Annotated in this window: 55 protein-coding genes and 1 other RNA gene (2 of these 56 running past the window's edge); 26 read left to right on the top strand and 30 right to left on the bottom strand. The window is 40.5% G+C overall.

Annotated elements, in window-relative coordinates; all coding sequences use genetic code 11:
* From menH to metG, 6 genes are all read right to left on the bottom strand, one after another.
* On the bottom strand, positions 1-108 hold the 5' portion of the coding sequence (menH, locus tag VB732_RS07660) for a 2-succinyl-6-hydroxy-2,4-cyclohexadiene-1-carboxylate synthase (RefSeq protein WP_323230218.1). The gene continues 711 nt to the left of window position 1, outside the view; 108 of the gene's 819 nt are visible here — the first part of the coding sequence; its start codon is at positions 106-108; the stop codon falls past the left edge of the window.
* An 86-nt stretch (positions 109-194) separates the two neighbouring features.
* Entirely contained in the window at positions 195-1415 is a 1221-nt protein-coding gene (locus VB732_RS07665) for a CPBP family intramembrane glutamic endopeptidase (RefSeq protein ID WP_323230219.1), read from the bottom strand.
* A gap of 285 nt (positions 1416-1700) precedes the next feature.
* The gene (locus VB732_RS07670; protein WP_323230220.1) at positions 1701-2102 is read right to left on the bottom strand and encodes a metal-sensitive transcriptional regulator; all 402 of its coding nucleotides are present in this window, start codon (positions 2100-2102) and stop codon (positions 1701-1703) included.
* Between the two features lie 113 nt (positions 2103-2215).
* Positions 2216-3424 carry an LPS export ABC transporter periplasmic protein LptC gene (gene lptC, locus VB732_RS07675; RefSeq protein WP_323230221.1) on the bottom strand — a complete coding sequence of 403 codons (1209 nt, stop codon included), beginning with the start codon at positions 3422-3424 and terminating at the stop codon, positions 2216-2218.
* On the bottom strand, positions 3424-4053 hold the full coding sequence (locus VB732_RS07680; protein WP_041565095.1) for an NYN domain-containing protein: 630 nt from the start codon (positions 4051-4053) through the stop codon (positions 3424-3426). Before VB732_RS07680 ends, lptC begins: the two co-directional genes overlap by 1 nt.
* A 166-nt stretch (positions 4054-4219) precedes the next feature.
* On the bottom strand, positions 4220-5824 hold the full coding sequence (gene metG / locus VB732_RS07685) for a methionine--tRNA ligase (RefSeq protein WP_323230222.1): 1605 nt from the start codon (positions 5822-5824) through the stop codon (positions 4220-4222).
* A 368-nt stretch (positions 5825-6192) separates the two neighbouring features.
* On the opposite strand from metG, the gene VB732_RS07690 reads away from it, so the two are divergent.
* Together VB732_RS07690 and VB732_RS07695 are read left to right on the top strand one after the other, a co-directional pair.
* A complete protein-coding gene (locus VB732_RS07690; protein WP_323230223.1) occupies positions 6193-6918 on the top strand; it encodes a 1-acyl-sn-glycerol-3-phosphate acyltransferase in 726 nt (241 codons plus the stop codon).
* 123 nt (positions 6919-7041) lie between these two features.
* Positions 7042-7869, top strand: a complete 828-nt coding sequence (locus tag VB732_RS07695) for an alpha/beta hydrolase (RefSeq protein WP_323230224.1) — start codon at positions 7042-7044, stop codon at positions 7867-7869.
* Between the two features lie 222 nt (positions 7870-8091).
* On the opposite strand, the gene VB732_RS07700 is transcribed toward VB732_RS07695, so the two are convergent.
* Entirely contained in the window at positions 8092-8892 is an 801-nt protein-coding gene (locus VB732_RS07700) for a M15 family metallopeptidase (RefSeq protein WP_323230225.1), read from the bottom strand.
* A gap of 102 nt (positions 8893-8994) precedes the next feature.
* Between VB732_RS07700 and VB732_RS07705 the strand changes: the two genes are divergently transcribed.
* Entirely contained in the window at positions 8995-9912 is a 918-nt protein-coding gene (locus VB732_RS07705; protein ID WP_323230226.1) for an AEC family transporter, read from the top strand.
* Positions 9913-9983: 71 nt separating this feature from the next.
* Here the strand turns inward: VB732_RS07705 and VB732_RS07710 are convergent, their stop codons facing one another.
* The 5 genes from VB732_RS07710 to VB732_RS07730 all read right to left on the bottom strand — a co-directional run bounded on the left by VB732_RS07710 (position 9984) and on the right by VB732_RS07730 (position 11985).
* The gene (locus VB732_RS07710; RefSeq protein ID WP_323230227.1) at positions 9984-10385 is read right to left on the bottom strand and encodes a type II toxin-antitoxin system VapC family toxin; all 402 of its coding nucleotides are present in this window, start codon (positions 10383-10385) and stop codon (positions 9984-9986) included.
* Positions 10376-10576 carry a hypothetical protein gene (locus VB732_RS07715; RefSeq protein WP_323230228.1) on the bottom strand — a complete coding sequence of 67 codons (201 nt, stop codon included), beginning with the start codon at positions 10574-10576 and terminating at the stop codon, positions 10376-10378. Before VB732_RS07715 ends, VB732_RS07710 begins: the two co-directional genes overlap by 10 nt.
* A 151-nt stretch (positions 10577-10727) precedes the next feature.
* A complete protein-coding gene (gene tsaB / locus VB732_RS07720) occupies positions 10728-11387 on the bottom strand; it encodes a tRNA (adenosine(37)-N6)-threonylcarbamoyltransferase complex dimerization subunit type 1 TsaB (RefSeq protein ID WP_323230229.1) in 660 nt (219 codons plus the stop codon).
* Between the two features lie 112 nt (positions 11388-11499).
* Positions 11500-11730, bottom strand: a complete 231-nt coding sequence (locus VB732_RS07725) for a hypothetical protein (protein ID WP_323230230.1) — start codon at positions 11728-11730, stop codon at positions 11500-11502.
* Positions 11731-11736: 6 nt separating this feature from the next.
* Positions 11737-11985: a Ycf34 family protein gene (locus VB732_RS07730; RefSeq protein ID WP_118167283.1), complete on the bottom strand. Its 249-nt coding sequence runs from the start codon at positions 11983-11985 to the stop codon at positions 11737-11739.
* An 86-nt stretch (positions 11986-12071) separates the two neighbouring features.
* Between VB732_RS07730 and VB732_RS07735 the strand changes: the two genes are divergently transcribed.
* Both VB732_RS07735 and VB732_RS07740 read left to right on the top strand, forming a co-directional pair.
* Positions 12072-13400, top strand: coding sequence for a CCA tRNA nucleotidyltransferase (locus VB732_RS07735; protein WP_323230231.1), 1329 nt, complete (start codon positions 12072-12074; stop codon positions 13398-13400).
* A gap of 410 nt (positions 13401-13810) precedes the next feature.
* Positions 13811-14212, top strand: a complete 402-nt coding sequence (locus VB732_RS07740) for a response regulator (RefSeq protein ID WP_323230232.1) — start codon at positions 13811-13813, stop codon at positions 14210-14212.
* A gap of 147 nt (positions 14213-14359) precedes the next feature.
* Here the strand turns inward: VB732_RS07740 and VB732_RS07745 are convergent, their stop codons facing one another.
* Positions 14360-14488, bottom strand: coding sequence for a hypothetical protein (locus tag VB732_RS07745; protein ID WP_323230233.1), 129 nt, complete (start codon positions 14486-14488; stop codon positions 14360-14362).
* A gap of 482 nt (positions 14489-14970) precedes the next feature.
* Here VB732_RS07745 and VB732_RS07750 point away from each other — a divergent pair, with 482 nt between their 5' ends.
* Positions 14971-15453 (top strand): tetratricopeptide repeat protein, encoded by a 483-nt coding sequence (locus VB732_RS07750; RefSeq protein ID WP_323230234.1) that lies wholly within the window; start codon positions 14971-14973, stop codon positions 15451-15453.
* 468 nt (positions 15454-15921) lie between these two features.
* On the opposite strand, the gene VB732_RS07755 is transcribed toward VB732_RS07750, so the two are convergent.
* From VB732_RS07755 to VB732_RS07775, 5 genes are all read right to left on the bottom strand, one after another.
* Positions 15922-17124, bottom strand: coding sequence for an FtsW/RodA/SpoVE family cell cycle protein (locus VB732_RS07755; protein WP_323230235.1), 1203 nt, complete (start codon positions 17122-17124; stop codon positions 15922-15924).
* A gap of 243 nt (positions 17125-17367) precedes the next feature.
* The gene (locus VB732_RS07760; protein WP_323230236.1) at positions 17368-18816 is read right to left on the bottom strand and encodes a sensor histidine kinase; all 1449 of its coding nucleotides are present in this window, start codon (positions 18814-18816) and stop codon (positions 17368-17370) included.
* Positions 18817-18826: 10 nt separating this feature from the next.
* On the bottom strand, positions 18827-19378 hold the full coding sequence (locus VB732_RS07765) for a heme NO-binding domain-containing protein (protein ID WP_323230237.1): 552 nt from the start codon (positions 19376-19378) through the stop codon (positions 18827-18829).
* A gap of 305 nt (positions 19379-19683) precedes the next feature.
* On the bottom strand, positions 19684-20418 hold the full coding sequence (locus tag VB732_RS07770) for an iron-containing redox enzyme family protein (RefSeq protein WP_323230238.1): 735 nt from the start codon (positions 20416-20418) through the stop codon (positions 19684-19686).
* Entirely contained in the window at positions 20415-21185 is a 771-nt protein-coding gene (locus VB732_RS07775; RefSeq protein WP_323230239.1) for a class I SAM-dependent methyltransferase, read from the bottom strand. Before VB732_RS07775 ends, VB732_RS07770 begins: the two co-directional genes overlap by 4 nt.
* A gap of 487 nt (positions 21186-21672) precedes the next feature.
* On the opposite strand from VB732_RS07775, the gene VB732_RS07780 reads away from it, so the two are divergent.
* Positions 21673-22689 carry a hypothetical protein gene (locus VB732_RS07780; RefSeq protein WP_323230240.1) on the top strand — a complete coding sequence of 339 codons (1017 nt, stop codon included), beginning with the start codon at positions 21673-21675 and terminating at the stop codon, positions 22687-22689.
* Between the two features lie 81 nt (positions 22690-22770).
* Here VB732_RS07780 and VB732_RS07785 read toward each other — a convergent pair whose 3' ends face one another.
* From VB732_RS07785 to VB732_RS07800, 4 genes are all read right to left on the bottom strand, one after another.
* Positions 22771-22977: a phycobilisome linker polypeptide gene (locus VB732_RS07785; protein ID WP_190911850.1), complete on the bottom strand. Its 207-nt coding sequence runs from the start codon at positions 22975-22977 to the stop codon at positions 22771-22773.
* A gap of 222 nt (positions 22978-23199) precedes the next feature.
* Positions 23200-23688, bottom strand: coding sequence for an allophycocyanin subunit beta (gene apcB, locus VB732_RS07790; RefSeq protein WP_100899351.1), 489 nt, complete (start codon positions 23686-23688; stop codon positions 23200-23202).
* Between the two features lie 65 nt (positions 23689-23753).
* Positions 23754-24239, bottom strand: coding sequence for an allophycocyanin subunit alpha (gene apcA, locus VB732_RS07795; RefSeq protein ID WP_190911849.1), 486 nt, complete (start codon positions 24237-24239; stop codon positions 23754-23756).
* A 364-nt stretch (positions 24240-24603) separates the two neighbouring features.
* Entirely contained in the window at positions 24604-27876 is a 3273-nt protein-coding gene (locus VB732_RS07800; protein ID WP_323230241.1) for a phycobilisome rod-core linker polypeptide, read from the bottom strand.
* A 539-nt stretch (positions 27877-28415) separates the two neighbouring features.
* Here VB732_RS07800 and VB732_RS07805 point away from each other — a divergent pair.
* The 3 genes from VB732_RS07805 to VB732_RS07815 all read left to right on the top strand — a co-directional run bounded on the left by VB732_RS07805 (position 28416) and on the right by VB732_RS07815 (position 30064).
* A complete protein-coding gene (locus VB732_RS07805) occupies positions 28416-28946 on the top strand; it encodes a hypothetical protein (RefSeq protein WP_323230242.1) in 531 nt (176 codons plus the stop codon).
* Positions 28947-29288: 342 nt separating this feature from the next.
* The gene (locus VB732_RS07810; RefSeq protein ID WP_323230243.1) at positions 29289-29630 is read left to right on the top strand and encodes a hypothetical protein; all 342 of its coding nucleotides are present in this window, start codon (positions 29289-29291) and stop codon (positions 29628-29630) included.
* A 5-nt stretch (positions 29631-29635) separates the two neighbouring features.
* On the top strand, positions 29636-30064 hold the full coding sequence (locus tag VB732_RS07815; RefSeq protein WP_323230244.1) for a type II toxin-antitoxin system VapC family toxin: 429 nt from the start codon (positions 29636-29638) through the stop codon (positions 30062-30064).
* Positions 30065-30086: 22 nt separating this feature from the next.
* Here the strand turns inward: VB732_RS07815 and VB732_RS07820 are convergent, their stop codons facing one another.
* The 4 genes from VB732_RS07820 to VB732_RS07835 form a co-directional block, all read right to left on the bottom strand.
* Entirely contained in the window at positions 30087-30635 is a 549-nt protein-coding gene (locus VB732_RS07820) for a hypothetical protein (protein WP_323230245.1), read from the bottom strand.
* 146 nt (positions 30636-30781) lie between these two features.
* Positions 30782-32005, bottom strand: coding sequence for an LlaJI family restriction endonuclease (locus tag VB732_RS07825; protein ID WP_323230246.1), 1224 nt, complete (start codon positions 32003-32005; stop codon positions 30782-30784).
* Between the two features lie 120 nt (positions 32006-32125).
* The gene (locus VB732_RS07830; RefSeq protein WP_323230247.1) at positions 32126-32479 is read right to left on the bottom strand and encodes a hypothetical protein; all 354 of its coding nucleotides are present in this window, start codon (positions 32477-32479) and stop codon (positions 32126-32128) included.
* An 84-nt stretch (positions 32480-32563) separates the two neighbouring features.
* The gene (locus VB732_RS07835; protein ID WP_323230249.1) at positions 32564-33112 is read right to left on the bottom strand and encodes a hypothetical protein; all 549 of its coding nucleotides are present in this window, start codon (positions 33110-33112) and stop codon (positions 32564-32566) included.
* Positions 33113-33270: 158 nt separating this feature from the next.
* Between VB732_RS07835 and VB732_RS07840 the strand changes: the two genes are divergently transcribed.
* From VB732_RS07840 to ssrA, 10 genes are all read left to right on the top strand, one after another.
* Complete coding sequence (locus tag VB732_RS07840) at positions 33271-34452, top strand: class I SAM-dependent methyltransferase (protein ID WP_323230276.1); 1182 nt, start codon at positions 33271-33273, stop codon at positions 34450-34452.
* A gap of 526 nt (positions 34453-34978) precedes the next feature.
* Positions 34979-35419 (top strand): ATP synthase subunit I, encoded by a 441-nt coding sequence (locus VB732_RS07845; RefSeq protein WP_251960290.1) that lies wholly within the window; start codon positions 34979-34981, stop codon positions 35417-35419.
* A gap of 60 nt (positions 35420-35479) precedes the next feature.
* Complete coding sequence (gene atpB, locus VB732_RS07850) at positions 35480-36241, top strand: F0F1 ATP synthase subunit A (protein WP_229493374.1); 762 nt, start codon at positions 35480-35482, stop codon at positions 36239-36241.
* Between the two features lie 148 nt (positions 36242-36389).
* Positions 36390-36635 carry an ATP synthase F0 subunit C gene (gene atpE, locus VB732_RS07855; RefSeq protein ID WP_012411162.1) on the top strand — a complete coding sequence of 82 codons (246 nt, stop codon included), beginning with the start codon at positions 36390-36392 and terminating at the stop codon, positions 36633-36635.
* Positions 36636-36818: 183 nt separating this feature from the next.
* A complete protein-coding gene (locus VB732_RS07860) occupies positions 36819-37250 on the top strand; it encodes a F0F1 ATP synthase subunit B' (RefSeq protein ID WP_100899338.1) in 432 nt (143 codons plus the stop codon).
* 193 nt (positions 37251-37443) lie between these two features.
* Complete coding sequence (locus VB732_RS07865; RefSeq protein WP_323230250.1) at positions 37444-38016, top strand: F0F1 ATP synthase subunit B; 573 nt, start codon at positions 37444-37446, stop codon at positions 38014-38016.
* Positions 38013-38567 carry an ATP synthase F1 subunit delta gene (gene atpH, locus VB732_RS07870; RefSeq protein ID WP_163936145.1) on the top strand — a complete coding sequence of 185 codons (555 nt, stop codon included), beginning with the start codon at positions 38013-38015 and terminating at the stop codon, positions 38565-38567. The genes VB732_RS07865 and atpH overlap by 4 nt, the downstream gene beginning before the upstream one ends.
* A 215-nt stretch (positions 38568-38782) precedes the next feature.
* On the top strand, positions 38783-40303 hold the full coding sequence (atpA, locus tag VB732_RS07875) for a F0F1 ATP synthase subunit alpha (protein ID WP_323230251.1): 1521 nt from the start codon (positions 38783-38785) through the stop codon (positions 40301-40303).
* 96 nt (positions 40304-40399) lie between these two features.
* A complete protein-coding gene (locus VB732_RS07880) occupies positions 40400-41347 on the top strand; it encodes a F0F1 ATP synthase subunit gamma (RefSeq protein ID WP_323230252.1) in 948 nt (315 codons plus the stop codon).
* A 172-nt stretch (positions 41348-41519) separates the two neighbouring features.
* Positions 41520-41912: a transfer-messenger RNA gene (gene ssrA / locus VB732_RS07885) on the top strand.
* Positions 41913-42228: 316 nt separating this feature from the next.
* On the opposite strand, the gene VB732_RS07890 is transcribed toward ssrA, so the two are convergent.
* Complete coding sequence (locus VB732_RS07890) at positions 42229-42687, bottom strand: helix-turn-helix domain-containing protein (protein ID WP_323230253.1); 459 nt, start codon at positions 42685-42687, stop codon at positions 42229-42231.
* Between the two features lie 1322 nt (positions 42688-44009).
* Here VB732_RS07890 and VB732_RS07895 point away from each other — a divergent pair.
* The 3 genes from VB732_RS07895 to VB732_RS07905 all read left to right on the top strand — a co-directional run bounded on the left by VB732_RS07895 (position 44010) and on the right by VB732_RS07905 (position 48148).
* Positions 44010-45728 (top strand): diflavin flavoprotein, encoded by a 1719-nt coding sequence (locus VB732_RS07895; RefSeq protein ID WP_323230254.1) that lies wholly within the window; start codon positions 44010-44012, stop codon positions 45726-45728.
* Positions 45729-45840: 112 nt separating this feature from the next.
* A complete protein-coding gene (locus VB732_RS07900; RefSeq protein ID WP_323230255.1) occupies positions 45841-47553 on the top strand; it encodes a diflavin flavoprotein in 1713 nt (570 codons plus the stop codon).
* Positions 47554-47968: 415 nt separating this feature from the next.
* The gene (locus tag VB732_RS07905; RefSeq protein WP_323230256.1) at positions 47969-48148 is read left to right on the top strand and encodes a hypothetical protein; all 180 of its coding nucleotides are present in this window, start codon (positions 47969-47971) and stop codon (positions 48146-48148) included.
* Between the two features lie 20 nt (positions 48149-48168).
* Here the strand turns inward: VB732_RS07905 and VB732_RS07910 are convergent, their stop codons facing one another.
* Positions 48169-49461: a dicarboxylate/amino acid:cation symporter gene (locus VB732_RS07910; protein WP_323230257.1), complete on the bottom strand. Its 1293-nt coding sequence runs from the start codon at positions 49459-49461 to the stop codon at positions 48169-48171.
* Positions 49462-49654: 193 nt separating this feature from the next.
* Between VB732_RS07910 and VB732_RS07915 the strand changes: the two genes are divergently transcribed.
* The 3 genes from VB732_RS07915 (at position 49655) to VB732_RS07925 (ending at position 53879) form a co-directional block, all read left to right on the top strand.
* On the top strand, positions 49655-52285 hold the full coding sequence (locus VB732_RS07915; RefSeq protein ID WP_323230258.1) for a DNA polymerase III subunit alpha: 2631 nt from the start codon (positions 49655-49657) through the stop codon (positions 52283-52285).
* Between the two features lie 138 nt (positions 52286-52423).
* Positions 52424-52597, top strand: coding sequence for a type II toxin-antitoxin system HicB family antitoxin (locus VB732_RS07920; protein ID WP_323230259.1), 174 nt, complete (start codon positions 52424-52426; stop codon positions 52595-52597).
* A gap of 64 nt (positions 52598-52661) precedes the next feature.
* Positions 52662-53879, top strand: a complete 1218-nt coding sequence (locus VB732_RS07925; protein WP_323230260.1) for an acetate kinase — start codon at positions 52662-52664, stop codon at positions 53877-53879.
* Between the two features lie 44 nt (positions 53880-53923).
* Here VB732_RS07925 and VB732_RS07930 read toward each other — a convergent pair whose 3' ends face one another.
* Positions 53924-55906: a dynamin family protein gene (locus VB732_RS07930; RefSeq protein WP_323230261.1), complete on the bottom strand. Its 1983-nt coding sequence runs from the start codon at positions 55904-55906 to the stop codon at positions 53924-53926.
* A gap of 50 nt (positions 55907-55956) precedes the next feature.
* Positions 55957-57671: the 3' portion of a dynamin family protein gene (locus VB732_RS07935; RefSeq protein WP_323230262.1), read on the bottom strand. It continues 406 nt past the right edge of the window; 1715 of the gene's 2121 nt are visible here — the last part of the coding sequence; its start codon lies off the right edge, out of view; its stop codon occupies positions 55957-55959.

A 57671-nucleotide genomic window follows, 5' to 3' on the forward strand; every position in this document is an offset into this window, starting at 1 on the left:
TTCATAAAATTCATGAATATTTCCTATAAAACCGTGCAAGAAAATAATTATAGGTTTGTTTTCATTTAAATTTAAACAATAATTAAAATTATACTTTTCTAAAGTCATTCATATATATAAATTCCAAAATTGCCTATTTGATATTTACAAGTGGAGCAAAGCATAATTCTTTATTTTTATAGGATGGAATAAAGTTAATTCATTTCAGAGGTTTTAGCATTATTAGCATAATAAGGAATAATTGCATCATTTTTAGGGAAATTTTTATAAATAAAGTAAAGAATAAAGGGAATAGATATAGCTAGCAGAAAAACTCGTTGACTTAATAACGGTTGTATTGCAGTTTGATACTCTTTTACCGAAACGAATGCACTTCTTTCGATTTCTGATGTGTTGAAATAATGTCTGATTTTTAAAATTGTAGCAATAGTGTTATAGAAAAAATGAAAAAGCATTGATGTTATTAAGGATCGGGTTTTAAAATATAAAATTGAAAATAGAATACCTGTGATAAATAATGGAATAACATCAAATCTAAAATGTAAAATTGCAAATAGCAAAGATGAAGTTAAAATTCCTGATCTTACCCCCCATTTAACTGCCCATTTTTGCAAAATTATTCCCCTAAAAAAGAATTCTTCTATGATAGGGGCTAATAGTATAACTGAAAAGCTCCAGAGGATCATTTCTAAAATATTAGTAAAGTCTTTTTCATTAATATAACTTTCTACATATTTTGGAAAGACAAATGATAAGTTGTATAATATTAAGGTAGTAGAACCCTTCGCAAAAGCAAATTCTAGAGCAAGAAGAACTGCAACCAGTTTTAAATTAACATAATTTTTATAACCAATAATTTTATTAAGCTTAAACCCTGCTCTCTGCAAAGTTTTTAATAATATAAATCCCCAACAAAGGCTATAAGCTATAGTTAATAAATTAAGGACAGTTTGATTTTTTATTATGTCGGAAAAACTCCAATTATTGAATGAATAAAATAGTCCTAATATAGACCACAACAAAAATGGTATGGCAATGAGCCAAGATAAGAATAACTCTGGAATATTAATTTTATCCCAGGGTTCATCTGCCAATATTTCATCTTGAAAATAAGTTATATTTTTCTTTGAAGGAATAAGTAATAAAATTGATAAACCAAGCAAACTTAATAACCCTAGCCATCCCCATTTATATGAATACCCTTTTGTTTCACTATAGAGATAACATCCTTTAATAAAAAATACATACCCTACTAAGAAAAATCCTACGATTAAAACAGCTATCAAGATACTCAAGCTAGAAAAGAAACTATTTAAATATCTCTTAAATAATCCAAAAATAATCAATGGAAAAAATTTTAAAGCAAGTCCCAGCAAAATTTGATTTATAGCTTTTTCTCTGTTCTTATTTTCCATACATTATCCTCAAGTAGTAACTTCGCTCAAATAAAAGTTTGATAACTACGTGTAATTAGCTACTTGGTGGATAGATAACGCCAAAAGCAGCCTACCATAATACACTTTCAAGGGTATAATTTAGAACTGTGCAATTGCTTTGGAACTGCCCAGACCATTAGCTATGAATATAAAACACTTGTATGAATTTTGGCATAAAGAACCCTTTCCCTGAGTTAATACACCAAATATTGCATCTCTACAAAATGTCTTGTCGTGCTAGTTAATTTTTGATTTTTCTGATTTTTAAGGTAAAAATCGATCTAAAGCAGCTTTTAACTGTTTAATTTCAACTTCAATATTACCCTCTTGTGCGGCTCTAGCAATACATTCAGTTAAATGTTCATCCAAAACAATTCGCGCTACCTTATCTAATGCGCCGCGCACTGCGGCAATTTGCAGTAAAACATCAGGACAAGGGCTATTTTGCTGCACCATTGTCTTAATACCACGAACATGGCCTTCTATACGTGATAATCGATTGGCAATTCGCCGTAAAGATTCTTCGCTATGAATGTGAGGATGAGCAGGCTCTTCAGTCCCATGAGTATGATCTGTATGATTGTGGTCTATATCGTGATGCTGGGAATGTTCTGCTTGCTGGGATATTGGCAAGGATTCCTTTCCTAATCGGTTTGATCCATTCATGGGTTATCAAAGAACTTGTAATACTAAGATCCTAGCCTAGAGCGTTACAGGGGGTGGGGAAGAGGACTTGTGCCCAAGTCCCGCCTACTCCTTACTGCCCATTTCCACTAACTCTACTGCTGACGATTGGCTCTTTCTTGGGGAATAATTTCTGTTACTACCCTACCGCTAGAACTGCCACCTTTGACAACAATATTTTCTGTTTGCAGATTACCAACGGCTGTTTCACCTGTAAAATTTAATGGTGGATCAACTTGCCGATAAACTACATTTCCTTGAGCTTCGACTAACTTATTGTCTAAATACCAAGTTAATGTATTAGATTTCAAAGACTGGCGACGCTGACCAATGGCGTTGACGTTACCTTTTAAATAAACCGTTTTTTGTGGTATTTTCATTTCACCTTGATTGGCGGTAACAGTAAGATTTTCAACACGCTGGAACATCCGCACAGGGGAATTTGTAATAACGCTTTCTGCGTTCATGTTCCAAGTCATAGAGTTACTAGCTATTTGCACTGGCGGGTCTAGTAAATCTAATTGAGCATTCTTTTGAATAGTGGCAATTTTTGTTTTTAAGTTAACTTCGGCATAATTTCCCTTACCGCGATCGCTAATTTTATTATCTTTGTAGCGATCAATTTCTAAAGGGCGATCGCCAATCAGTTTTTCTTCTTTAATATTCCAGATTAAATGCTCGGTTCTTACTTGTAATTGGGGATCAACAGAATTTGCTATTACTTTTCCAGAAAATTCCATACGCTGTTCGCGGGTTTTAACTCGTGCTTCTTGCGCTACAGCTTGTAGTTTTTTGTGAGTACCGTTAATTTGGTTGCGGACAATCAACAAATCTTCTTGGGGTCGCCATTCTAATTCATTGCCTTGCAATACAATTCCATTACTAGGGTCTGTGGCAAATATTTTACCTTTAAGAAACAGTTGCTTCCCATCTTGTTCAATATCTGCAATATCTGCCTTGATTTGGTAAACTACTTTACCATCTTGATATAGTTCACCATAAGGACTTTCAGCCTGACCAATTTGTTTATCTTTGGTGTATTTTGCGGTTTTAGCCCTAACTTTCCAAATTGGTCTTCCCACTTCATCTGCCTGTTCTAGGGTGACATCAAAGAAGGTTAAATCGCTATCTTGCCTAGATGATGCAGGATTTTCTTGAGAAGCTGGAGGGGATTTACCCCCACAGCCTACTAAACCAAATATCAAGAAAAAAACCAAAGATAAAAAAAGGAAGGAGGGAGTGGAGGAGTATTTTTGAATTTTTTTCTCCCCCTGTCTCCCTCTTTTATGAAATTGATACGCCATTATTCTTGGATTTCTAGGTGTCCATCACTAGTTCTGGGGTCTTCCAAAAAGCCGATACCAGATAACGGCCGATATGGATAGCTTTGGCGAGGGGTTTTTTGAATGTCTTCTTTGATGGCTTCTAAGTCGATGTAGCGATCGCTTACATTAATTAAGCTGTCGCTGGTCATCGAACGCAAACTTACCACTTCTACCCGCACGCCACGATAGCTAACTGAATTGACTGCATAAGCCAAATCCCCATCACCGCTAACTAAAACTGCGGTATCATAGGAATCAACTAGTGCCATCATGTCTACAGCTATTTCTACATCCAGGTTAGCTTTTTTAGAGCCATCTGGTAGCTGGACTAAATCCTTAGCAATGACTCGATAGCCATTGCGACGCATCCACAGCAAGAACCCCTGTTGCTTCTCGTTTGTCCGATCTACACCAGTGTAGAAAAAAGACCGCAGGAGTCTAGAACCTCCGGTTAATCGACACAATAGCTTCGTGTAATCAATTTCAATCCCTAATTGCAGTGCAGCGTAAAATAGATTTGAGCCATCAATAAATATGGCGACCCTGCCCCGATTCTCCAAAACTTGTTCTGGCGTAAATATTGAATCGGTTTCAAAATTATTCAACATCATTGTGATACCTCGATTTTTATCCCTGTTATTTTTGATACAAATTACGAACTTTTAGATGCTAGTCACAGCGGCTTATGATAATGTTCCGGGGCTAACATAAATTAAGCTCCGATAAATTTTTTGAGAAAATAAGAAATTGAACAAAATCAGAGTTTGATAAGGACTAATCGTTTTTTGGGGGTTCTATTCGCTTAAAAACTGGTTGGAATGTACCCAACTGTTGTTTACTAGATAGTATCCCCCATGTCGCATGGGTGGCAAAAGGAGCGGTAATTGAACTTTGGATGCGATCGTTGAAGTCTATTCCGAAGCCCAGTTGCTGATAAATATCGCTACTGATGTTCGGAATAATTGGAGAAAGCAGATAAGCTGTCAGTCTAACTGATTCTAAAACTGCGTAGAGAACCTTTTCTACCGACTCCTGCTGTCCCTGTTTATATAATGTCCAAGGAGCTTGTTCATCAATAAACTTATTACTGGCTTGTGCCAGTGAAAGGATAGCACCGCAGGCTTGACTGAAAGCTAGCTGTTCATAAGCTTGTTTTACATGCTCCCCTAGACGTAAACCAATTGTTTTCAAAGGATTTTCGTCAGGAATTCCTTCACTACCGATTGATGGAACATTATTGTCAGCGCAGTATTTCTTCACCATGCTCAAGGTGCGATTGAGCAAATTACCTAAATCATTTGCCAAATCTGCATTCAGAACATTAATGAACCTTACTTCATTAAAATCTCCATCTTTGCCGAATTCGATTTCCTTAAGGAAGTAATAACGAACGGCATCACTACCATAGCGCTGAACTAACGCCACAGGATCAAGGGTGTTACCCAGACTTTTGCCCATCTTTTGACCATCTTTAGTCAAAAAGCCATGCCCAAATACTCTTTCTGGTAAGGGTAAGCCAGCCGACAACAACATTGCTGGCCAGTAAACTGCATGAAAGCGCAAAATATCTTTACCAATTAGGTGCAGGTTGATTGGCCACCATTTTCCTAAAGCATTTTCTAAAGTTGGTTCTGCATCTGGTTCGAGTAATGCCGTCACATAACCTAGCAGCGCGTCAAACCAGACATAAAGGGTATGTTTGGCATCAACTGGTACGGGAAAACCCCAATCTAGATTTATCCGTGAAATGGAAAAGTCTTGTAGTCCTTGATTTACAAAGCTGAGGACTTCATTTCGTCGACTTTCTGGTTGAATAAAATCAGGTTTAGATTGATAAAATTCTGTCAGCTTAGTTTGATATTTAGATAAGCGGAAAAAATAGTTTTGCTCGTCTCGCCACTCAACTTCTTTGTTAGTATGAATCGGGCAACGATGTCCTTCTAGCAGATCCCGTTCTTCTTTAAATTCTTCGCAGGATACGCAATACCAGCCTTGTTGTTGTCCTTGGTAGATATCACCAGATTCCCAAACTCGCTCAAAAAATTCTTTGACGATCGCTTCATGACGAGGCGCAGTAGTCCGACTAAAGCGATCGTATTGAATGTCTAGTAACTGCCACAAACTAACGAAACTAGGGACAATTTCATCGCAAAACTCTTGTGGTGCTTTGCCTAAACTTTCTGCCGATCGCTGAATTTTTTGCCCGTGTTCATCTGTACCTGTGATTAGTAATACCCGATGCCCTAGTAATCTATGAAACCGCGCCACTACATCTGCCGCGATCGTCGTATAAGCGCTGCCTATATGGGGGACATCGTTTACATAATATAGTGGTGTTGTCAGTGCAAATGTCAATTCTTTTTTATTCGCTTGATTCATACAAAATAAAAACTAACTTATTAAACTTACTTTTTTGGGCAAAACCACGCAATTATACAATAATATTTCTATTTTTTCCAATAACATCTTCATAGTAGCAAACTTATCAGGTCAAAAATTGTTTTTTAATATGCATCTATATCAACTTATTTTGCCTACAAGAGATAAATTAACTAACCATAATTTTTTTGAATACTTTCTATTAGAAAATATTGTTACCGAGAATACATAATGCTGAATGCAGAAAATTTAGCTGGTTTTATCAATTCAGATATTTCTATCTTAAGACGGTCATGGCAGCAGTAAAGAAATGTAAAAATTAAGTTAAGATAAACCCCCATATTTACTGGAAAATATATTGATTAGGTATGAGTCGAAATAGCCCCCTAGAGATTTCTCGCGCTTTGGTGGCGGCACTCTCAACCCAAATGTTTCGCTATTATGAGGATCGTATTCCCCAAGATGCTAGCGTTTTGGTAGTCAGCAATCACCGCAGCTTCATGGATGCACCGATTTTAATGGCAGCGTTATCGAATCCGATTCGCTTTGCTTGCCACCATTACATGGGACAAGTGCCAGTAATGCGGGAGATTGTCACCGGTCAATTGGGGTGTTTTCCTTTGGAGAAAACTCAAAACCGCCAACAAAACTTTTTTTCGCAGTCGCAGTTGCTATTGCAGTCTAAGCAGATGGTGGGAGTCTTTCCAGAAGGGACTGAACCAATGGTGAAATTCACTCAACCAAACCAAGTAGGTGAGTTTCAACGGGGATTTGCCCATTTAGCATTGCGAGCCGATGTGCAAGATTTAGCAATTTTGCCGATCGCCATCGCATCCTTAGAAGAGGTAAACACCAATGGTTTTCCCTTAAGGTTTTTGAGTATATTTGACCCTTCAGAACCTTTATTTAATCAAGCTGGTTGGCATCCTTTGGTAATTTATCGTCGGGTTGCGGTGTTAATCGGTCGCCCTTATTGGATTACACCCCAACATCAAAAAAAATATCACGGGAAACAAGCTAGAACTGTTGTGGCTGAACTGACAGAACACTGTCATGGTGAAATTAGCAATTTACTGCGTCAAGGTTGCTATTAAACCATTCAATTCGCTCCTTTGGTGCGGTGCAAACGCAACTTGGATTTTGGATTGTCCAAACAATCAGCAGCCCAAAAGTTTTATACCATTGACTAATGACCATTGACTAATGACCAATGACCAATGACTATCTCTGAAGTTGAGTTAAATCCTTGTTTCCTGACTCCTAAACGAGTACAGCCAGAGTATCCGCTATTGGTATATTTGCCAGGAATGGATGGAACAGGTCAATTATTGCGATCGCAAACTGCTGGATTAGAAACTGGCTTTGATGTTCGTTCTTTGGCGCTTCCCCGCAAAGACATGAATACGTGGGATGTCCTAACTAAGAGTGTATTGGACTTGATCCACGCCGAACTAGAAAAAAGCTCTCGGAGGTCAGTTTATCTATGTGGTGAGTCCTTTGGTGGTTGCTTGGCAATGAAAGTAGCCATCCAAGCGCCGCATTTATTTAAGCGAATTATCTTAATTAACCCAGCTTCGTCTTTCCATCTTCGGACTTGGTTGAGTTGGGCATCTCAACTAACTTACTTAGTGCCATCAGGATTGTATGATGTTGGCGCACTGGGGTTATTGCCGTTTCTAGCATCTTTGCCGCGTATTTCTCGGAGCGATCGCCATGAGTTGCTGAAAACGATGCGTTCTGTACCAGCAGAAACCGTTCTTTGGCGGTTGTCTTTACTGCGAGAATTTGAAATTGATCAAGAAAAGTTAAGTCGCTTAACTCAACCAGTTTTGTTGATTGCCGGTGGTAGCGATCGCCTTTTGCCTTCTGTAACTGAAGTGAAGCGGATAGGGGATATCTTACCAAATAACAAGATTGTGGTGCTGCCCGATTGCGGACACGCTTGTTTGCTAGAGCAAGATATTAATCTCTATGAAATTCTTAAGGATAACGACTTTTTAGAAAATAATGCTGATATAAGCACAGGGCTAGAAGTGAGAGGATAAGGTGGAGGCGATCGCATTACCATAAGTGCAAATCGCCCATAGTTCTCCTGTCTGCTAACTCTGCCGATTTGAGATTTTGGATTAACTTATCCACGACTATGAAAACATCGCTACTCATAGATTATCTCTAAGCTAAAGCCATCCGCTATGGTTTTCTTAAATTGTCGTGCGAAAATCGAAGTCAGTCATTGGTACTAATGACAAATGACAAATGACTAAATCTTATGGCGATATCTTAGCGGGTTTAAAATTTCTGGCTTTGTAGAACATTTCCAAGCTGTTGCGATCGCCGACAAAACGCCAGTGCCAAGGCTCATAATTCACACCTTGAATATTATCTTTAGGAAATGACATTTCAAAGCTGAAACGCGCTGCATTTGCTTGTAGCCATTGATAAGCCTTGGTATTTTCAAAGTTAGTTTGGAGATTAGTTGCTGGCACTCTTCCGTCGCCAACATCCACAGCATAACCTGTGTGATGTTCGCTATGACCAGGAGGAGCGCTGAGGGCGGCTCGTTCTGCTGGCCTTTGATTTCGTTGGGCACCGACACCAAAAAATAATGGATCCTGGTCTTTGACTGAGCGAAAGCCAGAAATTGGTACTAAAGTTACACCAGCACTCCGCGCGGCGGCTACCATCTCCTCAAACTTTTGGGCAGCAGCTTTTCGCATTCTAATGCCCCTATTTGCGGAGATGGTTACTAATTCTGACTGAGGCGCTTCTGGGTATGGGAAATGCCCTAACACAGCATCGCTAGAATTATTAGATGGTGCTGGACTTGGAGAAACTGAAGTAGCTGGTAAAGATTGAGAATCGACGGTTTTTTTGGGTGCGGTGATGAACAAAAAACTGCTAATTAAAGCCAGCAGGATAAATCCCGCCACTCCGCTAATCATCAAAATTTGGGGTTGCAACCACATTTTCGGCGCTGCAACAGGGGTATCGCGTACAGCCACTGGAATATCATCACCAAGGTCATTCGATGAGTTTTGCGGTTTTCCAGAAAACCCTGCCTTATTCAAGGGTAAACTCCTGTTTTTGTGGGATAACCATAACAGATTTTGCACTGGACAAAAGTAGATGTAACAGGTAGCATTTTACATTTGTAGTTCTTAGGCGCAATCTTGATAAATCTTTTAGAACTATACGTCAAGCTGGGAGGATTAGTCCTGGTAGGATTTATTTTGGGACGCAAACTACCTGTGACAGTTCCTACACGTTTAGGACAGTTCCTTTTTTGGGTGGGAGTACCCATAAGCATAGTATCGTTTTTGCGTCAATCTAGTTTGTCAGGGCAAATTTGGATTGCACCTGCGATCGCTTACCTAGCCATTTTACTAGGAGCATTTTTAGCTTGGTTAGCTATTAAAGGACAAGCTTATTTTAGAAATACTGTCCCCCAACCACAAACTCAGGCTAGCTTGATATTAGCAGCAATGTTGGGTAATACGGGTTATCTTGGCTTTCCTATCACTCTAGCAATGGTAGGTAAAGAATATTTTTCTTGGGCGTTATTTTACGATTTACTCGGTTCATTCCCAGGAACTTATACCTTGGGTGTATTAATAGCAGCGCGTTTTGGCAGTGGTGCCCAAAATCATTGGCAGATTGCCAAGTCTATCTTAATTAATCCTGCCCTGTGGGGTTTTGGATTTGGTTTACTCTTTCGACAAGTGACGATTCCCGCGATCGCGGAATTCTGGCTAGAGAAGTTTGCTTGGAGTGGTGTAGGTTTATCTCTACTATTAATTGGAATGCGATTAGCCCTGCTCAAATCTTGGCGTAGCTTACCACAAGTAGGGATGAGCTTGGGAATCAAAATGCTACTAGTTCCCTTGATATTGGGCAGCATATTGCCACTGTTTGGATTAACTGAACCCATAGTAAAGATCATCGTGCTACAAATAGCCATGCCTCCAGCTTTCGGTACACTGGTAATTGCTGAGGCATTCAATCTCGATCGCGATTTGGCAGTTACTGCCTTAGCTGCTGGGACTATAGTATTGCTGGCTACTCTTCCAGTCTGGCTGTGGCTATTTTAGAACAATGCCATCATTGGTAAAATATTTAATACACCTACATTTATTTGTTTAGGTGCTTCTGCTCATAGTCTTTACTTGAGGTCAGGAATTACCTGAATCATTCCAGTCTGGAAGGCTTTGTCGTAGGTGATGATAGGCAAACTTTCGATTTCCGCCTGAGCCATGATCATACGATCAAAGGGATCTCGGTGGGCAATCGGTAGGCTTCCGGCTCTGAGTGCATGGACTGTGGCGATCGCAAGTTCGATAAATTTAGCCTGATGCAATATCTGTGAATATTGCTCAACGAGTTGTTTGGCTTCGGGTAGTTTACCGATACGGTATTTGGTAGCAATTTCCCAGGCGGAAGCACTGCTAACAATGATGCGATGATCTGGGTTGCGAATGATATCTCGGCAGTCAGAGTTGAGTTTTGGATCGTCAAAGAGCCACCACAGAAAGATATGGGTGTCGATGAGGTAACTCATTCCCATTGCTGGAGTTCCTCTTCTGGCAGTGGTTCAAAGAAAGGATCGCCGAGTTGTCCTTTCAATAAACCAGGGTTGCGGGGTTGTGTACGTTCTTGACTTAAACCTAGTCGAAAGTAGTGAATTAGATCATAGAGTTCTGCTAGTTTATCTTCGGGGATGTCTTGCAGTTCTTGGACAATCTTCTGGATCAGCATAAGTCAAATTCTTCGGTGGTTGTTAATGAATAAGTTCGGCGCGGGTTTCAGCTTCGTTCATTATGGCTCGTCTTTGGGATCTGGCAATCGGCGAGGCGCTTTTTGCAGTTTAGTTAAATCAATTAACCATTAAATAAATAGTTTAGAAGCATTATGCATCCTGTACTGGATGTTGCCCATAATATGGCAAAGCCTCCGACCAATTAGGAAATTTGCCTTCTTGCCAATCTAGATTAGCTAATTCCAAAATACTTGTCACCGTCGTTGCTAACCCAGATTTAGCTTGAATCAACTGATAATTAGTATTCCAATTAGCTAAAGTTTCCTGCCATGCTTCTGGTGTGAACACTCTATCTGACAAACACACTTTTAGCTTAAAAATATCTGGCTCAAACTGATAAATAGCAGCAAAAATTTGACCTCGTTGTGCTGGCATTTCCACAGCAATAGTTTTTGACTTTTGACTCTTACCTGCTTCTGCCCAAGCTACGGCAGCCAAAGTTGAAATTGCAAATACAGGAATATCTAACTGTTGCCCTAAAGTCCGAGCAGTAACAACGCCAATTCGAGTTCCTGTAAAGCCGCCGGGGCCTTTTGCAACTGCGATAAATGACAAATCTGCCCAAGTTTGTGGTTTGATAAAGTCAATTAAATATTGATGTATTAGGCTGGATAAATCACGCCCCAAATTACAAACTTGAGAGCGAGTATCGCCAGTAAAATTACTAATTGCTAGTCCTAATTCGGGAGTAGTGGTATGCAGTGATAAAGCGTATTTATTTGTTGTGAGGTGTTTTAGTTCTGTGGTCAAAGTTAATTAAAATATCTATTTTTATAGAGTTAAGGTGATTTATTTAAGCATATAGCATAGTGGTTTTAATTGAATAGACCACACTTTCTTCCTTTTGCTTTGGACAGAAGTCTTAGTCCAAACGTTTTACTGTTTCAACCAAATCAGAACGCGATCGCGCTTGCGCCCACCGCAGGCGATCGCAAATATTCGCTTTCCTAACATCTCCTCTCCACACCTGAATTAGCGATCGCTGATGGACAAAATATCTATTTGAAGCATATCTGACGTAAGGGCACAGCAATGCTGTGCCCCTACCGCATGGTCTATTTAGCTGCAAATAACTGTAAGATACACCAATCATTTTCTATCAAGTGGGCACTAATTCACCAGGACGCAATTTCGACCACTTACCTGTTTCCCGTTTAAAGCTGAGACAACCAACAACATCCCATTCCATCTCAATCACATCATCTTTAGTCCGAATGTTGACATTGATAGAAGGTTCATTCGGATCAAAATTTGGTGTTTCGGTCAAGTGAGGCTGTTGGTGCTGCCCTTCCACGGCATGATAGGTAACACAGCTGTCTACATAGTGGCAGTTCACACAAATACACATAATAGAACCAACTCCAGGGGCCTTTATTGTTAATCTAACTTAAGCCCAACCGTTATTCATGAGTTGCTGGGTTGATTTTTATTACAATGCATGAATCAATTCCCTCTACCCTAGCTCCCGAAAATTGGCCTTTTAGTTTAGAATTCTTGCCACAACCTGCTTACATGGTAGGCGGTGCTGTGCGTGATGCGCTCCTTGGCAGAACTCGTGAATATCTGGATCTAGATTTTGTTATACCATCTAAGGCGGTAAAGGTAGCAAGAGCGATCGCTCATCATTACAAAGCTGGTTTTGTCTTACTCGATGCAGAACGACAAATTGCCCGCGTGGTTTTTCCCCATGCTACGGCTGACTTTGCCCAGCAGGAAGGAGATAGTGTAGAAGTTGATTTGCACAGACGAGATTTTACAGTCAATGCGATCGCCTATAATCCTCATACGCAAGAAATTATCGATCCTCTACAAGGTTATGTAGACTTACAACAGGGCATTTTGCGAATGATATCACCCGCAAACTTAGAAGATGACCCTTTACGGTTAATGCGAGGTTATCGCCAAGCTGCCCAACTAGGTTTTACTATTGAACCAGCTACTCGAACCGCAATTTGTTCTTTAGCATCACATCTGAGCAAAGTTGCAGCCGAACGAGTGCGGGTAGAAATTGGCTATCTACTGGCAAATTCTCAGGGTACTCCTTGGATAACCAGTGCTTGGGAAGATGGTTTACTTGCGCCTTTCTTCAAAAATGCTACTCGTGAAAGTTTGATCAAACTAGCAGCAGTTGACAATGCAGCCTCCTTACTTACAGAAAATTGGCAACAATTAGGGGCACAACTGCAAGAATATGTCCGCGATAGTATCAAAACTACTTGGTTAAGTATTGCCAAACTTGCTTGTCTGGTCAACCCCAATCCAGAATTAGCAGAAATAGAGCTACAGGAATTAACTTATAGCCGTGCTGAAATCCGGGGTGTAACCACTGCTCTAAAATTGTCACCGCAACTTCAAGCAATTAATATGCCCTTGCGTGAACAATACTTTTTATTCCGTGACGCAGATATTGTGTTTCCCGCTATGGCAGTGCTAGCTATGGCACTTAATAATTGGGTAGGGGCGATGTCTGATGACAAGCCACTACACACAGCAGTCGCTACAAGTTTGGAAACCAAAGTAACGGGCTGCCAAGTCTTAGCATCTTTGATCAACCGCTACCTGAACCCTGATGATCTGGTCGCTCATCCCCCTCTAATAGTGAGCGGGAAGGAGTTGATTATAGCATTAGATATTCCAGCTTCACCAATTATCGGTCAACTTTTGACAGAAATTGCTGTAGCACAAGCTGAGGGGAAAGTTTCAACGCCAACAGAAGCGATCGCTTATGCACGTCAGTTACAAGAGAAGACGGAAGGTAATTAAATATATCGGCTTAGAGACACGCGATACGAGACTTGAAGAAGAATTCAGAAGTCAGAATTCAGGTTTCAATTTGGTGTTCTTCAATCCAATTATTCATCCGCCAGTCATACAGAATTCATTCTGAATTCTGACTCCTGACTCCTGAATTCTGTTCAATAAATCATTTAGTGAATACTTGCAAGTATAGGTATCATATATGCTACTATTTGCTTGATATGAAGATGTTGTTTTCTTCTCTAAAATTCAGTCCAGATGGATTACATACCAGACTATTCATTTTTTTCCCTAGTTAGTCATTTGAATACATCCTCGTACAATTACTTAAGCACTTATCATAAAAAAAGACCTCTTGGTTTTCCTGACGGGCACAGTCTTTATCCCTAGCCTTTCTTGGATAGGAATAACTGCTGATGAATGGACAGCCTTTAATTTTGGTTGTAGAACAAAGTCTACATGATTTAGAGCTACTTAATTCTCATCTAAAAATATTAAATTTCTCATGCATTTGTACTAAACAAGGAGTGAGGGCTGTGATATTGGCGCAAACTCATCAACCAGATGTAATTCTTCTAGATACAATGCTATCAAATTGGAGTGCTAGCCGAGTCATTGATAACCTCAAACACGATGCAAAAACTGCTACTATCCCAATCATTGCAGTAACACCTCTAACAGTGACTCAAGATGATGAATCTACTATGCTTACAGGATTTGATGATTGCATTACTAAACCCTATGATTTTAATCAATTAGAAATAATAATTAGTCGCCACATCAGTCAGCTAAGTTATTTAAATTTATCTTGGAAATAGATTCGCAATGAGGAATATCAGATAATTGATTGACAATCACAATAATTCCAGTCCGACCTGTTGCTAAATTGGTGTTAGCCATGAGTTGAGAACAGGTTGACCAATAATTTCCTCAATCAAATTTTTTAATTCTGGTTTAATTATTTTTTATAATGATTTTGTGCCAAACAAGCGATCGCGTGTATTTCTCAATCCAGAAATAATATGGCTATATTTATCCAAGTAGTCATAAATAGTAGCAGTATAGAGAGACACATAAGGATGTAACTTGATCATTCTGATGAAGCGAATAAGCGGACAAGTGCAAATATATCAGCGAAACATGCCCTAACCGTTGCGTTTATCATGAAACCTCACAGCTATGGTTTTGTTGAGATCAGGGACAGGCAGCAAAAATACCTCCCAATGCGATCTTCTGGAAACACTCCCAATTTGTTTAAATAAAGCGCGATGTAACTGTGCTTCTGTAATTCTCAAGCACTGATTAAATCCCAAATCAGCATGGTTCTAATTTTTAGAGATGTTTTTTATCAGCTATTAGTCACTAGGGATCTCTCTACTATCTTTAGTCAAGTTTTATTTTTATTATTTTAAATTTCGAGTGTGGTATTAGTCATATTGCTGAATATAATCAACAACACAGAAAATTCACAAATAGCAATTAATCACCGCAAATTTAAAGATGGCTTTAAAAATGATTGAATCGATATATTTTGTGAGAAAGTTAATACAAAGGTATATTCACTGATCTCAACTTTATGGATTCTTTATCTATCAATTCCTTACTTGAAGAGTTGAAAAACCCAGATGCTACAGTCCGCGATAAGGCAACCAGAAAAATTTGGCGGATATGGTTTCAGCAAAAGGGAATCTATGGGCTAGAAATAATTGATCGCAGTCAAAAGTTACTGGATGCAGGTGAAATTGCTGAGGCAGAAACAGCGCTAACAGCATTAATCAAAGAACAGCCAGATTTCGCCGAAGCCTGGAATCGTCGGGCTTTTCTCTATTACAGTATTGGTGATTATCAGAAATCTTTAGCAGATTGTCAGATGGTTGTACAGATCAATCCGATACATTTCGGGGCGCTTCACGGCATGGGCTTGTGTTACGCCGCGCTAGGAGAGTATGGTGAAGCTATCCGAGCTTTTCAAAGCGCTCTAGAAATTCAGCCCTATTCGCTAGTGAATCAAAAGTTGATTTTAGAATGTACATTTAGATTCAGCTACAACGGCAGATAGGAGAAACATCATACTGTTTTATGAATCCGTTATTGCCCTCATCACTAGTAATTCATCGCCTTATTCACCGCAATTTGATTAAATACATTTCTATCGGTATTGGTAGTGGTACTCAATTGTTGATGGGGATGCGGTAGATTTTTTATGGGTTATAGCATTAGTGCCCTGAACGCCATAGTACAACCTATTCCCAAAATCAGAGTTGTAGCAATTTTCTAGAAAGATCCCCAGTCTCTCATCGTCCATCCCAACACAGCAACTACAACCCTTATTGACCTCAGAGATAACCCATTCTCTACTTTTGCTAACATCACCTGTTGACCTGTTCTGAAAGCGAAGTCCGATTTTACTGATGGGGTGCAAATGCAATGATTGCAGGCATCATTTACTAATTACCCAAACTCGATATTTTTGTTTGTTTTCGGTCTTTCATAATCTATTTAATTCCAGCAAAAAGCTTTTGTTAGCTCAATTCCTGGTTTTATGAAAACCCCGACGTTTGCGCCCATTTTCAAGCAGGGGTTTTCGCAACGGCACTACCTCAGCCTCACTGCTCTCGCGTGCTACCCGAATCAGCAATCCAGCAGCTATCAAGCTGGCAATCATAGAATTACCACCATAACTAAACATGGGCAAAGGTAAGCCAGTAGTTGGTAGAGAACCTGTAGCCACACCAATATGGAGCAATGATTGTCCTACCATCAAAATCGTCACGCCGATCGCTACTAATCTATGTACTATATTTTTAGCCTTCAGCGCCACAACTAATCCGAGAGTAGCGAATGTAGCTAAAAGCACCAATAACACCATACTGCCAACAAAGCCAAACTCTTCAGCAAACACCGCAAAAATAAAATCGGTATCTTGAATTGGTAAATAAAACAGCTTTTGTTGAGAAAGCCCATATCCAGCTCCCCAAGTTTTACCAGAACCCACAGCAAGTAGACTTTGCACCAACTGGTAGCCATCTCCTGTAGCATCCTCCCAAGGATTGAGGAATGACATCACCCGCCTACGCTGGTACTCTTTGATACTAATACTGAGTAGTGCCAACATGACTCCACCAATTGCTGTTCCTCCCAGGTACTTGTAAGGTAAGCCAGCCGCTAAAGCAATTAGCCAGATAGTCATACCGCAAAGTGCCGTTGTACTCAAGTTCGGCTGGGCAAGAATTCCTAAAAGTACCAAACCAAAAACGCCCAACCAAGCGAAGCGAACCCGCCAACTGATTCGTTCCCACTGACCAAAAAGCCTCGCACTTTGCAACACCAAAAAGGGTTTAATGAGTTCTGAGGGTTGTATTGGAATTGGCCCGATCGCAATCCAACGTGCTGCATCAAAAGCCTTTTTTCCCAATCCTGGGATTAGTGTGACAAAAATTAACCCCAAAAACAGCAACAAAAACCAATGGGATAATCCCAAAATTTTCTGTAAGGGCAAATTAACAATAATATTGAACCCAATTAAGGAGACTAAGACCCAAAGCAGTTGACGTTTAAAGTAGTACAAACCATCATTCTGACGGGCATCAGCGACAGGATATGATGCTGAAAATAGCATGATCAAGCCGACGAACAGCCAAATCAAGGTTAACCAGCGCAACAACCGCGCTTCTAATGCCCAGTTGGAGACTGAACTATCAAAAATTGGAATCAGGCGGCGTAGATTCACGAGCAGTACAGGTAAAAAAAGTTAGAAATTAGGAGTTAAAAATAAAACTCATAAATCATAACTTATAACTCATAAGTAGGCTTTACAACCATAAATCTTAGAGTTGTTAACTTCAATACACCACTAGTTCAACATTTCTGACAAATTGCCATCTCAACACTGTAAAAACGAAGTAGTATTTTATACTGAAAATTTCAGATTGCTATAGTTAAGGGCGATCGCTCGAAAATTGACCGAAAGTATTTATTTTATTAAATTTAATGATTTTATGCAATTAAGTGCTTGTTTGTTCATAGATAAGGGAATTTCAATCCAGAACTCAGTTCCTTGCCCAGGTTCTGATATGCATCTTAGTGTCCCTCCATGTTTCTCAACTATAATCTGATAGCTAATTGATAAACCTAATCCCGTACCCTTACCGACTGGCTTAGTTGTGAAAAATGGATCGAATAGCCGTTCCTTAACTGCTTGTGTTATTCCTGAACCATTATCAGCAATTCTGATTACACAGTTCGTTTCGATGACTTCTGTAGTAATTGTAATTTTATTAGGATTAGAATGAATTTCTGCGATCGCGCGTTTACTATCATAGTTATCGAGCGCATCAATTGCATTACTGATAATATTCATGAATACTTGATTGAGTTGGCCAGCGTAGCAATCTATTAAAGGTAAATCTCCATAATTTTTCACTACTTTGATCCCAGGATGATCGACACTATCTTTGAAGCGACTTTGTAAAATCAGTAAAGTACTATCTAGTCCTTGGTGAATATCAACTCTTTTCTTCTCCGCCTCATCAAGACGAGAGAAATTCCGCAGAGACAAGACAATTTCTGAGATCCTTTCGGCTCCTACTTCCATCGAATTTAGGATTTTGGGCAAATCATCTAGTAAAAAATCTAACTCAATTTCCTTAATGTATTTTTGAATATCTGACACCGGATTGTCATAAAACTGCTGGTAAAGATACACAAGATTCAGCAAACACTGCGTATAATCCTTTGCATATTTCAAATTCCCGTAAATAAAATTAACCGGATTGTTAATTTCGTGAGCGACTCCTGCGACTAACTGCCCTAAACTGGACATTTTCTCAGCTTGGACTAATTGAGCTTGAGTTTGCTGTAGCTCCCGCAGGGATTTTTCCAATTTTTTAGACTGAGCCTCAGCAATTTCTGCCAAATTCTCTTTGATTTGTAGCGCGCTCCGTAGTTGTGCTCTTTGCTGTTTCAGCTCATTCGTTAACTTTTTAGCATCAGCCAAAGCAGTATTCTGAGATTGTAGTAGAAACAAGAAATCAACAATAGGGTCGTGAATTGCAAAATCTTTGAGTTTTATACCCAGAGGAGCCAGGCTAGTTGTATCTGTAATCCAGGGAGAACCTAAAAAAAATATCACTTCCTCCTCTGGTTGATACATCATCTGACCCTTGAGATGCATTCCATTGCGGAAAAACTCTAATATAAACAAAGCACGAGATTGTTTACTAATCGCATCAAAATCAACCAGAATTTTTGGACGATTGATCTGAAAATGCTGCTCAATCAATTTACCAACTAATGGTTCAGGACAGATGCGCCCGTATACATCACCAGCTTGTACAATTTCCCGATTACAGTTAAAGGCAAAGTGGAAAGGAAAAGCTTTCGCCAGCAACTCTGGCGAAAGTGTAAGGTGAGGAGGAGCCATGCTACTGCACTCAATTTGGTTTATAAATCACTAAAAATTCATCATGTTCAGCACCCTCATCTCGACTTTGGGTTTGGGTAATATGAACTTCTGTATCAAACCTGGTTCCCAATCCCTTGACTAGTCCAAGAATCATTGGCGTTAGCCCTTCTCTATCAGAGCGATAATGTAAGCTCAGAGAATTTTCTTCTATATCAGTACACTCAAATGATGGGGGTTGAAGTTTAGGAAAACTAACTCCTACACGAGCATGAAGATTATCAAGGTTTTCTAAAAACTCAGGGAGTTCATCTCCACTCATATCCATCAATTCGCCATAGCCTTCTTGAGCGGTGTACTGAACCCAAAATTCCCCAAAGGCTTGCATAATCTCTGAGGAAGATAAACCGAGAATAGCACTAGCAGCTTTTACCAGCTTGTGGGTAATGTCATCAGGATAGCCTTCCATACTGAGGAAAACATCTACATCCACCTCTGCTTTCTGCTTGATTGTTTTCCAAGTATCTTCGCCAAAGCGACTGCACACCATGTCTTGAATCGCCTTGTTCACTAATCCGTACATGGAAGCCTCCTCTTGCTGCACCTAATTTTACTTTGTGAATTTGCCCAAGACTCGAAAACTAACTTCTTAAAAGGCTTAATTTAAATGACAAAAATTTCTGTAATCAAATCTTAAAATGTTTTATTACAGCTTTAAAAACCGAAAAAAGTAGGGAAAACTGTTTGTATTCTAATGCTACAAATACTTGTTATTACAACCGTATTTTCACTTATTCCTTTAACCCAGTTAGTTTTGAGGTTTTGTAGTAAGGATTAAAGTCCTTACTACGAACTTCTTTACCCATCAATTTCAGCTTGACAGATTAACTACAGAGATTCATCAAAAGGCAGCCATGAATCAGGATATAAACTATATTTAGAGATTTGACGCTGAATACCGTTAAAAAACTGGAGACGCGCATCCATAGCTTCTATAATAGCCAGTTTGATCTTGATATCTTCTTCATTCATAGTAATCTGAGGTTCAATCACTGCTGCTAGCTTTGCTGCATGACTATCATCCACATCAATATGAACTTCAAAAAAGATCAGCGATTCTTTGGGTAAAGGAGTAGCGCCAACAATTCCTTTGTACAGTTGCGTGTACAGTGAGCTAACAATCCCTTCGGAAGCATAACAGACGGCACCAAGTGCAGCTAAATAGCCGTACTTGTGTGGCATCTGCAAGTAAGTTTCAATAAGGGCGCGAGTTTCAGGTGCAGTGGGTAGTGATGCTAGAGTTTCGTCGTGGATACCAAGTGCGCGGGTAAATTGACGAAATAATTCTGGGTGAGACTGAGTTATATCTCCCTGTCCCATTTCGTCAAATAGATTTTCCAAGATAACTAACTGACTGGTTTCATCTTGGCAGCAAGACAAGATGCTAGCCAAAATACGATTAAATTCTTTGGAGAATTTGTACATCTGGACAGCTAGTACCTGTACGTCTGGTAAAAATAAATTTCCAGCCTGACAGCGCATTAGAAACTCATGATTCCATAGAGGATGATTAATCGTTATTTCACGGAAGGAATTTCTAACTAAAGAAGATGTCTGTGTCATCGTGATATTTGTAGGGCTAGATGCAGAGGTTGGTCAAGTAAAGGGCTAAAAAATGATTCATCTATTGCGATATGTTCTGGAGTCACACGCAATTCCTGTAAGGTTGGCATCGTATTGAAGCCAGCAATTTTAAGAGCATTAAAGTAATCCTCAAGAGTTTTGTGAATCAATTGCACATTTAGCCAGGAGCCATCTCGTTTCCAAATACGACCAGGAAACTGTTGATCACGCTTGCTGAAGTAACCTGTGCCCTCAACTTGAAAATAAAACGGATATGCTGCCTCGCGCATATATGGAAAAGATGGATGAGGAACACTAAATACAAATCGACCACCCGGACGAAGAATGCGTGCAACTTCTGCCATACATTCTTGGGTCTGAGCAATTGTCAAATAATTAAATAGAAACACTGCAACAACTAAGTCAATTTCGCCATCATCAAACTGCTTGAGATTGGTAGCACATCCGACTTGATAGCTAATACCCAGCGAATCTTCTATTTCTTGCAGTTTTGCTGCTGCAATCATGCTTTCGGAAAGGTCTATTCCATTTACCCATGCAGCACCACGTCGGCTTAATTCTCGACTGCAATAACCTTCGCCACAACCTATATCAAGTACTCGCAACCCAGCAACAGGCTGACAAAGCTCTAGTACAAAAGGGCGGGCTGTAAAGTCTGATAGAGAAGTAGGTTCTCCTCTAATCCACTCTGATGCTGTGCGATTATATAAGTTTTTAGTTGAGTTTTTGTGATTCACATTTGACATTTGCTACTAGTTTTTTATACTTTATTTATGCTTGCTGAATTTAGTCCGTTCGGACAAAAATGCCTGGATATATATCATTTAATAATGAATCTATTTTACTGATAAGGTTGATTTTACCGATTTTTCCTTGTTTGTAAATTTCGTGTTTCAGAGCTAGGCTTTTCAAAGAATTAGCTACCCTGGAAATTACCATCTTGTTGGTTTCTTTAAATATAAATAGTTAAACAATATTTAACTTCATGAAGTTACCTTGTTACTTAGTTAGCAAAAGTTTTACATATAAATAGTTTGACTATTTAAGTTTAAACTTCATCTATGCTTTATTAAATAAGTTAAAATTAACCTTTTTAATCAAGGCAGCTAAGACAAATAAAACAGTATATTTTACGAAGTATAAAGAGGATAACCTTGTTAATTTGTAATAGCCAGATTCGTTTTAAAAACGAAATGGCTTTGGATGCATAAGTTATTTAGCTAATTTAGAATAATGTTGGAAGAAATGATGCTAGAAGAACTGTTAGCAGAATCACCAGTGCGCGATCGCTTACAATACGAACGTGCCATCGCATTTTCTGAGCTTGGCGATCGCCTCTTTGATGAGCTTGCTGATAAAATTGCTACAAGGCGACGGTACCGACTACTGTTTGAACACAAATTAAAGCCTGAGCTATTCCAGCAAATCCGAATTGCTGCTGCGGGTTATATTTCAGCGTGTCTGAATAGTCCCATCATTCTTTCAGAAGCTGAAATGCTTGAAAGACTAATGAAGGCAAGAAATACATTGCCCAACTACACTGGTACTGGTCTTTTAATGCCCAAGCGAGAACATACTTTGGCATTTAACCTCTTTCAAAAAAGTGTTGCAGAGGCTTTCTACCAACTAGGAGCAAATGACCTGATTGATGCAGTGGATTTACCAGTCAATCTCCGCATGGTCTACGGCAAAACTGACGCCAAGAAGTTGGGTTTGCCCTTCGCTAGCTCAAAGTGCCATAGCGATGTCTGGGCAGGTGTTGCTGCCGATGCAACTGTAGTAGTTCTGCCACTATTTGGCGACATCGATAATATAACCATCGAAGCGGGTGAAATGCCCCGTGAGATGGAACTACAAGCTATGCAGGTGATGTCAGACTTTGATGAAGGTCGGGATATTCCGATGGTTGTCTCCTACACGGAAGCACAACTACAACACGGCACAATGTACTTTAATGATGCCCGTGGATTGCATCAAACAGTAAGAAGGAAAACTGAAGGCCTGAGAATTTCAGTAGATTTCCGATTCCGTCGAAAATTTAATGAAGCTTACCGGGCGATGGTAGCACCTAGTATTGGTGGTATTGAAGAAGATATGAGTGTGCCCTACGAAGACTGGCTGAAGGTTGGTAAGGAAACGCTAATTGTGTTTGATGAAACTGTTGAACAGACTAAGAATAAACAGAATCCTAATGCTCCAGTTCCACTTTATACTCGAGGTTATCGCCTTTTAAATATGTTCAATTGTTGATTTGCAAAAATTCGAGCGATAAAAAAGAGGTCTTTACTGACCTCTTACCAATTCTCTAAAATAATGTTTTATCTACAGTAATTACGACAAGCCAGCATTAGTACCTTGCTTACCAGTTGCCAGTTCTACCTTGATGATTGTACCGCCTGCTTTTTGAATGCGTTGCTGTTCACGGAACCAGTTCTCATAAGGAACTAATTTAGTAAAGTAAGTATTTTGGAGTTCGCGTTGGGTACGAATTCTGGTTTGGCTAGGAACTAGAGCAGTAATTTTAAAAAAACGGGACATGTTTTGAAAATCTCCTGTAAACTTTGTGAAAACTTTTTTATCTCAAAATCTTGAGTGCAAATCTTTTAATTATTCAAAGGCTGGAAATCAAACATCAATACTAGACCACCAACACTCATCAGTGATAATTTACCAAGATAAGCAATATAACGTTCTAGCACTCACAGTTGATTTCCAGACCTTAATAAAGTCGCACCTAAATTTTTAAGCGCAAACTAGTTCTTAGCTTAAGCCAGAAGAGATATAGTCTAGGTAAACACCCATTTCCTTACCAGCATCAGAACCAACCAAGCTAGCGGTTACTTCCTTGATTGCTTGGATAGCTTGCACGGTAGCACCAACGGGAACTCCTAAAGAGTTGTAGGTTTCCTTCAAGCCATTTAATACACGCTCATCCAAAATGGAAGGATCGCCAGCTAACATAGCGTAGGTGGCATAGCGGAGGTAGTAGTCCAAATCACGGATGCAAGCTGCATAGCGGCGGGTGGTGTACATGTTGCCGCCGGGACGGGTGATGTCAGAGTATAGCAAAGATTTTGCTACAGCTTCTTTAACGATCGCAGCAGCGTTAGCGCTGATGGTGCTAGCAGCACGTACCCGCAGTTCGCCAGTGGCAAAGTAGCCTTTTAGCTTTTGTAAAGCAGAAGAGTCTAGGTATTTACCTTGAACGTCTGCGGAGTTAATGACAGCGGTAATTGCGTCTTGAGCCATGTTATTAATTCCTTATTTCCAACCGTATTGCAATACTTCTGTTTCAGTAGAGAAACAGCGTCACCTTATAGCAGGGCACCAACTAAGTAGTCGAAGTAAGTACCAGCTTCAGCAGCGTCATCACCAGACATCAATGTAGTAGCTACATTCTTCAGTCCACGGATACCTTCAGCAACACCATCGATAGGAGTTCCTAAGGACTTGTACATTTCGCGGACACCGATAACACCAATTTCTTCGATTGGGGTAACATCACCAGCAACGATACCGTAAGTAACGAGGCGGAGGTAATAATCGAGGTCACGCAGACAAGTAGCGGTCAATTCTTGACCGTAAGCGTTACCACCAGGAGACACAACATCAGGACGCTTTTGGAACAGTTGGTCGCCAGCTTGCTTAACCAGACGTTCGCGGTTTTCTGTCAAAACTTGAGCAATCCGCACACGGCGCTCACCAGTAGCAACAAAGGATTTGATCCGATCCAATTCACCAGGGCTGAGGTAGCGAGCTTCTGCGTCAGCATTCACGATAGCTTTCGTGACGATACTCATTAATGGATTCCTCCAATACGAATGAAACCAGGATTTGATTAAACTGGTACGACTTTAATTCGGTTCACTGAGTTTGTTTTCTCGTTCTTTTAGATACAACAGTTTAATAACTGTTACGGCTAATTAATTACGAGTTTTCTTGAGTCAATACAAGAACACAAGCTTTGAAACTCAGTTACCTTCCGCAAAACATTTTCCGGCATTCTGTTGAGCATTTATGACTGCTCTTAATACTTTGTAATATTCCTTTTCAGAATTTCCGGTTTTAGCCGTAATCTGAGAGCAATATTACGAAAGGTTACGAAGGGGGCTGGGGACTAGGGAAGAGTTTTCCCAATACCCAATCCCTAATCCCCATTCCCTATTAGCTATTACCTATTGGTAAACGGTTGTAAGGTACAACATCTTCACCGAAGTAGCGGCTATATTCTGGACTTTCGACTATTGCTTCTACAGCAGCCGACAAACCACTATTAGCTAGCAGATTGTGATACTGGCGAATTTCTTCCTGATCTGCGGGTGTACGCCCCAACAAGTGGCGGAAGAGGAACTCAATCACCTTGGCATGAGGATAAGGTGATAAGAAGCGCTGGCGATAGATTTCGGAACTAGCTAGTTCACGTACAAACTCCTGGACGGAAATTTCACCATTCTGGAGTTTGCCCTCTAAGTCAGTACGGCGGAAACTATCAGGCACTTCACCGCTAAATACATCCAAAACTTGACAGTAAATGGCGTTGATTGCCTGTTGTCTTTCAGCTTGGTTTGTGTTTTCAGTTAGACGGTAAATGCGTGCATGTTTACGCACAGCCACTTCCAGTTGTCCGCTACCATCGTTGTAGGAACGACCCAGTTCAGCAAATGAGGGCTTACCATTTGTTTGCGCTGCTATATCTGCGATCGCTTGGGTCAAAAGCGGCGTATCGTTGCTAACTCCTACACGCTGTTGCACTGGCTTAAAGCTCGGTACAACTACGTCATCGTTTTGCTTGGTAAGCTGGTTGTACAGCTTCTCTGTATTCGGGAAGTTTGCCGCAGGTAGAGTCGGGAAGCGACGGTAAGGCACCGTATCTTCACCAAATACTTGGTTATATTCCACACTATTTACCAAGGCAGCAATAAAGGCACGAATACCTTGAGTAGCCAAAATCTGGTTATACTTGCGGATTTCTGCTTGGTCTAATGGCGCACGTCCCAAGAAGTGTTTGGTTCCCAACTCAATCACTTTGGTGTTGGGGTAAGGTGTGTAGAATTCTTTTAGGTAGAGGTTAGAATAACCCAAACCTTCAATAAATTCCTTCACACTAATTTCGCCGTTACCCAGCTTGCTTTCCCACGCCGTAAATTCATTTTTGGCGATGTATGGTGCAATATCCCGCTCAAAAATCTGACGATATGCAGCACTAATCAACGTTTGTACTGCAACTTTGTCACTGGTATTCGCCACCAGCTTGAAGATTTTGGTTTGTTCGCGTTGCTTGCTGACACCTTGGTTAACGCGGAACTGAACATCTGGTTCTGACCGTTTTTCTGTGACTGTACCTAGTGTCACAAAGCTCGGCGTTACTTCCTTCTGAACTTTCGCCGCAACATCTTCACGAATGCTACCAACGCGCAATTGTCGTCCTGATACACCACCAGGAGTCAGATACCGTTCGTAAGGAATTGTATCTTCACCAAATGCTTCAGTGTATTCTAGGCTGTCAATGATGGCATCAACTACGGCGTAAAAGCCTTGTTTGGCAGCAATGTCAAAGTACTTGTTGAGTTCTTGACGACCATAAGTCGGACGACCCAACAAGCGGCGGTGAATATACTCGATCGCTTTACAAACATAGAGCGATGTCCAGTACAGATTGCGGAATACATCCGACTTAGCCAAAGCACGGATAAACTCCCGTACAGAGATGTCGCCGTTTTCCAGCTTGATTTCCAATACCTTCGGGCGCTGACCTTCATAAAGATCGCGACCGAAAACTTGCAGGTAAGCAGCTTTAATCAGTGCTTGCGTAGAGCTTTCGGAGAATCTGACGCTAGAACCTTTGGCTGCCTTTCTACCAATAGTACCTGGCAGTTGATCTAACTTGAACACCTTTGGCCCAAGAGTACCAGGAGCTTCACCCCGCGCTTTGGGATTACTATTCTGGTTATTAATCCCTGCTCCTTGGTGAATTAGGATGCGCTTAGTATCCTTCCCAAAAGGAGCCGGACTGGTGCTGGGGTTGCGAGTTTCTTTCGGGAAAATCGCCCCAAACTGAATTTCCAAGGGATCATTCCCAGAACCATAGGGATGTTGGTCTGGGAGTGGTTGTTCGTAAGCAGCAAATGTGGTTATAAACTGAGGTATCTTGCGGAAAGGCGCACTGTAGTTAAACAGGTCTTGCTGCGGCCCCCAGTTGCGACATTCTTGTGCTTCTTGACCAAGACCACGGAGGTAAGGTACTGTCTCTTCGCCAAAATAGTCGCTGTATTCAGCAGAATCTACTAAGGCATTTACTAAGGCTGGTAGACCACCGTTAGAAACAATCGAGAAGTATTTTTGTACTTCTTCGCGGCTACTTGGCCCCCGTCCCAAAATGTGACGGAAAGCTAGTTCAATGACTCGGCTGTTAATAAAAGGCTGGTAAAACTGTTTTTGGTAAAGGGGAGATTTAGCTAGACGACGAACAAACTCCTTCATGGAGATGTCGCCATTTTTCACCTTGGATTCTAGGTCAGATATGGACAAGTTATAAGCACGGGTAATATCGCGCTCAAAGATTTGCCGATATGCAGCCTTAATTACCTCATTTTTTTCGCTACTTGATAACCCAGTTTTCATCACAAACTTGGGACGCCGTTCTGCCGCATTAAAGTAAATTTGCGGCAGTTCCAACCCTTGCTGGTCGCTAGAGGGGCGTTGGCGAACTTTAGTTGAAGGTGTGGCTGCTTTGAATTCTGTTAGCAAAACATCCATGTACTGAGACACAATTTCTGTAGCCTCAGCATCTTTGCGGAAAAAGGAAAGCGCTCCGGCTTTGATTTCTTGCAAAGCTACCAGCGTTGCTTCACCAGAGCAGGCATTTTCGATTATTTCCCGCAAACCCCTTGTGTTCACCGCTATGATGTTGGGGTCGCCAGCAACGATCGCATAAGTAGCGTAGCGCAAGAACCAGGATAAATCCCGCAAGCTCTTGGCCATGTTGCTTGGGCCATATCGAGCAATGTTAATTGGTCTGAAACCCGGAGGTGTCGGGCCACTGGGGGATGAGTTAAATATTGATCGTAAATTTTCTAGGAACCCGCCACGACTTTCAACGTAGGTTACAGTTCCCAGTTGCATCCCTTGCTGAACATTAGCACCAGCACTAACAGGTACTACTTCTACTTCTCTGGGCTTTTCTAAAAAAGCCATTGGCGAACCACCGACAAAAATCCGGTTGGCAGCGCGAGATACAATAATCTCGGCATTATCCGTCAGCGTCTGGGAAATTTCTAGACGCTTTGCACCAGATGCAAAATAGCTTGCCAGTTCATTTAATTCACCACTTCCCAAAAAGCGGTCTTGCTGCTCGGCTTGGGTAATTGTCGCTACAGCTAGGGTTTGATATAGTTGCGGACGCGCAACTGAGCTTCCACCACTTGCCTTAACACTCATCGGATTTGTAAAACTCCCATCATAATCATTTATGTGTTAAGTCTGGATCGCTTTGAGGCTTGACACATCGGTGCGTCTGTGCTTTATAAGCTTGAGAGTAGTGCCTGCAAAACTGCCAGTAAATTAACCCGGTTAGCTTTTAGATTAGAACGTTTTGCGTTCTCAAAGCTGGTTTATTAAGAACTGTGTAGAACCTGTAGCTTAGATACATCCAGTCTTAAGAGTACATACTCTTCTTTGGCTGAGACAAAATCTAAGTTTTGTAACTAAGAAATAGGTTAGGCATGGTCTACTGATGCCGAAAACCTCTATTTTGATGTTTGTGGCTGTGTCCACCCTATTGATTATTACAACTTATACAAAATTTTAGTTGAAATCAAATTGCCTATGGCAGTGTCAGTGGACAGTAGTCATTAGTCGATGTTAAGTTGTTTTTGCTACTAGCAGCTAGATATTCATAAATAATGCCGACGGGAAATAATTCTTAAATCCTGTTGAATTAAGCTTTAGCTATCAACATTCTATATAGGGAAAATACTATGAGTAAAAGTTGTAAATTTAACTATTTATTCAATGCTACACTGTCTGCGATCGCACTTATTTTGGCCGTCACTCCTGCAAATGCCCTTCCAGAGCAAAATATCAGCACCGTTGTGAAGTGGGCAAAGACCAGACCTTTACTACCAACTCTGAGATACAACAGCGAAGCCCACGGCTACGACGGTACAAAAGGAAATTTATACTTTTATACTGATGTCACTTCTCAAAATGGGACAGTGACTAAAGAAGGCATAACCGTTAGTGGTGATAAACGCCTCAAGTTCACCACAAAAAATGCCAATGCGGTGAAACTGTTACAAAATATTTATAATCCTAATATTGCCAATGACTTCCAAAAGTCTCGGTATATCAGCAAAGTTGGGCGTGACCAGTATTATCGCGGGCAAAAGTTTGCTTACATTACTGCTGAGGTGCAGGGTGGGTCTGCATTGCAGATAATTCCCTTGAATAAGTTGCAAGAGTTTATAGATAATGCCAAGTATTGCCAAACCAATCAATGCGACATTTAATTAATTCGTAATTCGTAATTTTTGAGTTTAATTTTTCTTCTTTTACGAGACGCTACGTGTAGCTTGCTTCCCCAAAGGGGTACGTCTATACCTGGCGTTTTTTGTCGGGGTCTAAATTTACTGATTTAACAATCTTTAATTACGAATTATGAATAATTTTAATTAACCTTGTAGCCCCAACTCACAGCGCAAATCAAACTCTGATTGGTTGTAAATCATTGGTGCGATCGCAAAAGACAATATGATATAGCAGTTGTCCGTTGCTAACACGTACAAACTAAATGTTAGCAGTAAGTAGGTCAGCAGTTATAATCAATATAAAACTTCAAGGTTAAAGATATTATGAATTTAACTGTAAAAACTTTTCCTAATAATACTGTACCCAAGTTAAATTATGATGTGCTGATTGAAAATAAACCAGATGGTGGAGTTAGTGCGACAGTGCTAGGCTTGCCAGATTTTAAAAGCTCTGGTGTGACTAAAGAAGAAGCGCTAGAGAAACTAATTCAACTTTTACAAGAGCGAAAGCCAGAAATAGTAACTTTGGAAATTGAATCTCCCCAAACCGAACATCCTTGGATGAAATTTGCAGGAATGCACAAAGATAATCCTCTTTTTACTGAAGTTCTGGAATACATAGAAGCTGAACGGAGTCAAATTGATTTGGACAATGAGACAAAGTAAGTATTATGTGGATATTAGATACAGATCATCTGTCGTTCTTTCAAAATAGTCATCCACTAGTTACACAAGGCATAAGACAGCAGAAACCTGAAAATTTAGCCATTACAGTGATTACATTCGAGGAAAAAGTTAAAGGATGGCTGAATGTTATCAATAAATATAACAATCAAGCTCCTAAATATGACAAATTAATATGGGGATACAAGGGATTATGGGATGAAATAGAATATTTCAAAAATATAAAATTACTTGAATTTGATGCTAAAGCTTGTAATGTTTATGCTGAATTAGTTAAACAAAAAATTCGCGTTGGTACTCAAGATTTACGCATTGCGGCAATTACGCTGTCAGTGGATGGGATTTTAGTAACCCGCAACCGGAAGGATTTTGAGAAAGTTCCTAATTTGCGTTTAGAAGATTGGACTATATCTTGATTTGTCTCAAGGCTAAATTAGACTATGTGTGTATTTTTTTAATTACATCCAATATTTCTTGAAGTGTAAAGTAAATATAGTAAAATATTGGAAATCCATTAATTTCTATAGTACCGTATTTGCGATGCAAGCGACCATTTACATCATTATAAGAAAGTGATCTAGGTTGAAGTTCATTACCACGGTAATCTGGAGCAAGATATGCTAGCTTAATCGGAGTACATTTTTCATCAAAACTGATGCTCCATTTAATTTTTAAATTTAATTTACCATCAGAATCACGTTCTAAATCATCGAAAAAGTTTTTATAAAAATAACTTATTTCAATCTTTTGGAAATCTGTTTCTGTAATGATTTGTGAATAACATAATTGAGTTTTATTCACACTAGGATATATCTTTTGGAAAAAACCATCTACTTGCTGAGATATGTAATATTCTATAGCTATTTTTTGCTCTTTATGATCATCTTGATATTTTTTGGCTGACTTTGGATGCAATCGTTTATTTTTGTAAAATTCTAACGGTACATCTTTATAATCAATTATTCTGATAGATGTGCGTTCATTCAAATTATTATCTCCTATTGCATTGTCAGTTTCTAAAATTAAATCAGGGCGGATAAAACGACGTAAAGATGAACTTCTATCGCGTTTTTCAAGCTGATTATATCTATATCTAGAGTGTGAGTAGACAAATGTTCGCTCATTTATAGGACTTACGCAAGAACTCTCTGAAACCCTCTTACCTTCGTGTCCTTTGCGTCCTTTGCGGTTCGTTTTTCCATAATTTTGCGTAAGTCCTGATTTAAATCAAATTCAATACAAAGTAGTTCATCCCATTCAAGCTTTTCTGTAACATTATCCAAATTTCTAGGTATGTTTGAGGTTTTCGAGTAAACCCATTGATTACCATCTCCACCATTGGCTTTGCGGTTTCCAACTCGATTTTTTTCTTCTTCTTCTCTTTTTGAGTTGTCATATCCTTTCAAAGTTATGTCAGTATCTACATAGCAAATTTTTTCGATGTATTTTTTAAAAAAATATGTGTTGCACATATCTTCCCAAATTAGGGAAAAACCATGCACTCCCCAGAATTCACCATCACCTTGCTCAGGATTTATCTCACCGTAGAGGAATGTTTCAATAGCTTCGTAAAGTCCCCAATAGTCAGCATCCTTGTAGTAAGTATTTTTATCTATCTTATCTAGCACTTCTTTTAGAATACTAATAGTCTCTTCAAAGGTATCTTCGCTAAAAATAGATTGGTTACTAGTTAGATAATCTTCTTTAAAACGTTGGGCAAGAAAGTGTATATCTTGAGTACGTGCTTTAATGTTATCTGGTACATCACTATTTAACTGCTCTATAATCTCATCTAGAATATAGCAATACAGATTTACAAGATCAGTGCTTTCATAGCGTACTGTCGAAAGCGGCAGATCCATTGCATCAACATAGATTACATCGTTGTTTGAATTGTCTTTTAGATAAATAGCGCGATCTAGATACTTGTGAATCTGAGAATATTTGATGTCTTCACTACGTTTAACTTTCTTTTGAATTGAATTTATCGCAAGCTCATCGTAGGCTTCCAAAACTCGCTCAATCATTTTAATCTTACTGTAGAGTACACAAATATCTCCTTCCTCTGTTTGCATCTTGACTCCACCAGATGAAAGAGTTGTTTGATCCTGCTGCTGTTGAAAATCAGGTTTATTGATGTTGAATCTTGTGTTATCTAAATTATCATGCTCAAATTTGCGAAAGGTGCGATACATTTTGAAAAATAAATTTCGTACCGCATCGAAGTCACCCTCTGGGAAATTATCAAAGCCATTTGGCAGACAAAACTCAAAATTATCTTCCAATTTAGACTTACGAATACCAATAAAAAAATCGTTGGTATTTTTGACTATATTAAGACTGGAAAAGTCAAACATGGCTCGTTCAACATAGAGGCTAGCTTTTCAAATTTAAATTGTAATAGCAAAATTAATCAGGACGGTTCATTATATTCTTGATAAAATCATTATGTAGTTTAGTAAAATCTCCAAAAGTTACTAGATATCTTTTGTTACGTCCAGAAGATCCACCAGTGGCTTTTTATCACGATTAAACACACTGTCCCACAGAAAAAACATTAGTTTATTCTGTATTTGTTCAGCAGTTACAGGCTGTTTGATAAAATAATACCCGATTTGCTTGTCTTCAATTCCTCGAATCGAGGCATGATGGCTTTTGATAAATTTATTAAGGTTATTAATAAGCTTTTTCCATTCATTTTCATCTAAAACTCCTCCTTCTCCATACGTCGCAGTATCAGGCTTACTCTCATCCCAGTTCACAAATTCCCAATCCCAACGACGTTTGAATGCACTGTCTATGAAATAAATTGAGTTATCAGAAGTATTCATAGTAGCCAGAATAGAAAGATTAGGCGGAATTCTGATAATCTTATTTACTAAATCAAATCTTAAAAATTCAATTTTCTTTTGTAATTACTCTAACGTAGGAACTCCTGCGTAAGGTTGTAATCTGTAGTCATTAATATTTCCTTTTTGATCGTAACCAAAATTTGTTCCTATCAATTCTAATAGCTTTAAAAATTCAATAGCAGTTAGATTAATACCGTAACTTGACCAACCATCTTCATCTCTATCTAAAAGCTGAAAAACAGTACCAAATATAGCTGAGGAGTTACCTCTATTTATTTCATCAATCACAAGAGCAACATTTTTCGGTTGGCTCAGTTGTTTACCTTGTGTATCATAGGCTTCCTTAATGTTCTTATAAGCTTGAGAGAGTGCTTTTAAAAAATGTCCTTCATAATAGTTGTATTCTACTTTTCCTGAGCTTATCGTGATGGGTACTAATTTACCCATAAAATCCCCATAGGTATATTCTGGGTGAAAAACTGTTTTAATAATGTTTTCAGGATAAATAGATTCATTTATACCTAAGTATTTAGGGATAATCTCGGAAACAATCCTGTGGCTTTTGCCAGTTCCCGGACTCCCGAAGAGAATTTTATGAATAGGTTTATTCATTAGTGCTGACATTTGATAAGCAACCAGTTGTTAACACTGGATATAAAATTTATACAAAAAACCACCTTAACTCAACTTCCTGTAAACGGGTGGTAAAACTTCTTGCCTGTGAGCGACAAATATTCGCTAAACTCAGAAATGCTGCGTTATTCCTCATCATGTCCGATTCCCAAACTGTTAGTGCTGCTGTTGCCAAACTCTACAATACCTATCCCTTTCCGCCGGAAGCCCTGTTGGATGAACCACCTCCAGGCTATAACTGGCGCTGGAATTGGCTAGCCGCTCATAACTTCTGCACAGGTCAAAAACCCCAAAAGCAAGATATTCGGATTTTAGATGCAGGTTGCGGTACTGGTGTGGGTACAGAGTACCTAGTTCACCTCAATCCTCAAGCTTCTGTTGTGGGAATTGATCTCAGTACTGGTGCTTTAGCTGTAGCAAAAGAACGTTGTCAGCGTTCAGGGGCTACTCGCGTAGAATTTCATCACCTCAGCTTGTTTGATGTGGAACAGTTACCGGGTGAATTTGATTTAATCAACTGTGTTGGCGTTTTGCATCATACCTCCGATCCAATTCGCGGTATTCAAGCTTTGGCGCAAAAGTTAGCCCCAGGCGGCTTAATGCACATTTTTGTGTATGGAGAGTTGGGACGCTGGGAAATTCAACTCATGCAAAAAGCGATCGCACTTCTGCAAGGTGACAAAAAAGGCGACTACCGCGATGGTGTCCAAGTCGGACGACAAATATTTGCCTCATTACCAGAAAATAACCGAATTGTCAAATACGATAAACAGCGTTGGTCATTAGAAAATCACAAAGATGAAAACTTTGCGGATATGTACGTTCATCCCCAAGAAATTGACTACAACATTGAGACGCTGTTTGAATTAATAGATGCTTCGGGATTAGAGTTTATTGGTTTCTCGAATCCGAGTTTCTGGGATTTGGAGAGACTTTTAGGCAAAGCACCAGAGTTAGTTGAACGGGCAAAAGGATTGAGCGATCGCCAGCTTTATCGCCTGATAGAATTACTAGATCCAGAAGTAACTCATTACGAGTTTTTCCTTGGCCGTCCTCCCTTAGCAAAAACTGACTGGTCAGACGACAAAGCTTTATTAGCAGCGATTCCCGAACTTAATCCTTGTATTGAAGGATTTCCCAGTCAATGCTTTTTTAACTACAATTACCAAATTGTTAATTTATCTGAACCAGAGTTTGAATTTATGCAAAAGTGTGATGCAAATTCAACGGTTGCAGAGATTTTGGCTGATGTGCAACTGGGATTAGATGAAGTAAGACAACTTCTTCAGCAGCAACTGATATTATTAACACCTACTTAATCGCACTCCAATTGCACGCTGGCTTAATAAAAGCAATTTATACTTATCGGGAGGAGCGATCGCCCATCACCACTTTTGGCAAATTAATGTAAATTAGGAAAGTGCCCAAGAAACAGGGTATCGTACATCTTAAAAGTTGGAGTCTTCTGGAATTTAGCAGTGGTGCGATCTTTAATGACTTGCCGCTACTCTACAATTTCTGATTTGCGGTACGTTCATACGCTCCTCAAGCACCAGTTAATTTTATTGACACCAACTTACTTCAAACTTTGGAGGAAAATTATTCACTCAAAAAACTGGAATTGGAAGAAACTTTGAATTTTCAGGCGACATTTATTGATTATTCAGCCATACGCTCTCTCACATCATCAGCCGCTCTCTCGCTTCTGTGAGCGCGATTTTACTGACTGTGTAACGTTGCCAAGAAGTTAATTGTTTTTTCCTAAAGTATTGTTACCGGATCGTGATATGATTCAGCTGACTGAATGTGCAGTCATCATATTTAACTGTACTGGTTTCAAGTACCGTGAGCTTGTCAGACGAATCAATTGCGCCCACTCCGACAACGCAACAAGATGCTAAAACTGGTTCTGAAGATACAGAATCAGGTAACTCTATGCAAGAGTTCCATCAACTCTTCCAGCGATTGTTGTTAATCACGCTTGTCTTGACGGGGGTTATTTTTATCTCTGTGTGGATTTTTTATTCCTTAAACATTGCCCTAAATTATTTAATTGGGGCGTGTACAGGTGTGGTTTACTTAAAAATGTTGGCTAGAGACGTTGAGCAGCTTGGTAGTGAAAAAACCAGTCTGAGCAAAACTCGTTTTGCTCTGTTTATTGGAGTGATGATCGTGGCAACTCAATGGCGTGAGCTACAGATTCTGCCCATTTTTTTGGGATTTCTAACTTACAAAGCCACGCTCTTCGTCTATATGGTGCAAATTGCGTTCATTCCTGATTCTTAAAAAGTCAGGCTCACAAAGATAGTAATCCCATCCTCGCTCGTTGGGGAAAATGCTTGAAGAATGCAAATGCTTAGTGTCTTAAACGCCTTTAATTCTTTTCCCCTCGCCGCATTAGAAGTAGGTCATCATTTCTACTGGCAGTTGGGCAATCTTAAAATTCATGGGCAAGTTTTTCTCACCTCATGGTTTGTGATTAGTATTCTAGTAGTGGCTTCAATAGCTGCTACTCGAAACGCACAAAGAATTCCCAAGGGCATCCAGAATTTGATGGAATATGCCTTAGAATTTATTCGTGATTTGGCAAAAAACCAACTTGGTGAGAAAGAGTACCGCCCTTGGGTGCCATTTATTGGCACATTGTTCTTGTTTATTTTCGTATCGAACTGGTCAGGCGCACTAATTCCCTGGAAGCTCATCAAGCTACCTTCGGGCGAATTGGCAGCTCCCACCAATGACATCAATACGACTGTTGCATTGGCATTGCTAACTTCCTTAGCGTACTTTTATGCAGGTTTTAGCAAGCGGGGTTTAGGCTACTTTAAGAAATATATAGAGCCAACACCCGTTTTGTTGCCGATCGCAATTCTTGAAGATTTCACCAAGCCCCTCTCCCTAAGCTTCCGGCTATTTGGTAATATTTTGGCGGATGAATTGGTAGTCGCGGTTTTGGTGCTGCTAGTTCCTCTATTTGTACCTCTGCCTGTAATGGCGTTGGGTTTATTTACCAGTGCCATTCAAGCTCTGGTTTTCGCCACCCTCGCCGGAGCATACATTCATGAGGCAATGGAGGGGCATGGTGGAGATGAGCATGAGGAGCATTAAACTTCTCAGTTGATAGCACAGTTTCAAGAGCATATTCGCTCAAAACATCGCAAAGCGCGATCAAAGAACTCATGTGCAGCGTGAAAACCACGTTTCTAATCGTTAACGTACTTTTGTTAGTTTTGTAATCAAAGCAAGGAAAATCAACATGGATCCATTAGTTCAGGCTGCTTCAGTTCTCGCTGCTGCTTTAGCGATTGGTTTAGCTGCAATTGGCCCTGGTATTGGTCAAGGTAACGCTGCTGGACAAGCAGTAGAAGGTATTGCTCGTCAACCTGAAGCAGAAGGAAAAATTCGCGGTACTCTGCTATTAACCTTGGCATTCATGGAATCCTTGACTATCTATGGTCTGGTAATTGCCTTGGTATTGCTGTTTGCTAACCCCTTCGGTTAATACCTGAAAATTTTTGCGAGTGTGGAGACGTGAATCATCACGCCTCTACAATCAAAACCTTTTGGGTATTCTCAATAGTTATAATGTTCAGTTGACCCTTGTTGGCTATGGGTCTCTAAAATATGAAAGGTTGGATGATGTTGCTAGCCATGAAAACTGCTACTCCAGCCAAAGAGGAGACAAATGTTTGATTTCGATGCTACCTTGCCCTTCATGGCATTGCAATTCCTGCTATTAGCAGCTTTGTTGAATGCAATTTTCTATAAGCCACTGACCAAGGTACTAGACGATCGCGATAGTTACATCCGAACGAATACCCTTGAGGCGAAAGAAAGCTTGGCTAAAGCCGAGCGCTTGGCTACTGAATATGAGCAGCAACTAGCAGACGCTCGCAGACAATCGCAAGCTACTGTAGAAGCCGCTCAACTTGAAGCTAAGAAAATTACTGCCGAAAAAATTGCTGAAGCCCAAAAGGAAGCTCAGTCTCAACGAGAACAAGCTTCTGTTGAAATAGAACAACAAAAGCAAGAAGCTTTTCGTACCTTAGAGCAACAAGTTGATGCTCTAAGTAGGCAGATTCTAGAAAAACTATTGGGGCCAACTCCAGTTAGATAAGCTAACGAGATTGGTTCTGTGTAAAGCATACGCGCAACTGGCCCCTAGTCCAGAGCGCAAAATTTAAGTGTCAAAAAAGGCACTTTTTCCCTTCTTGGGAAAGATACTTAATTTCCTGACAGGGAAAAGATACTTAAATTTCCTTCCCTTGGGAAAAATACAACGTATTAGCAAGCGAGCAGCGCACTTGTAAATGGGTATCATGGGGACATTCTTATTACTTGCCGCAGAAGCGAACGCTGTTCACTCTGAATTGGCAGAAGGCGCAGGAGAAGGTGGTTTCGGTCTAAACCTAGACATTTTTGAAACCAATCTGATCAATCTAGCGATTCTGGTTGGCATACTATTCTACTTCGGACGTAAAGTTTTAAGCAATATCCTGAACGAGCGACAATCCAATATTGCCACCGCAATTCAGGAAGCAGAAGGGCGCTTAAAAGAGGCAAAGACAGCCCTTTCCCAAGCGCAAGAGCAGTTGAAGCAGTCTCAAGCAGAAGCAGAACGTATCCGCCAATCGTCCGTAGAAAATGCTCAAAAAGCGAAAGAAGCCTTGTTAGCGAAAGCAGCGCAAGACGTAGAACGCTTGAAACAAACAGCAGCAGCAGATTTAAATTCCGAAACCGACCGAGCGATCGCTCAACTACGGCAACGAGTTGCTACACTAGCATTGCAAAAAGTCGAATCGCAACTCAAAGGCGGGATTGCCGACGATGCTCAACAAAGTTTAATTGATCGTAGCATCGCACAACTGGGAGGCAATGTATGACAAGTCAGGTAGCGGCAGCCGAAGTAGCCCAACCTTACGCACAGGCACTTTTGTCAATAGCGCAATCGAAAAATTTGACAGAAGAGTTCGGGGAAGATGCGCGTACTTTCCTGGGACTGCTTAGAGCAGACAAACAGCTACACAACTTCTTCAGCAACCCGTTTATTCAGGCTGAGAACAAAAAAGCTCTCATCAAACAAATACTTGGTGAAGGCTCTAACCCCTACTTACGCAACTTTTTGTTGATATTAGTAGACAAACGCCGCATTGCATTCTTGGAATCTATTTTTCAACAATATCTGGCGCTGTTGCGGCAGCTGAATCAAACCGTATTAGCGGAAGTAATTTCAGCCGTTCCCCTCACAGAAGCTCAACAGCAGGCAATAACAGAAAAAGTGATTGCCATCAGTAATGCTCGCCAGGTAGAACTAGAAACCAAGGTAGACAGTGAGTTAATTGGTGGTGTGATCATTAAAGTAGGTTCGCAGGTAATTGATGCCAGTATCCGGGGTCAACTGCGTCGCCTTTCATTGCGCTTAACTAATAGCTAGAAGGTTAGGAGTTAGAGAGACGCGATTATACTCTTACGAGAAGCCGCTCTACGAGCGTCTACGCGTCTGTACAGGAGTTAGAAGTTAGGAGTTAGGTAAATAGTAATTTATTTTGACTTTTAACTTGTAATTTTTGCATTTTTAACTCATCACTCCTAACTCTTAACTCCTAACTGAATTAATTTTTCCGTCTCGAAAGCAAACAAGATAGACACATGAGCATATCAATTAGACCTGACGAAATTAGCAGCATTATCCAACAACAAATCGAGCAATACGATCAAGAGGTCAAAGTTGCTAACGTTGGTACTGTCCTACAAGTAGGTGACGGTATTGCCCGGATCTATGGTCTGGAAAAGGCTATGGCTGGGGAACTCTTAGAATTTGAAGATGGCACAGTTGGCATCGCCCAGAACTTAGAAGAAGACAACGTGGGCGCGGTGTTGATGGGTGAAGGGCTGGAAATTCAAGAAGGTAGCTCTGTAACCGCTACTGGTAGAATTGCTCAAGTACCCGTAGGAGAAGCCTTAATTGGACGAGTTGTAAACGCTTTGGGTCTTCCCATCGATGGTAAAGGAGATATCAAGTCTTCAGAAAGCCGTTTGATTGAATCTCCAGCGCCAGGTATCATTGCCCGTCGGTCTGTACACGAACCCATGCAAACGGGTATTACAGCTATTGACTCAATGATTCCTATCGGTCGTGGTCAACGGGAATTGATTATTGGCGATCGCCAAACCGGTAAAACTGCGATCGCGATCGACACCATCATCAACCAAAAAGAAGAAGATGTAGTTTGTGTCTACGTTGCGATCGGTCAAAAGGCTTCCACCGTAGCTAACGTGGTGCAGACATTGCAAGAAAAAGGCGCGATGGATTACACCGTCGTTGTCTTTGCTAGTGCCAGTGAACCAGCAACACTACAATACCTAGCTCCTTACACAGGCGCAACTATTGCTGAGTACTTTATGTACAAAGGCAAAGCTACCCTAGTAATTTACGACGATCTCTCCAAGCAAGCCCAAGCTTATCGCCAAATGTCCCTGCTGCTACGTCGCCCACCCGGACGCGAAGCTTATCCTGGAGATGTATTCTACATTCACTCTCGTTTGTTAGAAAGAGCCGCCAAGCTAAGTGATGAATTAGGTAAAGGCAGCATGACCGCCCTGCCAATCATCGAAACCCAAGCTGGTGACGTTTCAGCATACATCCCCACAAACGTAATTTCCATTACCGATGGTCAGATATTCCTGTCTTCTGACTTGTTCAACGCTGGTATCCGTCCAGCTGTGAACCCCGGTATTTCTGTATCCCGCGTGGGTTCTGCGGCGCAAACCAAGGCAATGAAAAAAGTTGCCGGTAAAATTAAATTGGAACTAGCCCAATTTGACGACTTGCAAGCCTTCGCTCAATTTGCTTCTGACTTAGATAAAGCCACTCAAGACCAGTTGGCACGGGGTCAACGGTTACGCGAACTTCTCAAGCAGCCACAAAATTCGCCACTCTCAGTATATGAGCAAGTAGCAATTCTCTACGCTGGTATCAATGGTTACTTAGATGATGTACCTGTTGATAAAGTCACAACCTTTACCCAAGGTCTGCGGGAGTACTTAAAGACTGGTAAAACCCAGTATGCTGAAGGAGTAAAAGCCTCTAAAGCACTAGGTGAAGCAGAAGAAGCTGCCTTAAAAGAAGCACTCGCCGAATACAAGAAGACCTTCAAAGCAGCAGCGTAATTAAAGTGAGGAGTGAAGAGTTAAGAGTTAAAAGTTAATGAAATACTCCTAGCTCTTAACTCCTAACTCCTAGCTCCTAACTCCTAACTCAAGAATATGGCCAATCTAAAAGCAATACGCGATCGCATTCAGTCGGTCAAAAACACCAAAAAAATCACAGAAGCCATGCGTCTCGTAGCTGCGGCTAGAGTGCGCCGGGCGCAAGAACAAGTGCTAGCGACTCGCCCCTTTGCCGATCGCTTGGCACAAGTATTGTATGGTTTACAAAGCCGTTTGCGCTTTGAAGAAGCAAACCTGCCACTGCTGAAAAAAAGAGAAGTTAAGTCAGTCGGACTATTGGTAATTTCAGGCGATCGCGGTTTATGCGGCGGCTACAATAATAACGTTATCCGTCGAGCAGAAAACCGCGCCAAGGAAATCAAGGCAGAAGGTTTAAACTATCAATTTGTACTCGTCGGACGCAAAGCTACACAGTACTTTCAACGTCGCGATCAGCCAATTGATGCCACCTATAGCGGCTTAGAGCAAATTCCCACCGCAGCCGAAGCCAATCAGATTGCCGATCAACTACTTTCCTTGTTCCTTTCGGAAGAAGTAGACCGCATCGAATTAATCTACACTAGGTTCCTTTCCTTGGTTAGCTCCCGTCCTGTAATCCAAACCTTACTGCCCCTCGATCCGCAAGGACTAGAAGCAGGCGATGACGAAATTTTCCGCTTGACAACCCGTGGCGGTAAATTTGAAGTCGAACGGGAGAAAGTGGCTAGCCAAGCCCGTCCTTTGGCTCCTGACATGATTTTCGAGCAAGATCCAGTACAGATCCTCGATTCTCTGTTGCCCCTGTATCTTAGTAACCAGTTATTGAGGGCGCTGCAAGAATCTGCGGCTAGTGAACTAGCAGCGCGGATGACAGCTATGAGTAATGCTAGTGAAAATGCGGGCGAATTGATTAATACCCTCACACTGTCTTACAACAAAGCTCGACAAGCTGCCATTACCCAAGAACTCCTAGAAGTTGTAGGTGGTGCTGAAGCACTAACTTAGAAAAATATTTGTTGTGGATTATGGCAAATAGCCAATTGCTAATGGTTTTAAAATTAGCGATTGGCTATTTTGACTAAGGGGAGCCATATATTCTGACTTTGATAATTACGAATTACGAATTACAAATTACGAATTCAAGAATCGCGTATTATAATTGAAGTATGAAGCGCATGGGTCCGTCACGGTTTCGACAGGTTGGCGAACGCTGCTCTGTGATTCAGGTCGAGAGTGAGTCTCCTCTCGCAAATCAAAGGCTCAAACAAAAAGTAAATGCGAATAACATCGTTAGCTTTGCTCGTAAGCCTGCTCTAGTAGCAGCTGCCTAAAAACCTCTTACAGGTTCGAGCGTCTTTAGTTTGACTCCGTTAAGGACTGAAGACCAACCCCCAACGGATGCTCTAGTAAGCGTTCTCTGGTTGGCTTGCTAGCTAAGATTAAATCAGAGCATCCTACGTTCGGGATAATGAACGATTCCCGCCTTGAGGGTCAGAAAGGCTAAACCTGTGAATGAGCGGGGGGTCAATACCCAATTTGGACAGCAGTTCGACTCTGCTCGGATCCACTAAGAATAAACAAGTCCACCAAACATTTTAATGTTTAGGTGGATTTTTTTTTATCAAACAGAATTAAAAGTAGGATTTACGCAAAAATTGCCGAAAAGCTTAATTTATCGTTCGCGTAGCGTGCCGCAGGCATACCGCCAAGACGCCAAGAACGCCAAGAGTTCGTAGAGTGTGCGTAAGTCCTAAAAAAGTCAGAATGTAGTTGATTATTCTGACCTAATACTGCGTAGGTTTTGCATAAAAACAAAAATGTGTAGGTTGGGTTGAGGAACGAAACCCAACTTTTTGCGGGGTTTGTTGGGTTTCAGTTTTTGTTATTTAGCTAATATTCTGTACCTGGGGTTGTTTGCGTGCGCTTCCAAATCTCCTTCCCCTTTGTTTAAGTACCCGTCGTAGTCGATCTGCACTCAAGCTTACTTGACGTTCAGAGGCCAGTTTTTTTGCTAATTCTTTAGAGTTATAAGTCTGTGACTCTTGAGCTAAACAGTTTTCTAGATAAACCAAATCTGCTTCTGAATATCGGGGTTTCCCACCTCGACCTGGAGCATCCCATAGACCTGCTAAACCCATCTTTTCCCACCGATGAAGAGTTTGGCGCACTGTTGAAATTGCCCAATTCAAACCTTTAGCAATTTGTTCATTTTTTAAGCCGCGATTATTCAGAAGTAAGACTTGAGCGCGATCCTTGGTGCGTTGAGGAACGTCTTTGGCTTTTCTTAACTCTTCCAAAGTCAGCTTTTCTTGATCGGTTAGAAAGACTTTTAATCGGCATCCCATAATTAATTACCTTTTACACAGTTAATTTTTGCTATTTTTCTTTATGTCTATTCACGCCTATATACTTGCACGCTCTCAAAGTTGAACTACAAAAATTAAGTATGGCAGTATCTAAAAGGCTGCTAAACAAGAAGTATTGGCTTTATAACGCTGTTCAAGTTGGCAATTTATCATCGACAATAGAATTTTGCAAAAAGTTAGGCACATCAGCAATGACAACATTAACCTGTGTAGGCAGATTTATTAAATAGCCAGAAACAGTTATGACAATAAATTCCTATTGTCATTGTGCTGATTAATGTTTAAAGCCGATAATAAAAAACTTTATCATTGAAATTATTAAATTATTCGTGTATTTACGGTGATTTATCGAAACTTTAAAAATGATTTTTATGATATTTTCCATTTGAATGAGTAAAAAAACATCTATACGCGAGCCAAGTTCCTTTTTATTCAACTCATCTTTAGAAAATTGTCTTATTTATCTCCAAAAAATATCTATTTCCTTAAGTTTACATAAAATTTATATTTTACGCAACAAAATTATTCCTTGAGATAGAAATATACTTAATGCCTATTTAAAATAGAAAAAGTTCGTATTGACTTTCCTGTTTTTACTACTTATCCTACCTTTCCTACCTTTCCTACTTTTCCTACCTATTTATCATATCGCAGATTAAAAAACTAAATTTCAATCTATTCTATTGAGAGAATTGTTTGACCCCAAAATAACATTTTTCTCTATAGAATCTTGCATATCTTTAGCGTTAATCTGTCACTATTAAAACAAATAATCTACTTTGATTTCTCAACTTACTTGTGTAGTTAGGCCACACATAAGGGTCAATAAACTAAACTGTGGTGTATTTAATTTGTATAGGGTGAATGGGCAAAATGCTTACCCTACAAGAGATTTCTTTTTTTGAGGATGCAAATTAAAATATTTTCAGCTAAGAAAGATAAATAAATATTTTGGAGCTATACTGAGTTTTTAGAAAAATCAGATATAAATTCTATATAATAGTCGTGTATGCGGGATACCAATTTTATATTATTAAGTTTTTACGATTAAACAATATAACAAAATGATATTTTTAAATTACGGCAAAATTAGATAAAGAGCAAATTTAAATACTCGGTAGATTTCTCGAAATCAATTACTATTGAGTATATTTTTTGAGTTATATTTTTTGCTAAAAAACAGCAATAATTGATACAAGTTAAATTTTTCAAAAACTGATATTTATTACAACTTAAACAAAAAATAATAGAGACAATGGGGGCAGAAGAAAAACCTGAAAATTTGCGCTCGGAGACGAATAATGGTAGCGATCGCAGAGAACGTTCAACATCGGCTAACTATACAAACTGTAGAAATTGCCCCTAATACAACGGCGATTCGCTCTCTTGACTGGGATCGCGATCGCTTCGATATCGAATTCGGACTGCAAAACGGCACAACCTACAATTCATATCTAATTAGGGGTGAACAAACAGTTTTGATTGATACTTCTCACCAGAAGTTTCGCGATCTGTATTTAGAGACTTTAAAAGGTCTTGTTAACCCCAAGACAATTGATTACATAATTGTCAGTCACACAGAGCCAGACCATAGTGGCTTAGTAGAAGATGTCTTGCAATTAGCTCCTAGAGCCACCGTCTTAGCCTCAAAAGTTGCGCTGCAATTTTTGGAAGGCTTAGTCCACGATCCATTTTCTAAGCGAGTTGTCAAAACTGGCGATCGCATCGATATCGGCAAAGGACACGAAATGGAATTCGTGAGTGCGCCTAACTTGCACTGGCCGGATACAATCTTTAGCTTTGACCGCAAAACCCAAATTCTCTACACCTGTGACGCTTTTGGGATGCATTTTTGTGACGATCGCACCTTTGACGAAGATTTAGAAGCGATCGAAGCTGACTTTAGATTTTACTACGACTGCTTGATGGGCCCTAACGCTCGTTCGTTGCTGAATGCGATGAAGCGCATGGGCGATCTGGGGAAGATTAATATAATTGCCAATGGTCACGGCCCTTTACTATACCACCATCTAGATGTTTTAACTGGGTGCTACGAAAATTGGAGCCAAAAACAAGCTAAAGCAGAAACAACAGTTGGCTTGTTTTTTGTCTCAGAATATGGTTATGGCGAGCGCCTTGGTCATGCAATTGCCGAAGGTATACTGAAAACTGGCATTGGCGTAGAAGTACTGGATCTGAGTACTGCTGAAAGCCAAGAAATTCAAGAACTAGCCGGGAGAGCAGCTGGCATCATTATTGGTATGCCCCCGACTACTTCCGCCGCCGCTCAAGCTAGTATCAGTTCAGTTCTGGCTGTCGCCAAGAACAAGCAACTGATTGGGCTGTTTGAATGTTACGGTGGGGATGATGAACCCATTGATACACTCCGCAGAAAATTTCTCGATTCTGGCATCAAAGAAGCCTTCCCAGCGATTCGGATTAAAGAGGCTCCTACAGCATCAACATTCCAGTTGTGTGAAGAAGCCGGTAAAGACATCGGACAATTGCTAGTGCGCGATCGCAACATCAAGCAGATCAAGTCTCTTGATGTCAACATGGAAAAGGCATTGGGTCGCATTAGTAGTGGACTGTATATAGTCACCACTAAAAAAGATAATGCTTCAAGTGCAATGCTGGCATCCTGGGTAACGCAAGCAAGTTTGCAACCATTAGGATTGACAATTGCCGTTGCGAAAGACCGCGCCATTGATTCCTTAATGCAAGTAGGCGATCGTTTCGTCCTCAACGTTTTGGAAGAAGGCAATTATCAAGAATTGAAAAAGCATTTTCTCAAGCGCTTACATCCTGGTGCTGACCGATTTGCAGGAGTAAAAACTCAAACCGCGAAAAACGGTTCTCCGATTCTGACAGATGCTTTGGCATACATGGAATGTGAAATACAGAGCAGCATGGAATGCAGCGACCACTGGATTTTATACTGCACCGTCCAAGAAGGTCGTGTTTCCAAAAACGATGGACTCACAGCCGTTCGCCATCGCAAAGTAGGTAATTACTACTAAGAAATAGGGAAGAGGTAATAGGTGACAGGGGACAGCAAAGAAAACTATCCCCTGTTTCCTATGATCTATACCCTATACCCTGTTCCCTGTTCCCTAACTTTATCCAACAGCTATGACCAATTCCAAGCCACGCGACGTACAAGTTCTACCAATTGCTACAAATACTAAAGTTCTGAAAGCACGTAGTTGGTCACGTCTGCGGTTTGAAATTGAATACGCACTTGAGAGAGGTACTACCTCCAATTGCTATTTAATTGAAGCTGATAAAACCGCACTTCTTGATCCACCGCCAGAAAGCTTTACCGAAATTTATTTAGAGGCATTGCGGCAGACTTTAGATTTACAAAGTTTGGATTATATAATCCTGGGCCATTTTAGTCCCAATCGAGTTGCAACCCTCAAAGCAATTTTAGAACTGGCACCACAGGTAACTTTTGTCTGTTCTCTTCCTGGTGCGAACAATTTGCGGGCTGCTTTCCTAGAGCAAGATTTGAACGTCTTGGTGATGCGGGGGAAAGAAACTCTGGATTTAGGCAAAGGTCATGTTTTGAAATTCTTGCCCACTCCTAGCCCACGTTGGCCGGAAGGACTTTGTACCTACGATCAACAAACCCAAATTCTCTACACAGATAAGTTATTTGCAACTCATCTTTGTGGTGATGAAGTGTTTGATGATAACTGGGAAGCACTCAAAGAAGACCAGCGTTACTACTTTAACTGCCTGATGGCTCCCCAAACTCCTCATGTGCAAGCAGCTTTGGAGAAGATATCAGATTTGCAGGTGAGAATGTATGCTGTGGGTCACGGCCCTTTAGTACGCACCGGTTTAATTGAGCTTACCAAAGCTTATGGAGAGTGGAGCCGTTCTCATAACGATCGCGAGATTTCTGTTGCCCTACTTTACGCTTCAGCTTACGGCAATACGGCGACTTTAGCACAAGCGATCGCTCTGGGATTAACTAAAGGTGGAGTTGCAGTCAAATCGATTAACTGTGAATTTGCTACCCCTGATGAAATTCGCATCAACCTAGCACAGTCAGAGGGTTTTATCATTGGTTCTCCTACCATCGGTGGTCATGCGCCAACTCCGATTCATACTGCTTTAGGGATTGTGATCTCAAGCGGTGACAACAGCAAACTTGCTGGCGTATTTGGTTCTTATGGTTGGAGTGGCGAAGCATTTGACCTAATCGAAGGTAAACTCCGGGATTCTGGATACCGTTTTGGCTTTGACACCTTAAAGGTGAAGTTTAAACCGGATGATGTCACACTGAAATTCTGTGAAGAACTAGGCACAGACTTTGCCCAAACACTGAAAAAAGCTAAAAAGGTACGCGTTCCCCAACAAGCCGCTACCCCAGTAGAACAAGCTGTTGGCCGGATTGTTGGTTCTGTATGCGTGGTGACAGCAAAACAAGGAGAAGTGTCTACCGCAATGTTAGGCGCTTGGGTTTCTCAAGCTACTTTTAACCCACCCGGAATAACAGTTGCGATCGCTAAAGAGCGAGCGATCGAATCTTTGATGTATCCAGGCGGTAAGTTTGCCTTAAATATTCTACCTGAAGGCAATCACCAAGATTACATGAAGCATTTCCGTAAATCTTTCGCGCCTGGGGAAGACCGATTTGCCAACTTTAGTACAGCAGTTGCAGATAACGGTTGTACAGTCCTCACCGACGCTTTGGCATATTTGGAATGTTCAGTCAATCAACGCCTGGAATGTGGCGATCACTGGGTTGTATATGCAACTGTGGACGAAGGTAAATTACTCAAGCCTGATGCTGTTACTGCTATCAACCACCGTAAAACTGGCACTCATTATTAGATAGTGAGAAATTTAACCTAATGAAACCGCCTAAGCTCAAATATAGCTAAGGCACTCTATTACAAAAATTTTCTTTTTGATTATGGGATGAGCATCTTGCTCGTCCCAATTTTTTGTCGAGATGCAATGCAAGTTAAATGCAAAACAGCTTAGGAGTTGCAAAGATGTCTATTTAGCCTATTTTTGTTTACCCTCCAGAAAACTGACCTATTGGAGGATGTAAAATCAAAAAAATAGTGTTTGCAATTTCAGTATTAAAGCGGAAACAACATACATTCATTTTGTGGAATTCCGCAATTGCCACCAGGACAACTGCAAAATCCCAGTGTAGCCTTTAACTAGAAAAACAGAGCGGGCTATTGCTAGACACAATGCCAACTATGGCCGTTAAACTTTTATAATATTTGTTGCTCTTATGACTCCGAAACACACCAAAATTAAATTTCCCCTTTGGCAATATCTGAACCAACCTTTATTTAGTCAGGATACTAAATTAGTATTGAATCCCCAACGCTTTGCATTAATCTGGCATCTTCGGCTTCTAGAACGCTGTTGGGCTAAAGAATGTGATGCCAAAGGGCCTCAACAGCATTAGATACCTCAAAAGCCGTCAAATTAAGCCTCGTCTACAGAACGAGGCTTTTTGCCGTCAAGTAAAGCACTGACAGTCATATCTCCCATAACATTAATTGCGGTGCGGCAGCGATCCAAAAACCAATCTATGGTAACTAGCAAAGCAATGTACTGGGTAGGCAAGCCTACAGAAGTGAACACTAATGTCATTGTTACCAGTCCAGCATTGGGAATATTCGCTGCGCCTACAGATGCAAAAATTGAGGTCAAGATAACAATTAACTGCTGTCCTAGAGTCAGATGTTGCCCAATTAGTTGAGAAATATACAACGCAGACATTGCTTCATAAAGGGCAGTGCCATCATTATTGAAATTTGCCCCTACTAATGCCCCCAAAGCAGCAGAAGATTCCCTTAAACCGACTTTTGTTTGCAAAACCTCAAAGGTTATGGGCATTGCCGCCGCAGAAGAAGAAGTTGAGAAAGCTGTCAAAAAAGCATCGGAACCACCAGCAAGAAATTTTAGCGGGTGTACCCAAGAACCAAATTTGACTCTGGTGAGGTAGTAGCACGCTTGTAATGCCAGTGCTAACAGCACCGCTAAGATAAATGCACCCAAAGATTTAAACGGTGCAAATCCTTGCATAGCAACTGTTTTAGCAACTATCCCAAAGACGGCGAAAGGTACTAAGGCAATTACCCAGTTGAGGACACCGACTACCGCTTCAAACAAAATCCCGATGACATCCTCTATCGGCTGGTATGCGTTCTTACCTTGGGCAATTTGTTCAGATTTTAATCCCCGCAAGACGATGCCAAAACTCAGGGCAATAACAATTAGTTGGATAACATTATTATCAACTAATGGCTTCAGAACAGCTTCCGGTACAGCATCTTTGAGTATTCCCCAAGGATCTAGACTCTGAGTAGTTATTTCTGTAGTTGTTGAGGTAGCTACATTGCCCCACGTTCCCGGACGCAGTACATTCGCTACCAAAAGTCCTACTAAAATAGCTACGGTAGTGTTAGTCAAAAGTAGTACTGCCAGCCGCCGCCCGGCTGTACCGGGGATATCGGTAGTCATTAAGGTATGCAGCACCGCTACCAGAATCAGGGGCGTAGCTAGGGCGCGGAGAGCCTTTAGCACCAACTCAGCCGGAATTGCTAAATTGTTGATTAAGGTGGCATTGCTGGGATTGGGATTCCCTGCACCAAGGGCAATACCAATGCTGACTGCGGCTACTAGGGCGATGAGAATTTGCAATGTGAGAGGGATACGCTGCCACCAAGGGCTAGCTTTGGTTTCAGACGAAGTAGTACTCTCTTTTTGACTCATTAGTTAGATGCTGATTAACTGCTGTAACTATTAAAACAATACTGATGACAGTGGCAATTTCGGAAAAAGAACAGCTTTAATTTGAGGTAAAAACTGCTAATGTAATATTCCGTTGCTTTGCAAAATCTAGCTCGAAAGGGTATACCACAAGGTAGCCCCCTAAAGATATCTTGGCTTGTGGTTGGAGATGCTTATGTCCTTTGTTCCTTTACATATTCACAGCGACTACAGTCTACTCGATGGGGCAAGTCAGCTACCAGAGTTGGTGAATCAAGCGATCGCACTGGGAATGAAAGCGATCGCCCTTACCGATCATGGTGTCATGTATGGAGCCGTTGAACTGATCAAAATCTGCCGTAGTCAAAATATTAAGCCGATTATTGGCAATGAAATGTATGTAATTAACGGCGATATTGAGAAACAAGAACGTCGTCCGAAATATCATCAAGTCGTTTTAGCTAAAAATACCAAAGGTTACAAAAATTTAGTCAAATTAACTACAATTTCTCACCTCAAGGGTGTTCAAGGCAAAGGAATTTTTTCTCGTCCTTGTATTAATAAAGATTTACTCAAACAATATCATGAAGGCTTGATTGTCACCAGCGCTTGTTTGGGTGGAGAAATTCCCCAAGCGATTCTCAGTAATAGACCAGATGCAGCCCGGAAAGTTGCTCAGTGGTATAAAGATGTATTTGGTGATGATTATTATCTAGAAATTCAAGACCACGGTTCCCAAGAAGACCGGATTGTGAATGTTGAAATAGTTAAAATTGCGCGGGAGCTAGGGATTAAAATTATTGCGACGAATGATTCGCATTTTATATCTTGTTTTGACGTTGAAGCCCACGACGCTTTGCTATGTATTCAAACTGGCAAGCTAATTATTGAAGATAAGCGGATGCGTTATAGCGGCACAGAATATCTCAAATCTGGTGAGGAGATGCGGCAGCTATTTCGTGACCATTTGCCGGATGATGTAATTGCCGAAGCGATCGCAACCACAGAAGAAGTCGCTGATAAAGTTGAGCCTTACCATATCATGGGTGAGCCTCAAATTCCTACACCCCCCATTCCCTCTGGTCATACTGCTGACACTTACGCCGAAGATGTTGCATGGAGTGGACTTTTAGAACGCTTAAATCGCAAATCTCGCCAAGAAGTCGATTCCGTCTATAAAGAAAGATTGGAATACGAACTAAAAATGATTCAGCAGATGGGTTTTTCCAAATACTTTTTAGTTGTATGGGATTACATTAAATTTGCTAGAGATAATAATATTCCTGTAGGGCCAGGTCGTGGTTCGGCGGCTGGTTCGTTAGTTGCTTATGCGATGCGAATTACTAATATTGACCCTGTGCATCATGGGCTACTATTTGAACGTTTTCTGAACCCAGAACGGAAATCAATGCCTGATATTGATACAGATTTCTGTATTGAACAACGGGATAAAGTGATTGAATATGTAACTGATAAATATGGTGCAGATAGAGTTGCCCAAATTATTACTTTTAACCGCCTAACTTCTAAAGCCGTTTTGAAAGATGTCGCCAGAGTATTAAATATTCCCTACGGGGAAGCTGACAAAATGGCGAAAATGATTCCTGTGGTGCGGGGGAAACCAACGAAACTCAAGGTGATGGTTTCCGATAAAACTCCAGAACCAGAGTTTAAAGAAAAATATGATAAAGAACCCCATGTTCGCCATTGGCTTGATATGGCGATGCGAATTGAAGGAACTAACAAAACCTTTGGTGTTCATGCAGCCGGGGTGGTAATTTCAGACGAACCACTTGATGAAATTGTACCTTTACAGAAGAATAATGACGGTTCCGTAATTACCCAATATTTCATGGAAGACTTGGAATCGATGGGTTTGTTAAAAATGGATTTCCTGGGTTTACGGAACCTGACGCTGATTCAAAAGACTGTAGATTTGATTCAAGAAACGAGAGGATATCGGGTTGATCCTGATGAAATTCCGCGCCAGGAAAGAAAAGCCCAGAAGATATTAGCTAAAGGTGAACATAGCAGCTTACCTAAAGATGTCCAGAAAACTTATGAGTTATTAGAAGCAGGTGAGTTAGAAGGGATATTTCAATTAGAATCTTCGGGAATGCGTCAGATCGTGCGAGATTTGAAACCTTCTAATATAGAAGATATTTCTTCAATTTTGGCACTTTATCGACCGGGGCCACTAGATGCAGGGTTGATTCCTAAGTTTATTAACCGCAAACACGGTCGAGAAAATATTGATTATCAACACACTGTTTTAGAACCAATATTAGACGAAACTTATGGAATTATGGTCTATCAAGAGCAAATCATGAAAATTGCTCAGGATATGGCTGGATATTCTTTAGGACAAGCTGACTTGCTGCGTCGGGCGATGGGTAAAAAGAAAGTTTCTGAGATGCAAAAGCAGCGAGAAAAATTCGTGGATGGCGCAGCGAAAAATGGTGTTCCGAAAAAAGTTGCGGATGAATTATTTGAGCAAATGTTGAAGTTTGCTGAATATTGTTTAAGCTATGACACGGAAATATTGACAGTGGAATATGGATTATTACCGATTGGTAAAATTGTAGAAAAACGCATTGAATGTAATATTTATAGCGTTGATAATAATGGGAATATTTACACACAACCAATAGCACAGTGGCACGCTCGCGGACAACAAGAAGTGTTTGAGTACTGCTTGGAAGATGGTTCAATAATTCGGGCAACAAAAGACCACAAATTTATGACTGTTGATGGTCAAATGTTGCCAATTGATGAAATCTTTGAGCGGGAATTGGATTTGATGCGGGTTGATAATTTGCCGAATTAGCCAGGATAAGATTTTATGGCAGGGTTCTAAACTGTTTTTTGGGCGGGATCGCTCCACTGATGGGTGTTCATGACGGCAATCTTTATAGAGAAAGGGTGATGCTATGCTTGCTATAAAAGGGCTTGAGGATACAGTACGATGAAAACTCGCAGCTTTGCAGTCCTCATTTATAAAGAGGACGATATGTATATAGCTGAGTGTCCCGAAGTTGGTACGGTTGATCAGGGAGAGACAATCGAACAGGCAATTGCTAGCTTGAGAGAGGCAACGCAGCTTTACTTAGAGGAATTTCCTCTACCTTTATGCCTATAGGGTAGAAGCATAAGGCTACACTTGGTGACATGATCAAAAGGAGGTCATGTTTTTATGTTGTCCTATGAAGATATTGGTGCTGAATGCCGGATCGAGTACCCAAAAGAGTTGTCTGTATGAAATTGCAGATGAGGCTTTCTCTACCGAAGCATCTCAACCCCTTTGGGAAGGGAAAATCAACTGGACTCAAGATCGCGGTGTAGCTGAAATTGAGGTGAAAACTGCTACAGGCGCAACACTGCAAGAAACCATCTCTAATGATTCCCCGCAGGCACACCTCACCTATATGCTCCATACACTTACTGATGGTGCTACAAAAGTAATAGATCGGTTGTCAGAGATTGATGTGGTGGGACATCGGATAGTACATGGTGGACAGGATTATCGAGATAGTGTAGTAATTACAGAAGATGTCAAAAAGGCGATCGCTAGTTTATCTAATCTCGCTCCAGCACACAATCCAATTGCTTTGGAAGGTATAGAAGCAATTGAAGAAATCTCAAAAGATGTCACCCAAATAGCAGTCTTTGATACTGGATTTCATGCCACTATCCCCGATGCAGCAGCAATCTATCCCGGCCCTTATGAGTGGGTAGAACAAGGAATCCGTCGCTATGGGTTTCATGGCATCAGTCACCAATACTGTTCTCAACGTGCTGCCCAAATTCTCGGTCGAGAAGTTCCACTTGAGCGGTTAATTACCTGTCATCTGGGAAATGGTTGTTCTTTAGCAGCGATTAAAAACGGTTGCAGTATTGATACCACAATGGGATTCACGCCTTTAGAAGGATTAATGATGGGTAGTCGTTCTGGTTCAGTTGATCCGGGAATTCTGATTTATCTGTTGCGGTACTGCGATTATTCTGTCGAAAAGTTGGATGAGATATTAAATAAAGCTTCTGGGTTAAAGGGAATTTCGGGTGTATCTAGCGATATGCGCCAAGTGAGAGAAGCGATTGCTCAAGGTAATTCTCGCGCTCAATTGGCGTGGGATATCTACGTTCATCGTCTGCGTTCTAATATCGGTGCAATGCTTACCAGTTTGGGCGGATTAGATGCTTTGGTGTTTACAGCAGGCGTGGGTGAAAACTCTGCGGAAATCCGCCAAGCCGCCTGTGAAGGCTTTGGTTTTTTGGGCTTGAAACTCGATCTTCAGAAAAATCAGCAGCAGCCAGTGGATGAAGATATTGCTACAACTGACTCAGCAGTGCGAGTATTAGTAATCCATACTCAAGAAGATTGGGCGATCGCCGGGCAATGTTGGCAACTTTTGCAAAAGTAAAAATCAAAAAGCCAACCCCTAAAAGAAGTTGGCTAAACTAACTCTTAAGAATTTGTAATAGCAACCCGCGCTACAAGAGTATCTAATTCCCGATCAATAGCATCTAATTCTCTGCTAAGTACTTGTAACTCACTAATTATTGCATCAACACTAGCTTGTCCTTGTTGCTTTTCTTCCAGGATTGAATCTACCTGTTCTCGAAACTTTTGAATCTCTTGACCAAGACCTTGATTTATTGAGTTTTTAATTTCAGTTAGTTTGATTACTACAGCCTCGGCTATCTTATCACCTCGTTCTGGTGCTGAATCACGAATTGAAGCTGCGAACCGTTTAGCAGCTTCCTCTTTAATCTTGTTACTTGTAGACTTTGCAGTTAATAATCCCTGGATGAGTCCACCGCCAGCCATAGCTCCAAATATCACCAAAGGATTTGCAGCAGCTAGAGCAATTGCTGCCAAACTAAGGGCTAGTTGAGGAATAATAGCCTTTGCCATTTCCTGATAGCCAAAAACAGCGCCAACCCCGGCTAATCCAATATTTGCTCCTAACAAGAATCCTCCACCAGCAGCCAGTACTCTTTCGATTACACTAACCTTTTTGATGTTGAGGTCATCTATGGAAACAATGCTACCTACAACTTGAATTTTCAGGCTATCTAATTGATTTACAAATTCGTTGGCACGTTCATCTATCTCTTGGGTAAGACGTTCTAGACGACTACTTACCAAAGGCTGTAATACTTGATTTTGCCAGTCTAATAATTCATTTTCCATCTTTTGCGAGAGATGATCGCTCACCTCTTTAATTAATTTTTCAATCTGAGATTTAGTCAAAACTATTGGTGCTTTTATTTCTAAGTTTTTCACCCATTCGCTAACAATTTTGTCAGCCAGTCGGCGATAGAAACTAGACCCTTCGGCGCTAATAGTCTGTTTTATATCTTCCAAAAAATTAGAGATACGCTGTACTATCTGCTCTCTCTTAATTTGCAGATGGCGTAGTGGTTCTTGAGCAGCTTCATATCGAGCTTCCAGGGTTTTAACATCTGTTCTTAGCATTACTTCTCTTTGAGGAATAACTGTTCGTGCTTCATAAATTGCCCTCTGGAGTTCTGCCGCAGGTCTCAGAATTTTGATATTACCTTTTTCGTTTGCCAAGAATTTTTCTAGTTCTCTTTCAACCAAAGCTAAACCTGAATTTTCAACTTGCTCAATGTCACCTTTTAGTCTTCCTCCTAAAGCACCACGGGCATCGATAAAAAACACTCGTTCTGCACCACGTTTTGTTTTAGGAGCTAGTTTGCTAATTCCATGTTGCTTAATACTATCTTTTTCTTCGTCTTCAATCATATTGAAGCGATTGCAAATAAAGAAGATATCTTGATGCCCAGCAGGTTGTAAAGTGTTTTCAATGACATCTATTTCTGACTTAGAAGCCAGTGCTTCGCAAGAAAGTACAAACAGTATTGCGTCAACATTAGATAAATAGTCCATTGTTACTTTCTGGCGAGTATCATGCTCGTTCAATCCAGGAGAATCAATAATTTCTACTCCATTACGGCAAAGTTCCAAAGGCCAAAATAATTCAACTTTTTCGTAAGGGTTACTATTAATTTCACTAACGTCATCTTTAATGACGACATACTCTTCAATTTGATTAACGGGAACTTCTTGAGGAGAAGGTACAGGGCTATCTGCCAATTTTGCTGGATGTAATAAAGCCCGACGGTTATCTCCCCATTTCACTTCATTGATAATCGCAGTACAAGGTCTAGCATAAGCAGGTAAAACTTTCTCACCTAGCAGAGCGTTGATAAAAGTACTCTTACCACGCTTAAATTCTCCCAAAACCAACACCTTAAAGCTATCGGACTGGACTAGAGTTTCTAGTTGTTGGAGTGCTTTTTCTGATTGAGTCATATTTAGCGAACTAATTAGCTTTAAGTGGCGCTTGATTAAATTCGCCAGCACACTTTGCTTTTCTTTAAACTCTTCGTACTTTTGGTATGGGGCAGTTTGAAGTAACATAATAATCTCCTTGCAGATTTATTTGATTAATCAACTTGAAAAAATGTAACTTAGAGCGATAGCATCCGTGAAATTTCTCTCTTCAAGGCATAAGCTTGAGAAATAATTTGTGACCATTGATTTTCTGATTGCTTATTATTACTATTAAAGGCAATTTTATATGCAGCTTGCCAAGCAATTTTTTCTTCTTCCATCTCCTCACTCAATTGGTTATATAGTTGTCGGAGACGATTTGTTAAATGTTTAAAGTATTCATCAATAGAACGATCGATACTATGTTCTAACTCTTGATTAAGTAAGTTTCGCTCTTGCTGCAACTTTTCCTTAATTAATTGCTCACCAATGACCCATATTGTCGTACTCACAGCTACTCCAATTGGCCCACCAAAAATTGAGCTACAGATTGTGGCCGCGCTGCCTCCAAGTCGTGTAAAAATTCGGTATTTTTCGATTTCATTCAGCGAAAGCTCTTGCAAACTTAAATCGATTTTAACTGCCTCTGAAGTATCAATTTCTTCCGAATTTATCCGAGTTGAGAACTGTTTCGATACTTCTTGTTGTAGCCATTCAAAATCTAAAGATAGGGCTTTTAAAACATCGCTTTCTAATTGTCGGCTTAACCTAAAAAGCTCACGTCGTAACCGAAATGGTAAATCTTGCTCCCACCAAGTTTTGGGGTCTTGCGTTCTTCTGAGTTCCAATAAAAGATTTGCTAATAACTCTGCTTTGGCTTGGAGAATTTTTTGCTGTAGTGCTTTGGTACGCTGTAAGCGTCTTTGATCCAAGTTCAGGCGAATTCGTTCCCAGTCAATTTGGGCATTTTGTATTTCCTGATTTAGCTTCATTAAGGCGTTGTCTTTCTCTGCTCTATCCATCGCAGCAGTAGAAATTGCTAATTCCCCAACTTTGATTAGATGTGAAAGATAATCTGTTATTTGACCTGCAATTTTACGGCTACGCCATATTCTGCGATCGCCTTTTGCTACCATTGACTCAATCTGAGTCTTTACTGCTTCAAATACTTCAGTGTCTGAATTACTCTCACTGAGAGAATAGAGCGGTAAAACAGGAATTGTTGAGGAAATTTTTGCTATCCGTTTACAAATACTATTAAATACGTCTAACCTTTCCTCTTCTGGAATAGTGTCAAGTTTGGAAACAGCAACCAAAATCCTGGGAATATGCCGACCCATTACTTCTTGTTCTAAAAAGGTTGCTTCCGTCATACTGAAAGGTAATGTAGCACTCACAACTAGAATAGATGCATCACACTGACTCAATACGTCAAGTGCAAAAGCAGCACGATCGCCACTCAAGTCTCCTACTCCAGGCGTATCAATCAACTCAAGATCAAGTGCTTGTAACCAGGGGTGAGTTAATGTTAAACGTACTTGACCAATCACCTTTTGCTCGCTACCATCTCGTTCAATAGCTGTTATATCTCTCCAAGATATTGCTTCTATTGGACGAGCCTCCCATCCATTTTTGAAAGCTTGAACTTCCATACAATTTTCTGACCCTGCAACAATTGAGGTCAAGGTTGCAGTAGTTGGAAGATCGCCAACAGGTAAGATATCTGCATTTAATAAGCGGTTAACTAAAGAACTTTTACCACGACTAAACTCACCTACCAATGCTAGACGGAAACCTGGCAATTCCCATCGTGAATTTAGTGCTTTTAACTCAGTGGTCATGTCTTCACAACCAGAAGAATTTGATAATACCAAACATTCATCAAGCCAGAGACGAATCCACTCAGTCAAGT

The sequence above is a fragment of the Nostoc sp. UHCC 0252 genome (genome assembly GCF_034931145.1).
GTDB lineage: Bacteria > Cyanobacteriota > Cyanobacteriia > Cyanobacteriales > Nostocaceae > Nostoc.

Bases quoted from the DNA above. Each gene is read 5' to 3' on its own strand.
- VB732_RS07665 (WP_323230219.1), bottom strand. From the start codon at position 1,415: ATGGAAAATAAGAACAGAGAAAAAGCTATAAATCAAATTTTGCTGGGA.
- VB732_RS07670 (WP_323230220.1), bottom strand. From the start codon at position 2,102: ATGAATGGATCAAACCGATTAGGAAAGGAATCCTTGCCAATATCCCAG.
- lptC (WP_323230221.1), bottom strand. From the start codon at position 3,424: ATGGCGTATCAATTTCATAAAAGAGGGAGACAGGGGGAGAAAAAAATT.
- VB732_RS07680 (WP_041565095.1), bottom strand. From the start codon at position 4,053: ATGTTGAATAATTTTGAAACCGATTCAATATTTACGCCAGAACAAGTT.
- metG (WP_323230222.1), bottom strand. From the start codon at position 5,824: ATGAATCAAGCGAATAAAAAAGAATTGACATTTGCACTGACAACACCA.
- VB732_RS07690 (WP_323230223.1), top strand. From the start codon at position 6,193: ATGAGTCGAAATAGCCCCCTAGAGATTTCTCGCGCTTTGGTGGCGGCA.
- VB732_RS07695 (WP_323230224.1), top strand. From the start codon at position 7,042: ATGACTATCTCTGAAGTTGAGTTAAATCCTTGTTTCCTGACTCCTAAA.
- VB732_RS07710 (WP_323230227.1), bottom strand. From the start codon at position 10,385: ATGGGAATGAGTTACCTCATCGACACCCATATCTTTCTGTGGTGGCTC.
- VB732_RS07715 (WP_323230228.1), bottom strand. From the start codon at position 10,576: ATGCTGATCCAGAAGATTGTCCAAGAACTGCAAGACATCCCCGAAGAT.
- VB732_RS07725 (WP_323230230.1), bottom strand. From the start codon at position 11,730: ATGATTGGTGTATCTTACAGTTATTTGCAGCTAAATAGACCATGCGGT.
- VB732_RS07730 (WP_118167283.1), bottom strand. From the start codon at position 11,985: ATGTGTATTTGTGTGAACTGCCACTATGTAGACAGCTGTGTTACCTAT.
- VB732_RS07735 (WP_323230231.1), top strand. From the start codon at position 12,072: ATGCATGAATCAATTCCCTCTACCCTAGCTCCCGAAAATTGGCCTTTT.
- VB732_RS07740 (WP_323230232.1), top strand. From the start codon at position 13,811: ATGAATGGACAGCCTTTAATTTTGGTTGTAGAACAAAGTCTACATGAT.
- VB732_RS07745 (WP_323230233.1), bottom strand. From the start codon at position 14,488: ATGATCAAGTTACATCCTTATGTGTCTCTCTATACTGCTACTATTTAT.
- VB732_RS07750 (WP_323230234.1), top strand. From the start codon at position 14,971: ATGGATTCTTTATCTATCAATTCCTTACTTGAAGAGTTGAAAAACCCA.
- VB732_RS07760 (WP_323230236.1), bottom strand. From the start codon at position 18,816: ATGGCTCCTCCTCACCTTACACTTTCGCCAGAGTTGCTGGCGAAAGCT.
- VB732_RS07765 (WP_323230237.1), bottom strand. From the start codon at position 19,378: ATGTACGGATTAGTGAACAAGGCGATTCAAGACATGGTGTGCAGTCGC.
- VB732_RS07770 (WP_323230238.1), bottom strand. From the start codon at position 20,418: ATGACACAGACATCTTCTTTAGTTAGAAATTCCTTCCGTGAAATAACG.
- VB732_RS07775 (WP_323230239.1), bottom strand. From the start codon at position 21,185: ATGTCAAATGTGAATCACAAAAACTCAACTAAAAACTTATATAATCGC.
- VB732_RS07780 (WP_323230240.1), top strand. From the start codon at position 21,673: ATGTTGGAAGAAATGATGCTAGAAGAACTGTTAGCAGAATCACCAGTG.
- VB732_RS07785 (WP_190911850.1), bottom strand. From the start codon at position 22,977: ATGTCCCGTTTTTTTAAAATTACTGCTCTAGTTCCTAGCCAAACCAGA.
- apcB (WP_100899351.1), bottom strand. From the start codon at position 23,688: ATGGCTCAAGACGCAATTACCGCTGTCATTAACTCCGCAGACGTTCAA.
- apcA (WP_190911849.1), bottom strand. From the start codon at position 24,239: ATGAGTATCGTCACGAAAGCTATCGTGAATGCTGACGCAGAAGCTCGC.
- VB732_RS07800 (WP_323230241.1), bottom strand. From the start codon at position 27,876: ATGAGTGTTAAGGCAAGTGGTGGAAGCTCAGTTGCGCGTCCGCAACTA.
- VB732_RS07805 (WP_323230242.1), top strand. From the start codon at position 28,416: ATGAGTAAAAGTTGTAAATTTAACTATTTATTCAATGCTACACTGTCT.
- VB732_RS07810 (WP_323230243.1), top strand. From the start codon at position 29,289: ATGAATTTAACTGTAAAAACTTTTCCTAATAATACTGTACCCAAGTTA.
- VB732_RS07815 (WP_323230244.1), top strand. From the start codon at position 29,636: ATGTGGATATTAGATACAGATCATCTGTCGTTCTTTCAAAATAGTCAT.
- VB732_RS07825 (WP_323230246.1), bottom strand. From the start codon at position 32,005: ATGTTTGACTTTTCCAGTCTTAATATAGTCAAAAATACCAACGATTTT.
- VB732_RS07830 (WP_323230247.1), bottom strand. From the start codon at position 32,479: ATGAATACTTCTGATAACTCAATTTATTTCATAGACAGTGCATTCAAA.
- VB732_RS07835 (WP_323230249.1), bottom strand. From the start codon at position 33,112: ATGAATAAACCTATTCATAAAATTCTCTTCGGGAGTCCGGGAACTGGC.
- VB732_RS07840 (WP_323230276.1), top strand. From the start codon at position 33,271: ATGTCCGATTCCCAAACTGTTAGTGCTGCTGTTGCCAAACTCTACAAT.
- atpB (WP_229493374.1), top strand. From the start codon at position 35,480: ATGCAAATGCTTAGTGTCTTAAACGCCTTTAATTCTTTTCCCCTCGCC.
- atpE (WP_012411162.1), top strand. From the start codon at position 36,390: ATGGATCCATTAGTTCAGGCTGCTTCAGTTCTCGCTGCTGCTTTAGCG.
- VB732_RS07860 (WP_100899338.1), top strand. From the start codon at position 36,819: ATGTTTGATTTCGATGCTACCTTGCCCTTCATGGCATTGCAATTCCTG.
- VB732_RS07865 (WP_323230250.1), top strand. From the start codon at position 37,444: ATGGGTATCATGGGGACATTCTTATTACTTGCCGCAGAAGCGAACGCT.
- atpH (WP_163936145.1), top strand. From the start codon at position 38,013: ATGACAAGTCAGGTAGCGGCAGCCGAAGTAGCCCAACCTTACGCACAG.
- atpA (WP_323230251.1), top strand. From the start codon at position 38,783: ATGAGCATATCAATTAGACCTGACGAAATTAGCAGCATTATCCAACAA.
- VB732_RS07880 (WP_323230252.1), top strand. From the start codon at position 40,400: ATGGCCAATCTAAAAGCAATACGCGATCGCATTCAGTCGGTCAAAAAC.
- VB732_RS07890 (WP_323230253.1), bottom strand. From the start codon at position 42,687: ATGGGATGCCGATTAAAAGTCTTTCTAACCGATCAAGAAAAGCTGACT.
- VB732_RS07895 (WP_323230254.1), top strand. From the start codon at position 44,010: ATGGTAGCGATCGCAGAGAACGTTCAACATCGGCTAACTATACAAACT.
- VB732_RS07900 (WP_323230255.1), top strand. From the start codon at position 45,841: ATGACCAATTCCAAGCCACGCGACGTACAAGTTCTACCAATTGCTACA.
- VB732_RS07905 (WP_323230256.1), top strand. From the start codon at position 47,969: ATGACTCCGAAACACACCAAAATTAAATTTCCCCTTTGGCAATATCTG.
- VB732_RS07910 (WP_323230257.1), bottom strand. From the start codon at position 49,461: ATGAGTCAAAAAGAGAGTACTACTTCGTCTGAAACCAAAGCTAGCCCT.
- VB732_RS07915 (WP_323230258.1), top strand. From the start codon at position 49,655: ATGTCCTTTGTTCCTTTACATATTCACAGCGACTACAGTCTACTCGAT.
- VB732_RS07920 (WP_323230259.1), top strand. From the start codon at position 52,424: ATGAAAACTCGCAGCTTTGCAGTCCTCATTTATAAAGAGGACGATATG.
- VB732_RS07925 (WP_323230260.1), top strand. From the start codon at position 52,662: ATGAAGATATTGGTGCTGAATGCCGGATCGAGTACCCAAAAGAGTTGT.
- VB732_RS07930 (WP_323230261.1), bottom strand. From the start codon at position 55,906: ATGTTACTTCAAACTGCCCCATACCAAAAGTACGAAGAGTTTAAAGAA.